General features: G+C 40.0%; 45 protein-coding genes, 3 pseudogenes and 3 CRISPR repeat arrays (1 of these 51 running past the window's edge). Of the genes and pseudogenes, 7 read left to right on the forward strand and 41 right to left on the reverse strand.

The window, feature by feature from the left end:
* The 24 genes and pseudogenes from FKZ59_RS03030 to cas6 (FKZ59_RS03140) form a co-directional block, all read right to left on the reverse strand.
* A pseudogene (locus tag FKZ59_RS03030) lies at positions 1-145 on the reverse strand (IS5/IS1182 family transposase); the annotation flags it as partial.
* 129 nt (positions 146-274) lie between these two features.
* A CRISPR array of direct repeats spans positions 275-771; the repeat unit is 30 nt; unit sequence ATTTCAATCCCTCATAGGTAAGATCAAAAC.
* A 178-nt stretch (positions 772-949) separates the two neighbouring features.
* Complete coding sequence (gene cas2, locus FKZ59_RS03035) at positions 950-1213, reverse strand: CRISPR-associated endonuclease Cas2 (protein ID WP_141601270.1); 264 nt, start codon at positions 1211-1213, stop codon at positions 950-952.
* A gap of 74 nt (positions 1214-1287) precedes the next feature.
* On the reverse strand, positions 1288-2298 hold the full coding sequence (cas1b, locus tag FKZ59_RS03040) for a type I-B CRISPR-associated endonuclease Cas1b (RefSeq protein ID WP_141601271.1): 1011 nt from the start codon (positions 2296-2298) through the stop codon (positions 1288-1290).
* A complete protein-coding gene (gene cas4, locus FKZ59_RS03045; RefSeq protein WP_141601272.1) occupies positions 2295-2810 on the reverse strand; it encodes a CRISPR-associated protein Cas4 in 516 nt (171 codons plus the stop codon). The genes cas1b (FKZ59_RS03040) and cas4 (FKZ59_RS03045) overlap by 4 nt, the downstream gene beginning before the upstream one ends.
* Positions 2811-2822: 12 nt before the next feature.
* Positions 2823-5159, reverse strand: coding sequence for a CRISPR-associated helicase Cas3' (gene cas3 / locus FKZ59_RS03050; RefSeq protein WP_246045796.1), 2337 nt, complete (start codon positions 5157-5159; stop codon positions 2823-2825).
* A gap of 62 nt (positions 5160-5221) precedes the next feature.
* The gene (gene cas5b, locus FKZ59_RS03055) at positions 5222-5947 is read right to left on the reverse strand and encodes a type I-B CRISPR-associated protein Cas5b (protein WP_141601274.1); all 726 of its coding nucleotides are present in this window, start codon (positions 5945-5947) and stop codon (positions 5222-5224) included.
* Positions 5948-5959: 12 nt separating this feature from the next.
* Complete coding sequence (gene cas7b, locus FKZ59_RS03060; protein WP_141601275.1) at positions 5960-6922, reverse strand: type I-B CRISPR-associated protein Cas7/Csh2; 963 nt, start codon at positions 6920-6922, stop codon at positions 5960-5962.
* Positions 6922-8676, reverse strand: a complete 1755-nt coding sequence (locus FKZ59_RS03065) for a TIGR02556 family CRISPR-associated protein (RefSeq protein ID WP_141601276.1) — start codon at positions 8674-8676, stop codon at positions 6922-6924. The genes cas7b and FKZ59_RS03065 overlap by 1 nt, the downstream gene beginning before the upstream one ends.
* A 45-nt stretch (positions 8677-8721) precedes the next feature.
* On the reverse strand, positions 8722-9501 hold the full coding sequence (gene cas6 / locus FKZ59_RS03070; RefSeq protein ID WP_141601277.1) for a CRISPR-associated endoribonuclease Cas6: 780 nt from the start codon (positions 9499-9501) through the stop codon (positions 8722-8724).
* A gap of 374 nt (positions 9502-9875) precedes the next feature.
* Positions 9876-10133, reverse strand: coding sequence for a hypothetical protein (locus FKZ59_RS03075; protein ID WP_141601278.1), 258 nt, complete (start codon positions 10131-10133; stop codon positions 9876-9878).
* 873 nt (positions 10134-11006) lie between these two features.
* Positions 11007-11553, reverse strand: a pseudogene (locus FKZ59_RS03080) (alpha/beta hydrolase).
* Between the two features lie 336 nt (positions 11554-11889).
* On the reverse strand, positions 11890-12828 hold the full coding sequence (locus FKZ59_RS03085; protein ID WP_141601279.1) for a ring-cleaving dioxygenase: 939 nt from the start codon (positions 12826-12828) through the stop codon (positions 11890-11892).
* 367 nt (positions 12829-13195) lie between these two features.
* Positions 13196-14185, reverse strand: coding sequence for a helix-turn-helix transcriptional regulator (locus FKZ59_RS03090; protein WP_141601280.1), 990 nt, complete (start codon positions 14183-14185; stop codon positions 13196-13198).
* A 393-nt stretch (positions 14186-14578) separates the two neighbouring features.
* Positions 14579-15100, reverse strand: a complete 522-nt coding sequence (locus tag FKZ59_RS03095; protein WP_141601281.1) for a hypothetical protein — start codon at positions 15098-15100, stop codon at positions 14579-14581.
* Positions 15101-15148: 48 nt separating this feature from the next.
* Positions 15149-15763: a hypothetical protein gene (locus tag FKZ59_RS03100; protein ID WP_141601282.1), complete on the reverse strand. Its 615-nt coding sequence runs from the start codon at positions 15761-15763 to the stop codon at positions 15149-15151.
* Between the two features lie 373 nt (positions 15764-16136).
* Positions 16137-16298: a hypothetical protein gene (locus tag FKZ59_RS14650; protein ID WP_181733161.1), complete on the reverse strand. Its 162-nt coding sequence runs from the start codon at positions 16296-16298 to the stop codon at positions 16137-16139.
* A gap of 364 nt (positions 16299-16662) precedes the next feature.
* Positions 16663-19896: direct repeats of the CRISPR family, unit length 29 nt; unit sequence ATTTACATTCCACATAGTTAATAGAAAAC.
* A gap of 183 nt (positions 19897-20079) precedes the next feature.
* A complete protein-coding gene (cas2, locus tag FKZ59_RS03105) occupies positions 20080-20343 on the reverse strand; it encodes a CRISPR-associated endonuclease Cas2 (protein ID WP_141601283.1) in 264 nt (87 codons plus the stop codon).
* A 2-nt stretch (positions 20344-20345) separates the two neighbouring features.
* On the reverse strand, positions 20346-21332 hold the full coding sequence (gene cas1b, locus FKZ59_RS03110) for a type I-B CRISPR-associated endonuclease Cas1b (RefSeq protein ID WP_141601284.1): 987 nt from the start codon (positions 21330-21332) through the stop codon (positions 20346-20348).
* Positions 21329-21841, reverse strand: a complete 513-nt coding sequence (gene cas4 / locus FKZ59_RS03115; protein ID WP_141601285.1) for a CRISPR-associated protein Cas4 — start codon at positions 21839-21841, stop codon at positions 21329-21331. The genes cas1b (FKZ59_RS03110) and cas4 (FKZ59_RS03115) overlap by 4 nt, the downstream gene beginning before the upstream one ends.
* 25 nt (positions 21842-21866) lie before the next feature.
* Positions 21867-24101, reverse strand: coding sequence for a CRISPR-associated helicase Cas3' (gene cas3 / locus FKZ59_RS03120; RefSeq protein ID WP_141601286.1), 2235 nt, complete (start codon positions 24099-24101; stop codon positions 21867-21869).
* Between the two features lie 42 nt (positions 24102-24143).
* Positions 24144-24881 (reverse strand): type I-B CRISPR-associated protein Cas5b, encoded by a 738-nt coding sequence (cas5b, locus tag FKZ59_RS03125; protein ID WP_141601287.1) that lies wholly within the window; start codon positions 24879-24881, stop codon positions 24144-24146.
* 11 nt (positions 24882-24892) lie between these two features.
* Entirely contained in the window at positions 24893-25774 is an 882-nt protein-coding gene (cas7i, locus tag FKZ59_RS03130; protein ID WP_141601288.1) for a type I-B CRISPR-associated protein Cas7/Cst2/DevR, read from the reverse strand.
* On the reverse strand, positions 25767-27422 hold the full coding sequence (locus FKZ59_RS03135; RefSeq protein WP_246045798.1) for a Cas8a1 family CRISPR/Cas system-associated protein: 1656 nt from the start codon (positions 27420-27422) through the stop codon (positions 25767-25769). Before FKZ59_RS03135 ends, cas7i begins: the two co-directional genes overlap by 8 nt.
* A gap of 16 nt (positions 27423-27438) precedes the next feature.
* On the reverse strand, positions 27439-28176 hold the full coding sequence (gene cas6, locus FKZ59_RS03140; RefSeq protein ID WP_141601289.1) for a CRISPR-associated endoribonuclease Cas6: 738 nt from the start codon (positions 28174-28176) through the stop codon (positions 27439-27441).
* 505 nt (positions 28177-28681) lie between these two features.
* Positions 28682-31198: direct repeats of the CRISPR family, unit length 29 nt; unit sequence ATTTACATTCCACATAGTTAATAAAGAAC.
* A 414-nt stretch (positions 31199-31612) separates the two neighbouring features.
* Here cas6 (FKZ59_RS03140) and FKZ59_RS03145 point away from each other — a divergent pair.
* Positions 31613-32173: a Uma2 family endonuclease gene (locus FKZ59_RS03145; protein ID WP_141601290.1), complete on the forward strand. Its 561-nt coding sequence runs from the start codon at positions 31613-31615 to the stop codon at positions 32171-32173.
* Positions 32174-32216: 43 nt separating this feature from the next.
* Here FKZ59_RS03145 and FKZ59_RS03150 read toward each other — a convergent pair whose 3' ends face one another.
* The 5 genes from FKZ59_RS03150 to FKZ59_RS03165 form a co-directional block, all read right to left on the reverse strand.
* The gene (locus tag FKZ59_RS03150) at positions 32217-33821 is read right to left on the reverse strand and encodes a Na/Pi cotransporter family protein (RefSeq protein ID WP_246045800.1); all 1605 of its coding nucleotides are present in this window, start codon (positions 33819-33821) and stop codon (positions 32217-32219) included.
* 216 nt (positions 33822-34037) lie between these two features.
* Positions 34038-34289, reverse strand: a complete 252-nt coding sequence (locus tag FKZ59_RS03155) for a thymidylate synthase (protein ID WP_141601292.1) — start codon at positions 34287-34289, stop codon at positions 34038-34040.
* Between the two features lie 116 nt (positions 34290-34405).
* Entirely contained in the window at positions 34406-34531 is a 126-nt protein-coding gene (locus FKZ59_RS15075; protein WP_281279182.1) for a hypothetical protein, read from the reverse strand.
* A 98-nt stretch (positions 34532-34629) separates the two neighbouring features.
* Positions 34630-35985 (reverse strand): aspartate kinase, encoded by a 1356-nt coding sequence (locus FKZ59_RS03160; RefSeq protein ID WP_141601293.1) that lies wholly within the window; start codon positions 35983-35985, stop codon positions 34630-34632.
* Positions 35986-36463: 478 nt separating this feature from the next.
* Positions 36464-38611 carry a type IA DNA topoisomerase gene (locus FKZ59_RS03165; protein ID WP_141601294.1) on the reverse strand — a complete coding sequence of 716 codons (2148 nt, stop codon included), beginning with the start codon at positions 38609-38611 and terminating at the stop codon, positions 36464-36466.
* 194 nt (positions 38612-38805) lie between these two features.
* Here FKZ59_RS03165 and FKZ59_RS03170 point away from each other — a divergent pair, with 194 nt between their 5' ends.
* On the forward strand, positions 38806-39216 hold the full coding sequence (locus FKZ59_RS03170) for a glucosamine 6-phosphate synthetase (RefSeq protein ID WP_141601295.1): 411 nt from the start codon (positions 38806-38808) through the stop codon (positions 39214-39216).
* 476 nt (positions 39217-39692) lie between these two features.
* Here the strand turns inward: FKZ59_RS03170 and FKZ59_RS03175 are convergent, their stop codons facing one another.
* Both FKZ59_RS03175 and aspA read right to left on the reverse strand, forming a co-directional pair.
* A complete protein-coding gene (locus FKZ59_RS03175) occupies positions 39693-40010 on the reverse strand; it encodes a hypothetical protein (protein WP_141601296.1) in 318 nt (105 codons plus the stop codon).
* A gap of 182 nt (positions 40011-40192) precedes the next feature.
* Positions 40193-41599 (reverse strand): aspartate ammonia-lyase, encoded by a 1407-nt coding sequence (aspA, locus tag FKZ59_RS03180; RefSeq protein WP_141601297.1) that lies wholly within the window; start codon positions 41597-41599, stop codon positions 40193-40195.
* A gap of 245 nt (positions 41600-41844) precedes the next feature.
* Here aspA and FKZ59_RS03185 point away from each other — a divergent pair, with 245 nt between their 5' ends.
* Entirely contained in the window at positions 41845-42741 is an 897-nt protein-coding gene (locus FKZ59_RS03185; protein ID WP_141601298.1) for a DMT family transporter, read from the forward strand.
* Between the two features lie 879 nt (positions 42742-43620).
* On the opposite strand, the gene FKZ59_RS03190 is transcribed toward FKZ59_RS03185, so the two are convergent.
* Positions 43621-44736 (reverse strand): conserved virulence factor C family protein, encoded by a 1116-nt coding sequence (locus FKZ59_RS03190; RefSeq protein ID WP_141601299.1) that lies wholly within the window; start codon positions 44734-44736, stop codon positions 43621-43623.
* Positions 44737-44773: 37 nt separating this feature from the next.
* Positions 44774-46669: an ABC-F family ATP-binding cassette domain-containing protein gene (locus tag FKZ59_RS03195; RefSeq protein WP_141601300.1), complete on the reverse strand. Its 1896-nt coding sequence runs from the start codon at positions 46667-46669 to the stop codon at positions 44774-44776.
* Positions 46670-47046: 377 nt separating this feature from the next.
* Here FKZ59_RS03195 and qoxA point away from each other — a divergent pair, with 377 nt between their 5' ends.
* The 4 genes from qoxA to qoxD are packed head-to-tail and all read left to right on the forward strand — an operon-like array spanning position 47047 to position 50878.
* Complete coding sequence (gene qoxA, locus FKZ59_RS03200) at positions 47047-47964, forward strand: cytochrome aa3 quinol oxidase subunit II (protein WP_141601301.1); 918 nt, start codon at positions 47047-47049, stop codon at positions 47962-47964.
* 48 nt (positions 47965-48012) lie between these two features.
* The gene (qoxB, locus tag FKZ59_RS03205) at positions 48013-50001 is read left to right on the forward strand and encodes a cytochrome aa3 quinol oxidase subunit I (protein WP_141601302.1); all 1989 of its coding nucleotides are present in this window, start codon (positions 48013-48015) and stop codon (positions 49999-50001) included.
* On the forward strand, positions 49998-50594 hold the full coding sequence (locus FKZ59_RS03210; RefSeq protein ID WP_141601303.1) for a cytochrome (ubi)quinol oxidase subunit III: 597 nt from the start codon (positions 49998-50000) through the stop codon (positions 50592-50594). The genes qoxB and FKZ59_RS03210 overlap by 4 nt, the downstream gene beginning before the upstream one ends.
* A gap of 2 nt (positions 50595-50596) precedes the next feature.
* On the forward strand, positions 50597-50878 hold the full coding sequence (gene qoxD, locus FKZ59_RS03215; protein ID WP_141601304.1) for a cytochrome aa3 quinol oxidase subunit IV: 282 nt from the start codon (positions 50597-50599) through the stop codon (positions 50876-50878).
* A gap of 457 nt (positions 50879-51335) precedes the next feature.
* Here qoxD and FKZ59_RS03220 read toward each other — a convergent pair whose 3' ends face one another.
* From FKZ59_RS03220 to FKZ59_RS03255, 8 genes and pseudogenes are all read right to left on the reverse strand, one after another.
* Positions 51336-52052: an enoyl-CoA hydratase/isomerase family protein gene (locus FKZ59_RS03220; protein ID WP_141601305.1), complete on the reverse strand. Its 717-nt coding sequence runs from the start codon at positions 52050-52052 to the stop codon at positions 51336-51338.
* A gap of 84 nt (positions 52053-52136) precedes the next feature.
* Positions 52137-52730, reverse strand: coding sequence for a TetR/AcrR family transcriptional regulator (locus FKZ59_RS03225; protein WP_141601306.1), 594 nt, complete (start codon positions 52728-52730; stop codon positions 52137-52139).
* A 257-nt stretch (positions 52731-52987) separates the two neighbouring features.
* A pseudogene (locus tag FKZ59_RS03230) lies at positions 52988-54376 on the reverse strand (carbon starvation CstA family protein); the annotation flags it as partial.
* A gap of 325 nt (positions 54377-54701) precedes the next feature.
* Positions 54702-55127: a bifunctional adenosylcobinamide kinase/adenosylcobinamide-phosphate guanylyltransferase gene (locus FKZ59_RS03235; protein ID WP_141601307.1), complete on the reverse strand. Its 426-nt coding sequence runs from the start codon at positions 55125-55127 to the stop codon at positions 54702-54704.
* A complete protein-coding gene (locus FKZ59_RS03240) occupies positions 55079-55678 on the reverse strand; it encodes a histidine phosphatase family protein (protein WP_141601308.1) in 600 nt (199 codons plus the stop codon). Before FKZ59_RS03240 ends, FKZ59_RS03235 begins: the two co-directional genes overlap by 49 nt.
* On the reverse strand, positions 55648-56412 hold the full coding sequence (gene cobS, locus FKZ59_RS03245) for an adenosylcobinamide-GDP ribazoletransferase (RefSeq protein ID WP_281279185.1): 765 nt from the start codon (positions 56410-56412) through the stop codon (positions 55648-55650). The genes FKZ59_RS03240 and cobS overlap by 31 nt, the downstream gene beginning before the upstream one ends.
* Before the next feature lie 25 nt (positions 56413-56437).
* Positions 56438-56992 (reverse strand): bifunctional adenosylcobinamide kinase/adenosylcobinamide-phosphate guanylyltransferase, encoded by a 555-nt coding sequence (locus FKZ59_RS03250; RefSeq protein WP_246045803.1) that lies wholly within the window; start codon positions 56990-56992, stop codon positions 56438-56440.
* 104 nt (positions 56993-57096) lie between these two features.
* Positions 57097-57671, reverse strand: partial view of a Ger(x)C family spore germination protein gene (locus tag FKZ59_RS03255; protein WP_141601310.1) — the 3' end only. The gene runs 625 nt beyond the window's last position; the window shows 575 of its 1200 coding nt (coding positions 626-1200); its start codon lies beyond the right edge, outside the window; the stop codon is at positions 57097-57099.

A 57671-nucleotide genomic window follows, 5' to 3' on the forward strand; every position in this document is an offset into this window, starting at 1 on the left:
AATAGGTATCTTTGACAAGATCGTAAATAAAATCAAAGTCTATGGCTTGTTCAATCTTCCTTACCAAATGATCTTCTGGAACCAATTGATCAAGAGCCACCATTTCCAATTGATTTCGATTATTGTCTGTACGCTTCGATAACATCCTAAATTTCCCCCGTTAACCAAGAATTCTATCCCTATTATACAAAAAAGCCTGTAGATTTGGCCCCTAGTTAGGGACTTTGTCTACAAGCTGCGAGCTACTGTTTTAAGTAGCTCTATTTCGTCTACAATTTCAATCCCTCATAGGTAAGATCAAAACTCCACTGGCACTTGATATATGGAAGCTATTTCGTAGATGTATTTCAATCCCTCATAGGTAAGATCAAAACTTGTAGCCGAGTCCTCAATGGAAATAATACGACCATCATTTCAATCCCTCATAGGTAAGATCAAAACTTTTAAAAAATCTATTGACAAAAGAAATAAATAAGATAATTTCAATCCCTCATAGGTAAGATCAAAACGCGTTAGGAAACGGCACGATTACACAAGAAGAGATTTCAATCCCTCATAGGTAAGATCAAAACCAATACCAAAATCCAGTGCATCCATTTCAAACTCAAATTTCAATCCCTCATAGGTAAGATCAAAACGGCCTGATATTTATGCATTTATTAAAAATGCTATTGAATTTCAATCCCTCATAGGTAAGATCAAAACTCAATGGCTATTACGACAGCAAAAGAAAACCATGTTATTTCAATCCCTCATAGGTAAGATCAAAACCCTAATAAAATCAACATTTGTTAGCTATATAGTAACTTTTTATTAAAAAATAGTCAATTTGAAATTTTCGTGAAAATAATGAAATTCATTGATTTTATTGGGATTTCTATAAATTATACAAAAATAATTTGTCGTCGATCCCTCGGGGTTGCTGTCGTGAGACCGATCGACGACAAAATTAAATCAAAAAATCTGTCGTTGCTTTTTCTTTTCCCATGATTTCTCTTCCGGTATATTTCTGCGAACGAAACGTATATAAAATAACGGAATCTTCATCATTATCAATTAACATTTCTAATTCTTTTTTTAATTTTACCAGGTTGGCTTTTGAAATTTCTCCTTCAAACACAGAATTTTGTACCCAATGTAAATATTTTCTACAAATTTTTAACGCTTTTCCTACTCTTTTTTCTCCAACGTCATATACAAGGATCACAAACAACGACCAACCCTCACTCTCTGAATCTCAAGCTAAAGATGATTCATATAAATATATTCATTTGCAAAAGATTTGTCTTACCACAACGAAGTATATGGCTCGTAGGGTTTTTCTCCTAAAATATGTTTTTGGATTTTGTATAATTCTAATCGGATTAACCGACGGTATGATACGTTTCTCCCTAAATGCCTATGATTGACTGTCGTTCTCATTCTTGTTTCGAGCTGTTCTATAAATGTTCGTCTTCCTTTCTCATTTAATAATATTCCGCCGGTATGTTCTTTTTCAAAATCTTTTTGTGTGATCATTTTTTTATTGATTAGTTGAAAAATAAGGCGATCGACCATGATTGGTTTAAAAATTTCAGCCACATCTAAATTCAAAGTAAATCTTCGAAAATTAGTGGAATGCAAGTATCCGATTCTTGGATCTAGATATGTTTTATAGATTTCACTAAGTACCATTGTGTAACACAAGGAATTGCCAAAACTGATAAGGGCATTCAATGGATTTAGGGGAGGACGTTTCGAACGTTTTTCAAATACAAAATCTTTATTGTTTATAATTTCATCAAAGCACGAATAGTATAACTCTCTGGTATTTCCTTCAAACGCCATCAATTCAGCTATTGTTTCAATTTCATTGATTTTTTCCATAAGAACATTAATTTTTTCAATCACTTCGATAAACTTTTGGTTGCTTTCTTTTCGACGATTCGCATAATAACGTAACACTTGCTTCATTTGATTCATTGAGCCTTTCACAAATCTTCTCGCCAAGTCGATTCGTAAATCTTCATTTAAGTAATGTTCGCTTTGTTTTAATATGACATGCCCTGAGTTTAAATGTTCACGAGGATAGAACGTTCCGCTGTAGTAACCATAGTAATTGAAAAAGTGAACGCAAATTCCTTTTTGGCTTAAAAAATCGAGTAATCTTGTATTTAGATCAACTTCTGAAAAAATAAAAATGTCGTTCGTATCTTCAATGGGTATAAATTTTCGATTGCCTTCAGCATCTTCAAAATATAATGTGTTGTCTTTTCGTCTGAACTTGCCGCTTCGTAAAATGTACAGCGTTTTCTTCATTCATCTTCACCTGCCCAACAATATTCCCGGTAAGCACATGAACGGCAATACTTGATTTTTTTCGGCGGTGGAGGAACAGGGTACTTTGCTATTTTTTGAATTTCGGAAATCGCTTCATGCAATTGCTTGCGGTTTTCATCTGTTAAAACAACGGATTCTTTCTTTTTTTCTTCAGAAAACAACAGCTCTCCTTTTGCTTGAATTCCCATTTTTTCAAGTTGATCTAAATAAAACAAAAGCTGAAAATAGCTGCTTTCTCTAAATTTTGAAGTTTTCTTAATTTTCTGAACAATTACTTCATTTCCGACTTTCTTTATCCGATCAATTTTGCCGCTGCCAATATCGACTTCTTCTTTCCCGCGCTTGCTGTAGTACTCGTGTATAAATCGGCCGATATCGATATTTTCGTCTTCCTGATCGGGAATAATATTATGCATCATGAGCCACAACTCACGTTTGCAAATAAAGTAATACCAAATATACGTTCCGGTGATTGGAAATTGACTATCCATCCGCGTCACCACTTACCAAATTAATGATGTTTGTTCTGTTTTATAACCAAGAGTTAAATCATAATAATCTTCTAATTGAGTCTTAGTCAGGTAGCCGATTCCATTAACAATTGGCGGTTTATTGTCTACCTTTCTTGGAATGGAAATAATGTATTGATAAAAGTCAGCTTTAATATCCCTAAAAGCTTTCTTCCGCTCCCATTGATCTTCAATTTTTAATATTTTTTCATAATGTTCAAATAAAGATTTCGCTTTTTCATCAAGCTCTAAAAATACTTCCATTCTGTCATACTGCTCCTCAATTAACTGAAAATGAGAAACAGGAATTCGATCTGCATCTTTTTCACCGTCGAAATATAATGTTTGAATCCCATTCAATAGTGCCAATGACTCTTTATTAGCCGTTTTTGCTTGCAATTGTTCAAAATATTGCTCTATGAACTGAAAAAACCGTTCTTCTGGTATTGCATCATTCTTTAATAATTCTTGTGTAATATTCAATCGAATTCCATCATAGATGTAATTTGCAAAACTCTTATAACCATCGGTTAAATGTACAACATGTATTTCTCCTTTTCTCATTCCATGACGATTACATCTCCCAGCAGCCTGTTGAATAGAATCAAGCGGCGCTAAATCTCTATATACAATGTCAAAATCGATGTCAACGCCTGCTTCAACTAACTGTGTACTTACTACTATCTGATATTTTTGTTTTTTAATTTCACCAATTCTTTTCAATCGTTCAATAGGAGGAATGTGAGTAGACAAAAACGTTATCTTTTTATCAGGTACAATCTCTTTTAATTTTTTGTATACTTCTTTAGCTGCATCAATCGTATTTAATATAAACAAATATGTCTTAGATTCGTTGATGTTTAAGGTATTTACAAATTGTTCAATCGTCATTTTTTCTTTTATGTGAGAATGCAACATCACTCTTGACAGACCTTGATAATACTTTGGGGCATCCACTAACGGCCGCATTTCATCTTCTTTAAAAATGGCAGGAATGGTTGCTGAACTAAACAGGAAATAGCAATCTAATTCTCTAGCTAAAACTTTTAATGTTTCACGAACAACGAGCCAGTATTTGTGCGGAATCGCTTGCACTTCATCGATAATGAAAATCGAGTGGGCAAATCGATGAAATTTTCTAAGCGATGCATTTTTATTAGAAAAAATCGAATGAAATAACTGAATAAAAGTTGTCAATATGATTTCTGCATTCCATCCTTCAACTAACAGATGTGCAGCATTGTAGTCATATTGATGATAGCCTTCTTCATTTTTTTGAATCGTGTAGCTTAAATCTGACAAATGATGATGCGTAAGTAACAACGATTGGTCCATTTCGATTTCGTTAATATTAAATATTTCTCGAATCACTTTTTCCGTCTGATCGATGACACTTAAAAATGGAAGGCTGTAAACAATACGTGATGTAACTCCTTTTTCTTGTTCGATTTTTTTTCGCAAATTTAAAGCAAATTGAAATGATGTCAACGTTTTTCCAAAACCTGTCGGCAATTGCAGCGAATAAAAATGATGATTTAAGTCAATGTTCAGGGAATCGACTTCTTGAAATGCTTTTTCCCTAAGTTCATTTAAATTGCGATTATCCCAATTCTGTTTTCTTTTGTAATTTATAACAATGTCGTAATTAAGCTTTCTTCTTTCTGGAAATAACCCTTTTTGGAGAATGCCGACTTCAGATTTGTCCGCATCGATAAGGATGGAAAATAAAAAGATATATTGAATATACAATTCAATTGGAACTTTCTCGCGATTATATTTCATAATTTTTCTTCGGATTTTAAAAGATTCATTAAATAAATCTTCAATCCATTGTAAACAGGTTTCTTTCGATAAAGGCTTGTACAATGAAAAAGATTGAAACGACTGATTTAGCTTTTCAAAATCGATTGCATGAACTTGCTTTTGTAACAGTTCTTTTTCGTTTTCATGAAACTGCTTAAACTCATCCAGCCAATTATTCAATTGGCCATGATGTTTCTTTACAATTAAAAATGCAAGTAAACGCAATCGTTCGTCATCAAATTTCAATTCAGATTCATATTGTAAAAATTGGTATAATAATAACGCTGAAATCAAACTATGATTTTTGAGCATACCTAAATCATTATTTTCTTTCCTAATGTATTGTTGAAAATATCCAGTTGCTTTTCCAATGTCGTGAAATAATCCAATCATTTTGGAAAGTAGAAATAAGTCATTCATATATAGACGTGAAAGACGTTTTTCATCAAAAAACTTTTCAATTTGATGTAAAACCCCCTGTACATGTTTTTCTAATGGATAGTTCGGGTGAGATAAAAGTTGGTCCACAAGCATGTTCCTCCTCTCTCACGTATAAGCTATAAAGAAAGCACGTTCATTCACTAAACGTGCTAATTGATAAAACAAATATGTTCCGATTGGCTCGTTACGTAGCTATGATCCACTAGCACTTTTATCGGTTTTCCAGTTGATTCAAAAATAATTTCTTCGTAATTTGAAACAACACGGTTAACATCCATTTCAGTTGCAACAGTTTCTTTCATGTATGTTTTTCCGTCTTCAATTAAAAGACCGTTTTCTTGAATCATGGAATGCTTCAAAACAGTTGCCATTTCTGTATAATCGTTTGACTCGGTTTTATGAACTTCTTCTATCGTTACATATTGAAACTGCGCCAAACATTCACTCAATCCAAGCGACACAGTGTAAACCGATTTATGTTGAGATACGTATTCGATTAATCTTTCAAACAGATTTTCATCGGTTATATGGATATAACACCGATAGCCAGGATCTTTTAAAAACTCTGTTCGTATCTGTGTTCTTGGACCTTCTCGTCTTTGCTTGGGAATCCATATGTTCCCTTTTGTATTAATATGATTTAACCCTATCCTCGTTTTTTTCACAGGTTTCAATATTTTAATCCCATATCTAACCGTTTGATGATTCAATTTCTCTAAATAAAAATTATTTTCTTTCTCAAACCCTAAAATCGCTCCTAAAATGCCGTACATTGCAGTAGGGGGAATGATTGAATATGTTAGCGGAGAAGAAGTTGAAAAATATTTACGAAAATGGCCAAAATCACCCCATAGATCAAAAACTAGTACTTTCATGTTTCTTCACCCTTAAAAATCCAATTCCCTAATTGAGAACCCTGCCTGCTGCAAACTGTTTTTGATATCCGTAGACAACTGAATCCGATCATCGAGTGTTAAATCAATTCTTTCAATTTTATTCTTGTTTTTGTTTAAAACCTCTAACAATCTATCAACATCAATGATAAATTCGCTGACATCACGAAGTTCTTCATCATTTTTATCCGTTTTCAATGAGAGATACTTATCCAGTTCACCAATGTGGAAATGTTTTTCTTTATACACGACATTCAATAACAGTCTAGGAACTTGTCCAACTTTCGAGCGTGAAATCAAGCTTTTTGTTCCATTCCACATTGCTTCCAATAACGTGTCAATATCTTCTTCGGTTAATCTAGTCGTTTTTGCTGCTTCCTCATTGACAATTCCGTAAAAAGCAATCAATGAATACGGAAGCACGTATTCTTCGCGAAATGTTTTTTGTGTCAATTCACTTCCAGAAGCGAACGCACCTGTTCCTTTTATATACTCCATTTTTACGCGATGAAGCGATTGTCCCATTTTGAATTGAACTGGACCTGTATGAGTAATCGAACTTTTCTCTTTTGATGATTTTTCCACTGGTAAAGTTACACCAAATAAGCGAATATCTATACAAGAAGAAAGAACCTGATCATTAATAATTTCTTTCATTTCTGCTAATGTCAATTTCTCTTTTTTAAGTTTTTCTCCATCTTTTATCAAAAAATCTTCAGCACGTTGTTTTGCATCCTGAATATAATCTTTCTCATCTACTATTTCACGAATAAAAATTTCCAACCCTTTATATTGATGTAAAAAATCGCGGATCGTGCGTTTTAATCTCACATCTGTAACGATGTTTCGCCCCGTTTCTTCATCGATTCTCGGTTTATTTTCATCAACCGGATCCCCATTTGGATTAATCCATTGAGCATCATACAAAAACAATATTTCTGAACGATTCGTTAGCATTATTGAATAACCTCCTCTTTTTCATATAAAACTTCTTTTACTTTTGAAGCTAAACTCATTCCACAAACAAAGTAATAGTTTATTTCATCGATTGATAATTTCCATTTTTCATTAGATTGCAAAAATAGAGAAGATATTTCTTCAGCCAATTCTTGTCTTGATTTCGTATAGGCATCATATTCAATGAATTTGTTAATGACTTTTGGAAGCAAACCTTTTATTGACTGTTCATCCATTTTTAATCCCATTAACTGTTTAAGAAACGGTTTTGAATTACGCACTTTTTGCTGAACTTCCAATAAGATTTGCGTCAACGAACCTAATAAAAAGATGGCTCTTTTTTCATTTGTATTTAGTTGTTTACCAAAAACATCAAAAATGTTGCTAAACTTACTCATAATAATCTGGCCTCCTTCGAATTGAAGCACATTGATTTTTTCCAAAAATGACAGGCAAGCCATCGCTTGTTTGATTTTCCAATAGAAATTTTGCTCATTTTCTTTTAAAAACTCTTTACGAATTTCTTTCATCATGTATTTCAATAAAAAATTGTGATCTAATTGTTTTGCCTTAAAAGATGATTCGACAATTGTTAAAAAATACTTATTTAAATCAAAATTTTTCTTACCTTCATCGGATTTTGCAAAAAACGTACGGAAGAAACCGAAGTGAAAATGTCCAGGTTCATTTGTTTCTTTTTTGAATAAAATGACTTTTTCAACTTCTTCTTTTGATTTAAACAATTTTTGAAGACGTGACGGCAATACATCATCAATAACAAGCAATATGCGTTCAGCGCTTTGAATTTTTTGCATAAACAAAAATTTCAATGAAATCGTATTTTTTTGTTCAGATAGAATGTACAGTAAATCTCCTTCATCAGTCATTATTGAATTGCCGCTTTCTTTTGAAAGCTGGATCATTTTTTGTTGATTTTCAAAAATTTCGAGTATTACTTCAAAATCTTCTCCTGTATTTTCTTTGTTAATTAGAAACGATGGTATTAATAAATACGGAAGTCCATAAAATTGATACTTTAAGTGATTTTCAATATATTCCTTACCCGCTTCTACGAAACTTTTACACTCCAAACAAACCGGATAATTTCTCCATGCTGTTTCTTCTTGAAAGCCCCCCGTTATAAAACCTGGCTTATCCAATGTGTAAAATTTAAAGGCTGACATTTTTCCAATGACTGTATCTTTTTGCTCTTTACAAATGGAACAAATTTGATTATTCGCAGATAATTCCAAATCCTTTTTGTTTATGAGATATAAAAAAGTTTCCGTAAAAAGTTCATTCTCTACCGGATATAAATGATTCAATTTTACAGATATCAAACACTTATCCAAAGATTCGATTTTTTCAGATACAGCTGCTAAAATTGATGCTTGATCTTGTACTAACCTGTCATATATTTGTTCCAATTTTTCTTTGTTATTAATTCTTTTTTCTTTTAAAACTCCTCGAAACCAACCTAATATTTTTTGATCATAGGTATTTGATAAAGTAGTTATTTTGGCAGTCGGCGAAAAGTTTGCTCCTCTGGAAGAACCTGAACGAAACAAGTATTTCGAATAATCAGTTGAGACTTCTTCATAATCGACCCCTGTAAATTCAATACCATTCTCAGTTTCAGAAAGTAAAATAAACATACAATAATCATAGTTAGGATTTTCAATCATTTGTTCTAACACACTTTTATTCGATTTTTCTAACACATATCGGCCTAATGTAGCTACTGATTCAATCATCCTTTTTCACCTCCAATAATTTTTGTAACTGCCCTCCTTTCCAGTCTAATCCCTTTTAGGTAAGGTCGAATTTGGTCGAATCATGCCGAAACCTAACGAATTTTTGGAACCTAGACCGGTGTTAAGTAAAAAAGACAAATATTCCGGTTTGGCTTTCAACCGGTAAATGCCTTTCCAGCCGGTAATCCAAGTTGATTTGTAATTCGTAACCACTTTGTCGCGGCTGTCTACTTGAATGGGTTCGACAGAAAGGACCTGGCCTTCCTCTGCAAAGGGTTTATTGTAAAATGCTTCATATTTGCGAATAAAATTTTCCTCCAGTAAATGCTCAAACACTTTATCAAACGGTGAAAAGTAATGCGTAATTTTGCTTCCATCCCTACGTTCAAACGTTGAATATACAGTAATCGGCGATAAAGCGCGAACGACGATTTCACTATCTTGCACATCCAGTTTGTCAAATTCCAATGATTCAACCTTTAAAGAAACGCCATTCATCTCTAAATCTTCAGATAATAATAAAAAATTTGCAGTTTTTTCCACAATATCTGGTATAATTGAACTAATAGACAAATATAATTTGTCATAAAATGTTAGTTTTCTAGTTTCTTTATCATAAGTTATATTTGACGACTGCAAGGAGCTGAATACAAACAGCTTGTACGTGCGGTTTTGATGCTGAAAACCATGTTCATGGAGAAACGTTGCTTCTTTTTGAGGCAAAATCTTGTAGACGAACGCTTGAAGCAAATGTTGGTAGTTCACTGGTACTGTCAGCGGTTTTTCCAATGAAAAAGTAATGTGGATTGCTGGAATGATAATCACCTCTTATATGCAATTGTTAACTAATCCAGATAATACCAAGAATAAAAAATGGAGTCAACGGTCGACTCCATTTTTTCTATTTTTGCAACTCATCATCTTGTAGCTTATTTCCTTCTAGGTAAGATTGAATATATGCAATTGTTGACATTTCAAACTCCTACACGGATTTGATTATAACGTATCGAATTTCCTGGCATCTCGCAAATGCAAAAAATCGCAATTCGATTTCCTATTTTTGGGTTTCCTCTCATTTCCAATATAGTTCAGCAACTATTCTTAACGAAAAATATAAATTCATCACAAATCGTGAAAATGAAGGGGCTGGGACAAAACTAGCTTCTAGATAGGAAAAAAGGGCTGAGCCCAAGGTCGATTCAATCGACTTTTCGGACAGCCCCTTCCTCTTCTTCGTCATCATTCAGAACTAAAAACCCGCCCCATTTTTTATAATGTTCATTAGTGAGCATTTTGTCGATTTCTGCTTCGATATTCTCTTCCTCCGTTACAGGAAGCGTCATTCCTGCGTATCCCCAGCCATTTGACTCAAGCCATTCAACGAAATCATCTATAAATTCATCGTACCCTTTGTCGCAGTTTACAATGTATCCGTCTAATCGGATGTCAAATCGCATGTAGTATTCCCCTTTCAATAACTCTTATCAGTTCTTCATTTGGTACTGTTATATCTTAGCTAGATTTTCTTATTCTGGTACTTCCTTTTCGGCATTTCAAACGCTTTTTTGAGAATTATTCATCATGCTAATTAGAAGAATGCTCACAGTTTTTCAATCAGCCAATTGCAAATAATCGAGTAGGAGGGAGCGATTAACTCCCATCCTCTCACACCACCGTACGTACGGTTCCGTATACGGCGGTTCAATTAAGATAATTGACGCAAGTCTTTATATAACTTCCGTGAATAGCTGTTCTCTTTATGCCAGTGGTCACTCCACCCTCCAAGAGGTCCCCCACGGGATTCACCGCTTCCTTCCTCAAGTGAGGTACTACGTTTTCTGTGTTCATCATGACTCACTGAATGCCAAGGGCTATTCTCTCTGAATTGTTCGGTCCTTCTTAGTAGTTCTAAACCAACTAATACGATGACCTCTGCTGACTTCTGACGGTTCAGCTCCTTATCACTAAGTAGGTTATGAAGCGTACTTCACGTATCCATCAGACCTCCCTGGGTAAGAATGTAATCTTTCCTTCCATCTATCTGCTTCATTTACTCTGTATCACCTTCGGCAGAAAGGACTTTGTTTTGTTGTGCAAACTCATCCAATGATACCTAGCCTTGTATGAAGTTCGTGTTCCTCAGACCGGAAGTTTGCCGCTCGCTTCCTTCAGATTCCGCGTCACCACAGACACCCTTGCGTTAAGCTAACCTCTACTTCTATCTTCGGGTTCGGGACTTACCCCCTATAGTTCATGTACATGCCGGGCGCACAAAAATAGCCGCGCATCGACAGACTCAATACGCGGCTTTTCCTTATTTTCCAATTCAATTATGAATAATGTTTTTCATACCACTCTTTCGCTTTTTCAACCTCTGTGATTGTCAATTGGTGTCCGTAACTTTCCCAATGGATCGCCACAGATGCCCCTGCCCCCTCCAACAATTCTTGAAGTTCCACCGATTCTTGTATCGTTCGTTCCAGCTCCAATGAATACGTCGGTTCCAGTCAAGTTTGGCAATGGAATGCCTCGTATCGGTACCATTGGGTGGTGTAAAATCGCACCTTTTAAAGAATCGTTCATCAGAAATAACAGACTTGCTGCGATATTTGCGCCGTTCGAATAGCCAATCGCCACTATATTGTTGCGATCAAATTGATATTCTTTCGCAGCGTCATCCAAAAAACGATGGAATTCCTGGGTCTGGTAAATCAAATCTTCTTCATCAAACATCCCTTCCGCCAACCGTCTGAAAAAGCGAGGCATTCCATTTTCCAAAACATTTCCCCTCACGCTCAGCACAGCACTTTCCGGATCAATCATTTCCGCTAACGGCAGCAATGAGTTCTCATCTCCGCCCGTTCCATGCAGCAACAGTTAAACCGGCTTATCGGGGTTGGTTCCTTCTTTAAAAATATGTCGCATATGTTTGATTACTCCTTTTCATTTTTTCATCGAAATGTTCCAGCGATTTGGCATCCTGTGAATCTTGACCGACCTGCACAATGCATTTTCGCCCGTTTCCATCTGTTCATCGAAATGTACACGGGGCCTTTCCGTCCTGTCGCGGCTAACCTGCACGGCATCTCCATCTGATCATCGGACTGTCCCAACAATTTTGGCATCTTTGACCGGCCTGCATAATGCATTTACGCTCGTCTTCATCTGTTCATCGATGCGGTTCGTCCAAAAGCAACTCACATCCCTGTGATTTTAATCCAGCGGACGAACTTCGACCGGTATTAATGACGCTTCCAAACGGCCGCGCAAATGTTCGTACTGCGGAGGAAGCATCAACCGGCTGCCCATGGTTTCAAAAGACTCATCGCGCGCGAATCCTGGAGGGTCTGTTGCGATTTCGAACAATATTTCGCCGGGCTCGCGGAAATAGATGGAATTGAAATAGTTGCGATCCTTTACATCTGTGACGTACATGCCTTTATTCATTGCATATTCCTTCCATTCAAGATGGTCTTCATCGTCATTCGCGCGCCAGGCGATATGGTGGACCGTTCCGACCCCCATCCTGCCGCGGACCCCTTTCGTCATTTTCAAATCAATGATATTCCCGATGTCGGCAGTCGATTGAAAGCGTGTGTAGTCCCCCTCCCGGCCGACCACTTCAAGCCCCATCACCTCTGTCAGCGTTTTTGTTGTTTCTTCGGGACGGCCGGAATACAAGACTGCACCGCCAAATCCTTTGATGGCCACCTCTTTTGTGACGCCTCCAAATGTCCAGCTATTCTCTTCCCCGCTTTCACGCTCAACCAGTTCCAGCTGCAATCCATGGGGGTCTTTAAATTGCAAATAGGTTTCTCCAAATCGAACCGTTTCTGTATACGCAATGTTGAATTTGGCCAACCGCTTTTTCCAAAATTCCATGGCTCCGACAGGTACGGCATAGGTTGTCACGCCAACCTGTCCATCGCCAATCCGTCCCTGATATGCGCCCGGCCAAGGGAAATAGGTGATGATGGTGCCCGGTTTGCCCCATTCATTCCCAAAATAGAAATGGTACGTTCCCGGATCATCGAAGTTTACGGTTTTTTTCACAAGGCGCAATCCAAGCACCCCCGCATAAAAATCGATGTTTTCCTGGGGATGCCCTACGATTGCCGTAATATGATGAATTCCTGCTGTGTGTTTTTTCATTTTAAATGACTCCTTTATTTGTTGATTATACGTTATGAACAATGTCATTATCTCAAATTCGAGATATATTCCCGAAAAATAAAGATAGCTTTCCGAACTATCTTAAATTCTGATTCAAATTATCTCGATTTCGAGATAATAATATCATGTCTGTAATCGAACGTCAACTCCAGGACTCCAAGAATCGCAAAATCCCCCCAATCCGAAACAGATTGATTGGAGGGCTATCCGTTGTACGCACCAAAAGAAGCACCCTTTAAATTCATTCCACTATTTCGGGATTATTCCCAAAAATAATATACTTCGGATTCTTCAAGACCATCATGATCATCCTGATATTTGCCCTTTTCGAAATCTTTTTCGATACTCATTCCAAACCATGATACTGCTGATACAACCTCTCCGCTTCCTCCTCCATCTCTTTCACCAGCCGCTTTGGATGCACCACTTTCGCATCGGCGCCCCACGAAAGTAGCCAGCGTACCAGTCCTTTGCTGATAATGGCTCTTGTGATTAATCTGAAATGCTCGTCATCCACCCTTTTGATGTCGGCATGGAGGCCAAAGCGGTCAATCACGGCGGGAGCCAAATTATTTTTAAAAATCACTTCAATGGATGACTCTTCCCCGCCAAACATGAAAAACAAAAGATTGCGATACTTGTTGATATCAAAGCCCGGCTGCACGGCAAATTTCTGTTCCAGCAACCGGATATCCCTGATCCGGTCGATCCGGTAATGGTGGATGTCTTCCTCTGCCGTGTTATAACCGATCAAATAATACATCTCCTCATTCCAAATAATCCCGTAAGGATGAATGCGGTACGTTTTCGGATGGGGGCTTCCGGATAACACAAATTCTTTCTCGGCAGAGTACCTTCCGTACCGGAACTGAATGGCCCTCCTTTCCGCAATGGCCTGGTGGATGGTTTGAACCGTCTTCGCAAATTGCGGGCTGTCGATTTTCGCAAACGTATGGACCAGTTGGTTCTCCAATAATATCGCTTCATTTTCGGACACGAACGTTTTCAATTTTCCGATGATCCGCTGCGTTTCCTGTTCTGAAATGAAACGGGCCGAAGAAATCGCATCCATCAAATAGCGCAGCTCATGGATTTCAAAAAACCGGTCCTCGATCCAATAATGAATGAATTGGTTCCTTCCGCTTTGGGCCGTTTCCACCTTGATGAACGATTCCTCCGAAGTCAAAAACTTCAAATCATTCCGGACCGCCTTCAATCCGCCCTCGATTTGTTGCATCTCCAAATATTGCATAATATCTTCGATGGATTTCGGATGTTGTTTGGATGAATATTTCCATAGATATTCAATAATCGCCAAAATCCGTTTATACTTCATTCAATCACCGCATTTCTATCAATGATAAAACCCTTTTATGTTCGAAAAAAATAATGATAACTTCTTCTTATTTTCTATTATCGTCCTTTTATAATGAAACTTCCATATTCTACAAATATAAAATATCGTTATTTCCCATGATCCCTTATTGAGTACGTACAAACATTGGAAATGAGAAAGTGCCAAAATCCGGATATTTCCGGTTTCGGCACAAAGATCATTTATGAAAAAATCGAAACTATAGGTATTGTCGAAGTTTGGCGTTGTGTTCGGAAAATTTTCTTTTGTTTTGGATGAGAAAACCTAAACAATTGTTTCATGCTTCTTTAAGGATGTACAAAGATTGTTTGATCTTTTTTCATCCAAAAGCCGATCAATTAGATCGGCCGATTATTAAAACGTCACTTTTACAGGATGATCTTCCTGGTAGTCCATCTGATTCCAAGAGAAAATATGCAATGTCATTTCGAAGTTTTCTTTCAGCTCCGGGAATTCATATCCTTCGAATTCTTGGATGGTTAATTTCGCGGTGGCCGATTTGCCCGGCGCCACCTCTTGGCTCATTGTCAACAATGCTTCATCCACCATGCGGCCGTCCGCGGAAACGCTGCGCGCCTGCACTTCAATGGAATCCTGGCGCTTGTTTTGAACATCGAAAATCACTTCGATCGATCTGCCCCAAATCGGATCTTCTTTCTTTACAATTTTGACAAGGGTCGCTTTCACGTTTTCATTATCGACGATCACTTGATTGATCTCGTTTGCCCGTTCCTCTTCTTCATCCGTTCCGGTGTCTTCAGAGGTTTGTTCCGTGTTTTCCACTTTGCCGTTCACATTTTCTTCCGTCGTTTCACCACATGCGGCTAGTAAAAGGAATAACAGCAACAAAGCAATTGGAAAATAGATTTTTTTCATCATAAGTACCCCCCGGATTTTTATTTCAAGACCATCCGAAATACGGTTCTATTCCGTATCCAGATTCTCCAAATCTTTCGGAAAATTCGCTTCGCTGATGATTTCTTGAGTCGCTTCATCTTTCACCACAATGTTGACATTATAGTCTTCCGGATCGGCGCCGTTAAAAAGCTGATATAAGGCGCCCGATACCCCTAATCCGAAAACGGCGAACGCATCAAAACTGTTTTCAAACGCGTTTTTGTCCACCAAGACGGTAAATTTCGTGAATTTCTTGTTATATTGGACATCTTTAATGGATGCAAAATCTTCGCCATTTTTCAAATCCTCGATGGTCTCAAGCATGTTGTTTTCCATCTCGGCCATCATTTCTTTGTGCTCCGCTTTCGACATTTTGTAAGTCACGGAACCGTTCTCGTTTTTCGTCACTTCGATGCCTTTCTCTTTTGCTTCCGCGATGGCCGCATCAATGTCTTCTCCTTCAAAGAAGCTGGCCGGCAATGTCACTTCCACATTCAATAACCCTTTATCGACATTGATCCCTTCGCTCTCCGATGCTTTTTCTTGTTGCTGGTCACCGTTTGCCTTGCTCTCCTCATTGGAATTGCAAGCCGTAAGAAGGGCGATGAATATTAACAATACTGCAAATGTAAATTTCTTCATGTTGTACCTCCGCTTTTCGTTTTTTATCTTGCTTTATTGGACCGGATTCACTTGGAAGCAGGATGGATTGTCTTCACCTCCCGGCATTTTTTCAGGAATGGATGGTTGGATTGCTTTTGCTTCTTGCAAACGCAAGGGCGATGCATTGGGCCTGCTTCGTTGAAAGAAGTGGAATAATCGATCCTTGCTATCATCAAGAACGATTTTATGATAACCGAATCCGCCATTTCTGAAATGCCGTTTTGGGCACTTCGGAGGGATTTTTTCGTGATGGGGGAAATTTTTCTTCACTTCTTTGGTGAGGGCTTGTCGTTTTTCCTTTATGGCCCGATTTATTAAGGCGATCGACCGGATTCAACTCCTTGATGACTGTTTAAATAATGTGAGGTTTTACAACGGGGTTGAAGGAAATTTTCAAATCCGTTGCTTGAATCACACATACAGGTATAAGAGGGCCACGACTTGTTGAGGGTGAAGTTGAATCGGAATCAAAATTTAATTTGACAGGTACAATATTTAGTTTTTCAATTGTCAAAGTAACACCTCCTCTGTCATCGATAACTCTATGTTACAGGGAGGTGTGATTGATTTGTATGCGTCGTTTGATTTCGGGCTTACGATTTCACTTCTCTCGGGCTCCGGACGCAATAAAAAAAGAGTATCTGAGCTTTCCTCAAATTCTCTTTTTTCATTTAGGGCAGAATCTCTTTATAGAATATTTTCATTCAAAATCGAATAATTATTCTTAACTCCGATTACTTGACAAGGAGCCTCTGTGGGCAGGATTTCTTGCAAAGGGGGCAAGCCGTATATACCCTCCATGTAAAGCGGCAAATATGTTTATTCTTAATTGCCAAACACTAAAAAAAACAATTCTCAGAACATATGGAATGACTAGAATTTACAATCCACATAGTTAATAGAAAACCCAATCTCTCGGTATAAACATTCCTTTCGCAATCCCATATACATTCCACATAGTTAATAGAAAACTATAGTGCCGCTGCGGTCAAGTCGTGCAATTTGGAAATTTACATTCCACATAGTTAATAGAAAACTTGGAACATCCTGCCAATTTCCAGCCCATGACAGAATTTACATTCCACATAGTTAATAGAAAACGGTAAGTAAGGTTCGTGAATTGCGGCGTTGCTTTTTCATTTACATTCCACATAGTTAATAGAAAACCTGTTCCACTTGGATCAAATTTATCTACAAAGCAATATTTACATTCCACATAGTTAATAGAAAACTTCTTCCGTAAATTCACCGGTTTTTTCTAAATATAGTATTTACATTCCACATAGTTAATAGAAAACCAAAGACCGAAATCGTATCATTATCCCCGATGAAGAATTTACATTCCACATAGTTAATAGAAAACGTTCTCCATCTTACTCTATCATGAGTGATTTACAGGTATTTACATTCCATATAGTTAATAGAAAACGGTTGACACTTACGAGGGTCTTTTGCTTGTTGTGGTATTTACATTCCACATAGTTAATAGAAAACACAAAAGCGTTTAATGTATCTCTAACTTGATAGAAAAATTTACATTCCACATAGTTAATAGAAAACCGAGAGGAAATGTTGTTCAACAGCTACAAGGAGCAATATTTACATTCCACATAGTTAATAGAAAACATTTTTAGATGATTGACATCTGGGGGTGTGTTTATTATTTACATTCCACATAGTTAATAGAAAACATGGCTTCCTGTGTTGGGAGACGTAGCAGGAACACTATTTACATTCCACATAGTTAATAGAAAACACTGGTTGGAAAGCATTTGACAAGGCTTCTCTTGGATATTTACATTCCACATAGTTAATAGAAAACTTCTCGCATTCGCAAATCGGTTGCACCAATCTTTTAATTTACATTCCACATAGTTAATAGAAAACTGTTTCAGCAGGATCTTCTTTGACGAATTGAATATAGATTTACATTCCACATAGTTAATAGAAAACACAATGAGTTGCGTTCACGTTTAAAAATGCGTGCGAAATTTACATTCCACATAGTTAATAGAAAACCTCTCATGAAACCGAAAGCAGATTATTTCGACGCACTTGATTTACATTCCACATAGTTAATAGAAAACTCTTTGTTTGCCGGTGGGGGAATTTTTGCGCGAAGGTATTTACATTCCACATAGTTAATAGAAAACAAATAAAGAAAAATGTTGATATATCAATATTTATATATTTACATTCCACATAGTTAATAGAAAACTTCTATGAAACGCGCGAAGAAGCTGAAGAAAAGCATCCATTTACATTCCACATAGTTAATAGAAAACTCGAACAAGGTAAGGTAACGGCTAATCATCATGTAGAATTTACATTCCACATAGTTAATAGAAAACGGAAAAATTACGAAACTGGAAACGGATTATGATGAATATTTACATTCCACATAGTTAATAGAAAACATGGTGATGAATACGAACGAAAATACCAAAGTCAAGATTTACATTCCACATAGTTAATAGAAAACGCGGAAACACGCATCACACAAACAGAACAAGACATTCATTTACATTCCACATAGTTAATAGAAAACCAAGCGGACATCACAGTTTTTAAATTAAATAGTCGATTTACATTCCACATAGTTAATAGAAAACGCAAACGGGCCACGTTAGTTTTAGTTTGTATTATTAATTTACATTCCACATAGTTAATAGAAAACCAACAAATCTGATGTGGCATTTGCATTTTCTTCTTATTTACATTCCACATAGTTAATAGAAAACGTCCATCGAAATTGAAAGCGCCGAAAGACGATCATGATTTACATTCCACATAGTTAATAGAAAACTTAAGAAGCGTTCGCAACAAACCGGCTTTGTTGAAGATTTACATTCCACATAGTTAATAGAAAACTGCCTATCCACATTTACGTCCAGCGTATGAGAAACACGATTTACATTCCACATAGTTAATAGAAAACGCGATGATTCAAAATCAAAACGAAGAGTACATGATGATATTTACATTCCACATAGTTAATAGAAAACTTCTTGAGCCGCTTCAATCGCCGGCAAAAGATATTCATTTACATTCCACATAGTTAATAGAAAACATGTAATCGTAGTAGTCTTTTCCGCTGTCATGGCACATTTACATTCCACATAGTTAATAGAAAACTAAATCTGCCGGTCTTATATTGGAAGTCGCCATAATATTTACATTCCACATAGTTAATAGAAAACGAAGCGCAAGATTATCAACACTCTAAAGAAATTAAATTTACATTCCACATAGTTAATAGAAAACGGATTGGCCCGGAACGTGACGACGGCACGCGTTTAATTTACATTCCACATAGTTAATAGAAAACCACTAACTTTCATAATGGGTATTATTCAGGTGTTCTCATTTACATTCCACATAGTTAATAGAAAACTCAAAAATTCTGCGATAACTATCGACAGTGTTGACAATTTACATTCCACATAGTTAATAGAAAACAAGCGTTTAGAAGTGTGTTTGCAATATCCTCAAGTGCATTTACATTCCACATAGTTAATAGAAAACAGTTCACGCAACCGTTCTTCCGTCATTCCTGTATCAGATTTACATTCCACATAGTTAATAGAAAACGTAACATAAGCAGCATCAACGGCATCCAAGTATTCCATTTACATTCCACATAGTTAATAGAAAACTGGTCTTCCCACATAGTTCCGAATATCGCCACACCTATTTACATTCCACATAGTTAATAGAAAACGATACTTGCCATACTATCCCTCCTCAATAGAAAATTATTTACATTCCACATAGTTAATAGAAAACGTCAACTCTTGTTCAATCCCTTTTGCAATCGGCAAGAATTTACATTCCACATAGTTAATAGAAAACGCTGATTCGGGCAAAAAAGAAACTTAAATGCTAATTATTTACATTCCACATAGTTAATAGAAAACAAGCATTCTCGCTCCAATTACTATATCAGCACCTTGATTTACATTCCACATAGTTAATAGAAAACGATTTTTCAAATGCGGTTGAACATCATAACGAAATTATTTACATTCCACATAGTTAATAGAAAACGAAGCAATTCCTGTGGTCTATGAAGCATTGAGGCCTATTTACATTCCACATAGTTAATAGAAAACCCTAAAATCTCTAACCAAAAAACCTTTATATAATTGATATTTAATAACCTATAGTTAATATAACATTATACAAATTTGCAGTAAATGGAAGGTTATATTTTTTCTTTTTTGTTAAAATCGCCCTAAAGCCTTTATTACCAAGGATTACACTGCAATCATATTGAAAAATGATCCACTGCAAATTCAAAGAAACATACTTTCAAAGTCTTTTTCTACCCCATAAACCACCTTTTTAATGTGTTTCGGATTAGCTATTCGATAAACATAAAGCGAATCATGCGCTGGATCAATTTTTGGCAATATTTCAGCCATGCATTGCTTTAACAATCCTTCTGTGATTTCTCCTTCAAACAAAGAATTTTGCGTCCAAGTTAAATATTTTTTTAAAATTTTATTAACCTTTGGCACCCGCTTTTCTTCCACATCATAAGCAACTAATACATACACATCTACCACCATGCCTTTAAAGCTCTGTAATCTTCATCGCCAATGAAATGTTTTATGAGCTTGTAGCATTCTAGACGAATTAAAAATCGATAAGACGTCTGCCGCTTCAGTTTCCGATGTTTGATGGTCGTTCGCATCCGGTTTTCAAATTCTTTTATGAAAATTTTCCGTCCTTCCTCATTCAATAGGCAAATTTTCTCTTCAATAAATTCAAAATGCTTTTTTTGAATACTCCTTTTATTGATTAATGAAAAAATTAAATTGTCCATGATTAAAGGCTTAAATATTTCTGCAATATCTAGTGATAAAGAAAAACGTCTTGATCCCGGCTCGTGCAAGAAGCTAATTGTTGGATTTAATTGGGTTTTGTAAATTTCACTTAAAACCGCTGTGTAGATGAGGCTATTGCCAAAAGAAATCATGGCATTTATTGGATCTGACGGCGGCCTTTTTTGTCTACTTGTAAAATAAAAATCATTATTCTTAATCATTGCATTTATTCCTTTGTAATAAGTCAGTCGAACTTTCCCCTCAATTCCCATCAACGTTGGAACATCTTTCGCTTCGGATACCTGTTGTTTATATTCCAAGATTTCATTAATTAGACCTTTCAATTCTTCCTGGTGTCGGCGCATATTACGCAGAATATGGTGAATGGCGCTATATACAAATTGTTGCGCTATATATAATCTTCTTTCAGGATTTAAAACATGTTCTGCCTGTTTTATTTCAACAAAGCCAGAAACCTTCTTTTTTCTAGGGATATAGCTTCCTGAGTAATAGCCATAGTAATTATAAAAATGGATGCATACATCTTTTTGGTTCAACAAATTTATAAAAGAAGTATTAAAATCCATTTCCGAGAATATATGAAGATTTTCGACCTGTTCGATTGGCACCACTTTTTTTGTTCCATCTTCCGAAAGAAAATAAATGGTGGAATCCTTCCGCTTTAATCTACCATTATTAAATAGGTACAAATCTTTCATTCGTCTTCACCGACCCAGCAAAAAGAATAGTAGGCACACTTTGAACAATATTTGTATTTTACTTTTTTCGGTGGTTTCGTTGATCGTTTGATTGCTTCTATTTGAGCCAGCCACTTAGGGATTTCTTTTCGTTTTTCATCTGTCAGCTCAATTTCAACAACCTTTCTCTCTTTTGGATAATGAATTTTTCCTTTTCGTCTAATACCTCTTTGTTCTAAAACATATAAATAATATAATAATTGGGCTTTATCCGCTTCCTCCATCTTTCTGCTTGACTTCACTTCGCCGACATATTGTCCATCCAATATATCGATTTTCAACAAATCGTCTAACAAAATCTCTTTATCTTTAATTTTTTTATAAGAAGTATCATGAAGTACTTTCCCTTGTAAAACGAGATCGTTCTCTTCCTCAAAACCAATTTGGTGGGAATGGAGCCATAATTTGCGTGGGCACACCATTAAATAGTTTACTTGTACTCCCGTTGCCTTTAACTCATCTATTTCCATTTCTCTACCGCCTTTAAAAAAGCAATTACATAAAGTTTGCATCTTCATCAATGTCGTAAATTAAGCCCAATTCTGCTGAATACTTATAAGAAAGCACTGGAAAATGGATGAATCTACCCATCGAAACATTTCTGGCAAATAAATTCGAATTCAAAGCCTTCTTATATGCCCAATAAGGAATTTCGACGGTAAATTCTTGTAATTGTTGCTGGATTTCCAGTTTTCTTTTCAGATTATTGGGACTCTCTTGCTTTATTCTTTCAAGCTCTTCTTCCAAGTCCACTATAGTTTTTTCGTTTTTTTGATAAACTGAATATGGAATGATTTGGACATTTTCAATATCCCGCAATTTTGGCTTTTCTTTTTGTTCGTATGGTAATAAATTCTTTAGTTGATTAATAGTGTTTTTCAGCTCTTGAACATACTCACTCTCCTCTCCCAAATTTTCCAAACTATAAATTTGTTCAATAATTTCCATTTTTAACGCTTCCGAAATTCTTTGTCCATCGTATTGCAATAACACTTCTTTCGATTTTTCAAATGCGACATAATCAACGACCGATTTCTTGTTTGTTTCGGAAATTCCTGAAGGCAAGAAATCCCCTGTATAAACATAAACATTCGGCTCTTGTCCTTCATACTCTCTGCCGCGATATACCCGGCCCATTCGTTGAAATAAGCCCGTTGCCTCTGACAATTCAGTGAAAAGAACATCAAAGTCAATATCGATACTGGCTTCTACTACCTGTGTTGTAATCCATATTCCGCTATCCGTACAAGTTTTTTTGCCGAGTTTTTTAATCGACGTTTCTTTTTCAAAACGATCCTTCTTTGTAAACCGGCTATGAAGCAACTGTACCTTTATACCTTTTTCTTTAAACTCTTTATATAATTGTTGCGCTTTCGTGACGGTATTGACGATAATCAACGTCTTTCTCTTTAATCCATGGTCGATCGCTTCTTCCGCTGTCAAATCCTTTTGTTGGATTTTCATGACATGCCGACTGATGACTTGCCCTTTTTCATTTAATTTTAAAAAAGGTTTGTCAGGCCGTTTGAAAGGAATTTTCTCTTTTTCTAAAAAATGGATAAACAACGGCGGGAGGGTGGCAGTCATAATTAAAAATTTTCCGCCCATCTCGGTGATATACTTTAATCCCATGATGATAAAAGCAACTAGGCGAGGACTATACATTTGGATTTCATCAATCACAAATTTGCAGTATGATAATGTGGACAATTTTAGCTCAAATCCAGGATACAAAAATGCAAAATCGATCACTTGGTCAATGGTTGACACTGTCAAAGGCATGGAGAGTTGTTTGGTCTGTTTTAATACACTCAAACTAAATTCAAATTCTTCTTCAAACCGTTTCATATATTCCAGTTGGGAATCGCTGTGAAGCAAACCGACATTCGTATAACCAATTTCATTCTTAATGCGGTCATAGATGGCGTTGATGGAAACTTTTAACGGCAAAGTAAAGATTCCTTTTTCTTCTCCGATCCAGTAAAGGGCCCCTTCCGTTTTCCCGATGCCGGTTGATGCAACAATGACAAGATTTTCACCTGGATGATTCTTTAAATATGTTTGGAGTTCATTTGGTTGAGAATTCAGATTTTTCATAAATTTATCAAGATAGTTAGTAAGATTCTCGGGAGGAAGCTCCACTGGCAAGTGTGCACTAGCGGCGTGGTCGATCTTATTTAACAATCCTTTAATGCGAATAAACGGGTACAATTCTTGCAGTTTCAACGGTTTTTTGACATATCTGCTGTAATTTTTGCTCGGCGGTTCAGGAAGATCAAACCCTTCTTTTTTTAAAGCCTCAATATATTTGGGCAAATCTTTTTCAATGACCGCTTCACTGGCTATTTGATTTTCTTCTTTTCTTTCATGATGGTAATAGACGGCCATCATTAAACATTTCAATTCATTTTTGGAATATTTTTCCCTCAACTTTTTAATCGGCATATACGCACAACTGAGGTAAGCATGGGGAACTTCTTCCAACTCTTTTAGTTCATCTTCGATACGTTCCTTTAAATCTCGAATTTTATTTTGGAATTTTGTATTGGCTTTGCCAATATCATGATAATAACAAGCATCTCTCAAAATTTCCCATTCGCTTTCCGTCAAAATGTTCGGATAAGTCGCTTTTAATGTTTTATATTCAGATAATAGGTTCAAGGTATGCTCCATGATTGTTTCCGCCTTGCCGCTTCCCTTAACGGATTTCGCCAATAGCCGTTCAAACATTTCCTTACCTCCTTATAAAATAAGAATGGGATGTTCCCATTCTTACACTAAATAAACAAGAAAACCATCTTCATCAACCATTATTTCACTATCTTGATATAAAACATTGGTAACAGATGCAGGTACGTGATAAACCAGGACTTTCTCCCATTTTCGTATATTTCGATTTCTTCCGATTGATACAATTTCATAAGTTTTGTTTAGTCGATAAGAGGTGCCAAACTTTTTAAAGTCTTCCGTTTCATCCAACAATTCTTTCGGAACATAAATGTCATATTCCAAATGTTTTTCCTTTGTGGTAATTTCTTCAGATATTTCAACTTCCTTTACAGAACGGATTTGCAACAAATCTTCCCTTCTGCCCAGTGACAGATATTCTGAGGGAGAGCGCAAGGATTCTGCTATTTTAGGTATATGGCTTTCATCATCAGGAACCACGTGTAAAACCAATTCGACATCCACTAATAGTTCCGTTGTCGAAATGCCTTTGATTATACCGTAAGATTTTCCATCCAAGGCATCAATTTTAATCTGATGCCGCCCTTCTTCAAAAGCCGCCCCGGCAAATTCATAGCGCGTCCACAAATCATTTACCTTCGAATGATATCTGCCTTGTATGCTTAATTTCATTGGGACATAGCTTGTAAAACCACAAGCAGCATGGACCATCCCGATGACCGTCGAATACGGCGGAAGGGGATAAGTCTCTTTTAGCTGAAAACTTGTAGGCTTCCGGTAGTTTACTAAGTTTTGATACGCTTCAATACGAATCCCTTTCATGATATCGCCGCCTATTTGTAATATGCTCTCACTTCTGATTCTAGCGCTTTGAAGAATTCAGCCATCGGCATGGCATTTAATCTTTCTGCGATTTCGTCATCATTGCTCAAAATGCCCCGAACCAAACCAACTTTAGTATTGGCTTTGATTTCCTCATCCAAATCCAGCACATTTTCAATAGAATCAATTACTAATTTGTTTTCCAAAAGTTTCAAACGATTTTCGAAAAACGGATTTTTAATATTGTACACCCCACCAATCGCAAATATTGGCGCTAAATTTTCACGGCGGCCTTTAATATCTCGATATAAGAACTTAATCGCTTCAAGCAACTTGACAACACGATCTGCCCTTTCTTCTAATGGAATTTCAATTCCATCGTTAGGATCAATCCCCACTTTGTCCAAGTCCACGGTAACGGTATAAGCATAAAAAGATTTATGGATTTCACTTTGTGCAATATTTCCACCGCTCAATTCTTTTCCATCTTCCGCTGAAGCATTATAACGATCTAACAACCCTTTATTTGTCAAAAACTCCAAATCTGTATTATAACTTTCCAAAGCGATGGCATTTGAAAGTCTCACAACGGCAGCACGTGTTTTCGTCTGTTTTCCTGTTTTCATATATCCGAATAAATCAATTTCGGGATAATCCGCAATGGTTGCATCTGGATGGAATTGCAAAACCCCTTGCTCGGCCTCGATTGGAGTATTATTCACCCCCATTTGTTCGACAATGTTATAGCGAAGCGCTTGTCGGGAAATATACGTATACATTTCATGGTCGCCACGGGATATTTTTTTCAATGATGTAACATTTCCGACTCCTTCCCCATAGTTGGCGCTTTCCGCTTCGAAAATGATACTGAGAGTAAGCCCTTTTTTATCCATGTTTAATCTCCTCCTTATCTGTATTTCCTTCATAACCATGTAATCCCAATAAAAATGCATATCCGATTGTTTCAAATTTCCTTTCATCATTTAAAATTTGAACAAATATCGAAGGGATTTCCATTTTTTTGTAGCTATAAGCTTGCAACAAAGTCTCCATGAATTTACTCGGATTTTTCACTTTTAAAGCATTTAATAAGCGATAAGAAATACCGTTTAATTTTGTTTCTTGAGAAGCGTATGCTTTTTTCAAATAAAAACCGTAGCTTCGGACTTTATTTAATTCTTCCGTTTGCATAAAATGCACGCCCCCTTTATATTGGTGATTCGAAATTTTCAGAATATAATAGATGTTCGTTATATTATTGTACTTTCCATCAATCACTTGACGAATCAACCGATAAATTAAATCCGTAAAACTTTGCCCTTTGTATAAACGATTGATTACCTCCTGATAAAGCGAAATATATTCATCATCCAGCTTTGCGAACTTTCCGACAAGGTGTTGAAATTCCTTTTTGCATTCATCGATTAACATGAGTTTGTGTCGGGAAAGAATGTTATAAGTGTATGGTCTTGATTCCATATCACGGTCGTATTTTACAATTTGGATATTTTCAATTTCCAAATCTTTTCGGGATTCAGTCTGGTTAACCATAAAATCAATGATTTTGTAATAAGCCATTGATTCTAATTCATCCCTTGTCACTTCTTGTTGGCCATCACCCAAGGACACAGAATTCACAGAAATCAATTCATCAACAGACCGGTTGTTGTTAATAAAAAATCCTTTTCCTTTTACTATTCGAAAACCAAATGGCAAACAACTATAGACTAAATTACAAACCGGACAAATAAAGATATCTCGTTGATGATCCCAATAATGGGAAGACTTCCTTGCCGCATCCACCCCAATTCTTTGCAACCACGTGAGATCAAATGCCTCAGAAACAGTCGACATTTTATTTTCGCATGTTGCGCAATGAAATTTATTTTTTTCATATTTCTTTTCATCTTTCTTTTTCTCCAAGAAATTTAATGCGGCATTTGTAAAGTATTCATCATAAGTTTTATAGATATCTTTTTTGTTTGCTGTTTTGTGAAGAAATGAAACATTTGTCCAGAAGCCTTGGATGAGATTGTATGAAAGGATTCTTGGCACAAGATATCGTTTGGCCTGTGGATGGCGAAGGTGCGCAATAATATTGGAAATTAACTCCAACATTTCCTGTATATTAGGCTGTATTTCTTCAATCGTCTGTTTTTTCTTTAAAGTTATTCTTTTTAACTTATTAACTTCTGATAAAAAATCAAAATTTACTTCGGTTAAAAATGGATACGTATTTTTATAACTGTTGGAGCTCAATGTTTTTTTGAAATTATCAATTATCTCATTCAATCGTTCCAGGTGTTTTGCGTCTTTTACAGCTCCTACATTTGAATTTATTAGTTTAGCATAATTTGTATCATGGCCATATTCCGCAATTAAATAATTAAAATATTTTTCACTAAAGTTTTCCAAATTTGTTTCATCAAATTCAATAGATTGCCCATCCCGTTCATAAGGTAATCCTGCATGGTCAAATATTCTACATAGGCCAAGAATTGCAGCATTATATAATGCATCATCCAAAGTCAATTTAATCATTCTCTCACCTCCCAACCTATTCATGGATGAGCTCAATACATCCGAGAAATTCGGATCTTCTAAAGCCAAGGCCTGCTTGTACCAATAATCGGAGGTCGCGTGGATCTCCTTCCAAAATAAAGCTTCCAACATAAGCATTGAGATACAGGATGCTATGCGGATTCAAATTTTTAAAGGCATCATGTTTTAATTGGACCACTTTTTTAGTCATTAATACAGGCGTCAACTTGATGGGGGAATATAATGAGCGCCCTTCTAATTGTTTTACACACTCATTACTGATGTAATTCAATTCCTTGAGGTAGTCCGGATCATCGATATCCAGAAATTCTCCTTCTCTATTTCGAATAACGATGGGGGATTTGGTTTGGCATAATGCTTTTCCAGTCTTAGGTAATTTTTCAGGAAGTACTTTAACATGTAAAACTTGAAAACGATATTGTTTATAATGAAACTCTCTTTGTTGAACCATTCCGTTATAAATATTCAATAATAATTCTGGATCTGGAGAAGAAATAGTTATATATACATTTCCTCTAACGATAAATTCTTCTTCTAGTAACTCATAGTCTTTTAATTGAATAAATCCTGTAAACGGCTTTATTTTTTTATTTGCCCTGTTGCCAGAAAATTTATATAAAGCATCTGCTAATTTAGGATTAGAAACACTCAAGGCGCTTTTCACTAAACTGGCCATCGCAAAATGGTAGTGTCTAGGCATCCTGTCGCCTTCTAAAATTGCCTGAATTTTCATCTTATCACTCCTTTCTAATTAAAAAATACTAACTAAGATAAATTTTGTATTTAGTAATTGTTGTTTGAACAATACTATGTGTATTATTTAATACTTAGGTAAAATTTAGTGAGTCATTTTTCTTACTTAATATTATTGCAAATTTCTAAGCGACCAGAATTGACATTTCTATTAAAACTTTCCTTAATTAAATCATAGAACATTCTGCAAATTCTGGAATGCCGTTTTCGTCATTTCAGAAAAAATTTTATATGCTAAACTACTATAGCTACACTAATTGCTTCTCAATTCCTATAAAAAAGTATAAGTCTGTCAATCATTGAATTTGCCGCTTTTATGCACATACATGAGTCCTTATTAAAAAATAAGTGCAGAGTTTTTGCATTATTCTTTGCAAAACTCTGCACTTTTCATTAGTTAAAATTTCTGCTCACACATTGCAAGGAAAGCAAAATTTTCCATCCCAGCGTCCAAAGCTAGTGATCGATAATCAAAACGATCCCGACTTTTCATTCCATATAGTTAATAAAGAACCATAGCTGCTCTTATGGATTCCTCACTAGGCTCATTAATTTACATTCCACATAGTTAATAAAGAACATAGAAAATCGAGACAAATAGAACAACTTCAACTGAATTTACATTCCACATAGTTAATAAAGAACGATCCCGACCGCCATGTCCTGAATCGAGCATAATCTATTTACATTCCACATAGTTAATAAAGAACAAAGTTTACAAAGTCAAAAGCGGTAGAACAAGAAAATTTACATTCCACATAGTTAATAAAGAACTTAGACCCTGAAGCGTTTGCGGTCATCGTTGAACAATTTACATTCCACATAGTTAATAAAGAACAAATTGGAAATTAGCAAAGCTGTTAACATAGCAGTATTTACATTCCACATAGTTAATAAAGAACATTAAACTCACTCGCAATCTGTTTCAGATACATATAATTTACATTCCACATAGTTAATAAAGAACGGAAAGTTTGCGACAGATGACGAAAGTGATGCGGTTGCTGATTTACATTCCACATAGTTAATAAAGAACTTTGGAAGCGATGGATTTTATCGATGAACAAGATCCGCGATTTACATTCCACATAGTTAATAAAGAACGAGTTTCTTGCCGGGCAATATATCGACTTGGAAATATATTTACATTCCACATAGTTAATAAAGAACCCACATATTCAAATTGATCGAGCCATGATTCAAAATGATTTACATTCCACATAGTTAATAAAGAACATATGTCGATCTTGATGAACGTGTCGGCATGTGGCGATTTACATTCCACATAGTTAATAAAGAACCAAATACAGTCGCGTCAAAAATATCAATGCGTTGTGTATTTACATTCCACATAGTTAATAAAGAACGCTGATATTGCGACAACCTACCCGAATCCGCAACAATTTACATTCCACATAGTTAATAAAGAACGGTTCAGGGCTAAAACGAACAGCCCCCGGAATAGCCACATTTACATTCCACATAGTTAATAAAGAACTCGACGGATTCAGTTCATTTCAGTTTGTTTTATCAATTTACATTCCACATAGTTAATAAAGAACCGATTACAGTACAACGGTAACAGTAGACAAGCAAGTATTTACATTCCACATAGTTAATAAAGAACGCTGGTGATTCGTCAATTTGGGCAACGGTGTTTTTTATTTACATTCCACATAGTTAATAAAGAACTCTGCCGCCTTGTTCATCGCCCATGCAATTTGCAAGAATTTACATTCCACATAGTTAATAAAGAACGTTGTTTGCTATGCGTCACCATCGTCGGCATCTTGCCATTTACATTCCACATAGTTAATAAAGAACCTTTCCGATTACACCGGACATGAAAACGGAATTCAGATTTACATTCCACATAGTTAATAAAGAACCAGCAATTAAATATCCAGAGTTTACAATGTAATTGAATTTACATTCCACATAGTTAATAAAGAACAAGACTTTACCTTCTGGAACCTCTTCGGATTCGATATTTACATTCCACATAGTTAATAAAGAACGGTTTTCTAATTTACTTCAACTCGTATTCAATTGTTTATTTACATTCCACATAGTTAATAAAGAACCGGGAAATTGTTTATCTATTAAAGCCATGTTACGAGATTTACATTCCACATAGTTAATAAAGAACAGAAGAAGAAACCCGAAATACAAGTGGGATAAAACTATTTACATTCCACATAGTTAATAAAGAACCTCAATAGTAGTTGTAACACACTGAATTTCATCGCATATTTACATTCCACATAGTTAATAAAGAACTTAAAAGCAACACAACGTGGATTTTGCGACTTATTATATTTACATTCCACATAGTTAATAAAGAACGCAGCATTTCTTCTTTGTTAGCTTCGAAGAACGCATATTTACATTCCACATAGTTAATAAAGAACAAGAACGTTTATGCAGGATTTTATGCAAACGTTGATAATTTACATTCCACATAGTTAATAAAGAACTCGGTAAAATCGTTTTCCCCTTAGTGTTTGTGAACTATTTACATTCCACATAGTTAATAAAGAACCCTCGTCGTCGTTCAAGACACTCTGTATATCAAACATTTACATTCCACATAGTTAATAAAGAACATGAAAACGTACATCAACTCTTGCGTTAAAAATAGCGATTTACATTCCACATAGTTAATAAAGAACGGTGAATACGTCCCGTTCAATGAAGCCGAAGAAAAAAATTTACATTCCACATAGTTAATAAAGAACGATAAAAATGATAATCTGATTTTGGGTGCGAATTTGGATTTACATTCCACATAGTTAATAAAGAACGACAATCTCATTACAAAAGAACATCCGGTGCAAGAATTTACATTCCACATAGTTAATAAAGAACTTTTTAATTGAATTGATAGCTTTCATCTCAGCTTTCAAATTTACATTCCACATAGTTAATAAAGAACGTGGCAGTGATGCATCAGTGATTTTAGGATTCAACAAAATTTACATTCCACATAGTTAATAAAGAACCCTAGTTTATCAGATTTCTAAAACCCTCATATATACAGGATTTATAAGCTCAAAGTTAATGTAACATTTTTAAAATTTGCAGTAAATAGGCAGTCGGGTTTTAATAAAAAGTCAAAAAAGATGCTGGAAGCCTTTATTTTCTTAGGTTTCAGACAAATATCTTAAAAAATGATCCACTGCAAAATCATCATTAAAATTTGATCGATTCATTGTATTCAAAAAAATGGAAATAAAGAGCGGAAATTTATCTTTTCATGAATCCCCACTTTGATTTCATTATAATTTCCCTTTCCAATTTTTCCGTAAAGTTAAAGAATATGTAAAAATCGGAGTAATAGTAAAGACAATGGTTTTAAAACTTAAAATAAATGCGGTACAATGAGAAAAAAGTACGGTTAAGCGAGGGAAAGCCATATGACTACGCCTGAACCGCATAAACGTTACCGCTATCAAGACTATGAACAATGGGAAGGACGTTGGGAGTTAATTCATGGGGTTCCTTACGATATGTCTCCGGCACCAAGCACTAAACATCAAGCCATTGTAACGGAACTTCTTTTTTCGCTCCGTTCCTATTTTGGAAAAGGGGAATGCAGGGTGTTTGCCGCACCTTTTGATATCCGGTTAAGCGAATCGGATGATTATGATAACCCTGATACGGTTGTTCAGCCGGATTTATCTGTGATTTGCAATCCGGAGCAATTAGATTCAAAAGGAGGAAAAGGCGCGCCCCGTTTAATTGTAGAAGTGTTGTCCCCTGCCACTGCGTTAAAAGATCGTAATCAAAAATATAAATTGTATGAAAAACATGGGGTGAAAGAATATTGGATTGTCGACAGTATCCATGAAACAATTGAAGTGTACGGGCTGGTGGACCATCATTACGTCAACCGCGCCGTCTTTGGAAAGGAAGATACGCTGACTTCCTTCGTTTTTCCGGAGTTTCACTTGGAGCTGAAAACGGTTTTTCAATAGAAAAAAGGGGCTTCCCGCAAAGCCCCTTTTACAACACACGCACTTATAATACTTCCCGTTCCTGGAAGCTCGTCGATTCCTCCGCTTCCTCTCCCTTCTTGAATTGCACGAGTCTGGTAAAGGCGCGCCAGTAGTGGTAGACGAGGCGATCGATCCAAAGTAGCGCCTGCACTTTCGACATGGCGACTTCGAGTTCCGTTTCCCTGACCGCCGTGCGTTCGTAATATTTTCTTCTGCGGGTGCGCCTTTCCTCCGCCACCTTGTAGGCCGTTTTCTCCAGCACCTGCTCCATGGCCAGCAGTTTTTCCTCGCTGTCAAAGCTCTCCCTGATTTGCTCCAGCGTTTTGTGCCAACGTTTCATCAATTTTTCCTGATGAAAGACGCCTTCCACGTTTTGCTGTTCCCTCAATACCCGGACGAGCCGCGTGATATGGTCCAGCACGTGGATGATGGCCACATGTTGATTGCGGAGCTTCGACGAATCCGACTGCACCTCGTTCAGGAATTTGCGGATATGCACAATCGCTTCCTCGACTTCCCTCACCTTTTTCTCGAAGCTGCCCGTCGCTTTTTTCGCTTCAATCAATTCCAGCATCGCATCCGTCAGCCGCTTCATCATTTGGAGCAGCGTCTGATAAGCGACCTCAAGCGCCGCGGAAGGAACCGACACCAATTGTTCGTCAAGGTTCCGCGTCAATGCATTGGCCTTTTCCGGCAACAGTTTCGTCAGCAGCCTGGAAAACTGTTTGGTGAAAGGAACGAACAGTATGGCGCCCAGCACACTGAACAATGTATGGAACAACGCAAGCCCCACCGTTTCATCAAAGCTTCCCGTCATCGCTTTCGTTGCAAACTCGACGAATCGCAAAATGAATGGAATCAAAATCGTCACGATGACGGCGGTTGCCACATTAAACAACAGATGGGTGGCCGCCGTGCGCTTCGCCGCAACGGAAGATCCGATCGATGCGACAATTGCCGTGGCCGTCGTTCCGATGTTTTGTCCGATGACAAGAAAGACCGCCTGCCCAAAGTCGATCGCTCCGGCAAATAGTGCGGTGAGCGTCGCGGCCATTGCCGCGCTCGATGCCTGCATGATGATCGTCATCACGATTCCGATGCCGATGAGCAAAAAGATGGACCAGACCGAGTCCGTATCAAAGGATTCGAAACGGATCCAGTCCTGGGCATTTTCCATTCCTTTTTGCAAGAATCCGATGCCCAAAAATAACAGGCCGAAGCCGGTGAATACGCCGCCGTATTTTTTGATGTCGCTCGGAGCCATATATTGGATCAGTACCCCAAGGGCAATCACGGGCAAGGACATCGCCTGTAAGCTGATTTTAAATCCAAGGAGGGAAATGAGCCAGCCGGTACTCGTGCTGCCAATATTGGCGCCGATAATAATCCCGATGGACTGGACAAAGGAGATCAGTCCGGCGCTCACGAATCCGACCGTCAAGATGGTCGTCGCGGTGGATGACTGGACAAGCACGGTCATCAAAAAGCCCGTCAGCAAAGACGTGAGCGTTCCTTTTGTAAACGTGTTCATCCATTTTTTTAACGTTTCGCCCGCAATCTCTTTCAAGCCGTTTGTCAACAGCGACATGCCCAATAGAAAAATCCCGATTCCACCAATGGCATTCATCAACGGTAACACCTCATTTACAAGGCAATCCTGCATCATCATTTTTCGAAAAAACAAATTGCGTTCCTTTAAAGAACGCAAAAATGAGAAATCGCTCATGAATCATGGCAAACTGAGGAAATATCAAGGAACGTGGCCGTCAGCACTGGATTAAATCCATAAATATGCTATTTCAGTATAAAATATACGATGGTTACTGCCCGGCCTCGCCACTTTTTACTCCGCATCAATAAAGAACGTTTCCACCGATTCCTTGGAAGACTCTTCTTCTTTTAAGTAAATGACCAATTCTTGATGGTATTCATTATTTTCCAAATAGAAATCAAGGGTATGGAAATCGTATTTATAAGTGCCGAAGGGAAAAGTGACATATTCGCCCTTCACCGCCGCAAGAAGCCCGGCCACATCGTGGGACACCATCTGCAACAGTTCTTGTCCTGTGGCAGTCAATACAAATGCAACTTTCATCTGTTTCACCTTTTCCTCATAAAAAAACGTTGCTTTGCCGGCAACGTTTTTTTGTGTGTATTATTCACATAGAATTATTCTACCATATGTTTGATTGAAAGAACACCGGGAAACGGTTATTCTTGCGGTGCACTTTTCGCCCATAAGTTTTTCGTTTGGCGGATTTTATCTGTATTTTGGCGGATTTCCCCGAAAGCCGCTGCCCCACAACCTTGGCGGATTCCATCCTCCCGAAACCCCAAAATCTCCCTGCTGGAAAATCCCCGCGCAAAAAACAAAAAACGGACGGGAAAACTTCCCGCTTTCCCTGTCCGTTCTTTTCATTATTCCATTCTCCCCATTAAATTGTCACGGGAGTAAAAAATTCTTCATATAATGCGCGCAAGCACTGTTCTTCATATTCTTGTAGGACGCCGAATACAAGGCTCACTTCGGAAGAACCTTGGTTGATCATTTCGATGTTCGCCCCGGTCCGGGAAATGGCTGAAGCGGCCCGTGCCGCCAATCCTTTGTTTCTTCGCATGCCTTCTCCTACAATGACAATCATGGAGAAGCCGTGGCGGAAATACACATCATCTGCATGAAGTTCTTTTTTGACGCGTTTGACAATGCGTTCTTCTTTTTCAGGCGTCAATTGGTTGGAACGGATGATGACGGAAATATCATCCACTCCGGATGGTGTATGTTCATAGGAAATGTTTTCTTCCTCGATGATTTGCAACAGTTTTCTGCCAAAACCGATTTCGCGGTTCATCAAGTATTTGGATACATATAAAGTGGAGAATCCGTGATCCGCCGCGATGCCGATGACCGGCCGCCCGTTCGGTTTGCGCGTCGGCACGATGCGGGTGCCCGGCGCCGATGGATTGTTTGTATTTTTGATGTTCACCGGGATGCCCAATTTAAATACCGGGATTAACGCTTCATCGTGGAATACGGAGAACCCCGCATAAGAAAGTTCCCGCATTTCACGGTACGTAATTTCTTCAATGCCGATCGGGTCGTTTACCACTTTCGGATTGGCAGAGAAGACGCAATCCACATCTGTAAAGTTTTCATATAATTCCGCTTTGACGGCCGCTGCCAGGATGGATCCCGTAATGTCGGAGCCGCCGCGGTCGAATGTGCGCAATCGGCCTGATCTTGTATAACCGAAGAATCCCGGGAATACGACGATCTCTTCGCCTTTTCCAAGGTCTTTCAAGTTTTCGTAAGTTTCAGGCAACGCAAACGTTCTTTCCGGCGGATCGTTTACCACCAATCCTTCTTTCGGGCTGACATATTTCGCTTTTAGCCCAATGGAATTGAAATATTCCGCCACCAATTTGGCGTTATTGTCTTCACCGCTTGCTTTTAATGTATCCATGAATAATTCTTTTTCCGCTTTTAGGGCAAGGCGTTCGCGCAAGTCGTTTTCGATGACTTCCACGATTTTTCTGTCCAATCCAAGCCCTTCGGCGATGTCTTTATAGCGGTTCACCACATTTTGCAGTTTCTCTTCCACAGCACCGTTTTGAAGTGCCGTTTCCGCCAAATCGATCAATAAATCAGTCACTTTGATATCATCGCTGAAGCGTTTGCCTGGAGCAGAAACCACCACAATTTTTCTTTTGGGATTCTCTTTCACAATATTGGCCACTTTTTGAATTTGACCTGCACTCGCAACTGAAGTTCCACCAAATTTACATACGATCATAATATCATCAAATCCTTACTTTCCAAGATTGTATTTTCCAAAAGAACATTTGACTTTTCTCAGTGTACAAATTTTATAGAAAAACGTCAAGAGCCTTTAACCAAAAAGATGAAAATATTTGAAAAATTTTATTCGTTGCTATCCTAAAAACTAGTATATGTAGGCGGTTCGGTAGAACGCTTTATCATTGCCCATTATTTTTAAAAGAAAACCGTGCACACCTATCGAAAAATAGATGTACACGATTTTGCTATGAATCCTTATGCCTACCCTGATTCATTCCATTTAAAATTGTTAGTTTTATTATATAATATTTTCTTGATTTTTCTAGATAAAATCGCAAATATCTGGACAGATTTTTGATGGAAAAATTTTATAAATTTAATCCAAAAAAGTAATGGATTAGCCGCTAGCCATTCCCCTCCTTTTATCATATTCCACACTCTTTGAATTGGAAGGTTAAAATGGAGGAATCCCCTTATTTTTGCTTTATTTCATCCGGAAATTCCATCTTCCAGCTGAAATAGTCCCCGTCCGGCTGTTTTTCGTAGCGCAATAGGGCGTCAAACTTGTTCCCTTTCTTGCTTGTCAGGCCTTTGACAAGCACTTTGCCATCTTTGAGCAGCTTCTTCACCATCGTTTTCGTCGGTTTCTTTTTCATGGCGGCGAGGAATTTATCGTTTTTCCAAATGACGAATTTGCATCCGTTCTTCCAGTTGCTGCAGCCGAAGCCTCTCTGCCCTTCAATGACGTCATGGCCGCAGAGCGGGCATTTTCCCAATGGTTCATGGGATTTCTTTTGCGCTTCATTTAAAATGATGTCTTTTTCTTGTTGAATGGTATGTACCGCTTTTTTCGTGAATTCAAAAATGAACTGCAGAAATTGATCCCGTCTGAATTTTTGTTTTTCGATATCGGCGAGGGTTTTTTCCAGCCGGCCGGTAAAGTCCAAATCGAACAGCTCTTTCACCGGGAAGGTTTCCACCAATCTTCTTCCAAGTTCTGTACAGATCAAATATTTATTTTTCGATGTGATATAGCCCGCCGTTTTCAATTTTTTGATTGTTTCCGCCCTTGTTGCCGGCGTTCCGATGCTGAAGCCGCTCAGGATGCCGGCCATGATTTCGTCGCTGTCTTCATCCTGCCCCTTCCCCTTTCCGCACGTTTCCATCACCTTCAGCAACGTTTTCTCCGTATGGTGCTTCGGCGGCTTGGTTGTATGGGAAGTGAGCTCGGCGCCGGCGACGGCCACCTGGCCATGGAGTTCCACATGGGGAAGAATCGCATCCTTTGTTGCGATGTTTTCGACCTTCCGCCATCCTTCCACGAGTTGCACCCTGCCCCTTGATATAAATATTCCAGCAATCTCATCATGTTCCACTTTCGTCGCAATTTTTGTTTCTTCGTGTTCCGCAAGCGGCATAAACTGCATGATGAAACGGTTTTTGATCGCTTCATAGACGATGGCTTCATCTTTCGTCAAAGACGCCGGTTTGACATAAGTCGGAATGATGGCGCTGTGGCTTTCCACTTTCGAGTTGTCAAAGACGCGCTTCTTCTTGGAAAAGACGATTTCATTTTCGTAAGGCAGTCCTTTTTTGAGGATTTCAAGCACCCTTTTCGCTTTTTCCGCCAGACTTTCTTCCAGCACGACGCTGGCCGTGCGGGGATAGGTGATGTATTTCTTTTCGTAAAGGGATTGGGCCACCTTCAACACTTTGTCGGACGTCCAGCCCTTGTATTTCCCCGTAATGTATCCCTGAAGGTTCGTCAGGTTGAACAAATATGGGGGATATTCTTTCTTCCGTTCGACCTTTTTCTCGATCACGCGGGCAGGCCGTCCCGTTAATGCTTGTCGGATGCTTTCCAATTGCGCCTTTGTTTTAAACTTGTCCTCCCCGTTTTCCTGGTAGGTGCCTTTGTAAGTCTCTCCATCTTTCGTTTGGAAAATGGCTTCCAGTTTGTAGTAGTCTTCCGGAACGAATTGTTCAATCTCCTTGTCCCGGTCGTAGATGATTTTTAACGTCGGCAGCAGAACCCTTCCGATGTTCAAGGGGCTGCCGGAGCCTTTCTGGTATTTCAGCGTGGCGACGGACGTCAAATTGATGCCGATGACCCAATCCGCCCATTGCCGGCAAATCCCTGCATCCAAAAGCGGCCTCATGTCGGTGTTTGGAATCATGTTTTGGAGGCCTTTCAATACTTCTTCCTGCGTCCATTCATTTTGCAGCATGCAGTATACCGGCTTGTTCGGATTCATCCGATAAATGATCGTATCGCCGATCAGCTGCCCTTCCCGGTCGTAATCGCAGGCGGAAATGATCATTTCCACATCCGGGCGGTTCATGAGATTCTTGATGATTTGCAGCTGCTTTTTGGCGCTGTTTTTGGGATCCGTTTTGATTTTGTATTGGAAGTTTGAAGGGATGAACGGAAAATACTCCATTCTCCACGTCTTCATTTTCGGGTCGTAATCTTTTGCATCGTAAAGTTCAAAAAGGTGTCCATATGCCCACGTAATTATATATCCGTTCCCTTCGAAATACCCTTCTTTTTTCGTTTTGATGTGCAGGGCGTCGGCAATGTTTTTCGCCACGGACGGCTTTTCGGTTAAGATGAGTTTCATGTTTTGGATCACCCGGTTTCAAGCAGTTTTATATTGTTTATTATAATGTTTTTTCTATTAAATGGATGGCGGAACCGTTTTGTTTTGATGACTTTTCGAGATATTTTGTGTTTTATAGAGAATTTTTTAATATTTTTATAGAAATTCCGTTCTAATATTGATATAATATTTTTGCAAAGTGGGGTGGGAGTTTTATGCAGAACATATCATACAGAACGGTTTTATGGATTATTCCCTTGTCCATTCTTTTAATCTTTTGGTATATGTACCGCCCAAGCGACGGCGATGAATATATAGCGTATATTCAGGCAGCGTCTTTGGAAGGTTCATCCGTGAATTTGGAGAAGGCGTTAAACGGCTATTGCAAAGACGAGGAATGGATCTTTTTCAAAACGAACAACCGCCAGCATGTGGTGGAGTTCAAGGGAGCCTGTCCGGTGAATGGACAAGAAAAGGCGAAGGTCAATTTGCAATTCATTGTGGAAAAGGATTTGAGCGGCTATAAGGTGGGGGCCATGCTGCTTGATGGGGAACAGCAGACATCCGAACAGCGTGATTCCTTCTTGCAGGAAGTCGCAAGGAAAAATGAAGTCGCCGCTCCGTAGGATTCATGTCGGGGCAGGGAGATCGTGATCCGGATTACCATTTTGGAAGCGATTGGGTTGAATCGTCTTTTCAGGAAAAAACAATAGATTTTGGGACCTCCTTAGGATATTATAACTTTGGGGACTTCCTTTAAGGATTTGAAAAAAGAGCGGATCGGTTGAGGATTCGCTCTTTTTTCATTTGGCTTGAGAGATATGGAATCGGATTGAGGAGATAATAGTCTGACCTGGGCAAAGTTCCTGCTTGGGCATATGGATGAACCGCAATTTGGAAAGACAAGAATGCAGCTTGAATACAACTTGGGCGAATAAGGATTCGACTTGGGCAAATAAAGAGCTTTCTTGGGCACTCGGAGCCTCAACTTAGGCAGATAGTGTTCCTACTTGGGCGCTTGAAACCTCGGTTTGGGCAGATGAGTCTTCATCTTGGGCATTTAATGATCCTCCTTGGGCAGTTAGAGTCCTTGCTTGGACGCTTAGATAATCCGCTCGGCATATGAGGCTTCAACTCGGGCACTTAAATTCCTAACTTGGGCAGATAAAACCTCTACTTGGGCACTTATATCCTTAGCTTGGGCATTTAATGATTCTACTTGGGCGCTTAGATAATCCGCTCGGGTATATGAGGCTTCAATTCGGGCACTTAAATTCCTAACTTGGGCAGATAAAACCTCTACTTGGGCACTTGAAGCTCCAACTTGGGCAGACAAAGATCCTCCTTGGGCACTTAAAGCCTCAACTTGGGCAGATAAAGCCTTTACTCGGGCACTTAGAACCCCAATCTGGTCATCCAAATTTTTTCTTATTCAGATAGCATCCCCGGCACCAAAACCTTCGTCAAAAAAAACAAAGGGCACGATCAACTCGTGCCCTTTTCCCATTTAATGAATTTGGTGATGTCCTTGAAAATTGTAGGCGGGAACTCGATCAGTTCGTGCCCTTTTCCGATTTAAACTTCCTTTTCCTTATAAACCCATCAATGCTTCCCGGCAATGCCCGGATGCGTCATTTCATACGGATTTAAAATTTCATTTAATTGCTCTTCCGTTAATACGCCATATTTGATGCAGAGGTCGCGGATGGATTCTCCTGTGAGATAGGCTTCGCGCGCCAATTTGGCCGCCGTTTCGTAGCCGACGTGCGGGTTGATGGCTGTGATGATGCCAATGCTTTTTTCCACGTATTCCTTCATGCGTTTTTCATTCGCCTGGATGCCTTTTAAGCAATATTCCGTAAAGGCTTTGAAGACATTGTTCATGATGGAAATGGATTGAATCAAATTAAAGAATAGAACCGGTTCCATCACGTTCAATTCGAATTGGCCCGCTTCGGACGCAGATGAAATCGTCACGTCATTGCCGAACACCTGGAATGCCACCTGGTTCACCACTTCCGGCATGACCGGATTCACTTTGCCCGGCATGATGGAAGAACCTGGCTGGCGGGCAGGAAGGACGATTTCCGCAAGTCCCGCGCGCGGTCCGGATGCCATCAGGCGCAAGTCGTTGGCGATTTTGGACATGTTGAGCATGCAGACCTTCAATGCCGAAGAAACTTCAGTATAACAGTCCGTGTTTTGCGTCGCATCCACCAAATGTTTGGCCGTTCTCAATGGATGGCCGCTCAATTCCACTAAATGTTTTGTGACGATTTCAATGTATTTCGGATCGGCATTTAATCCCGTGCCGACCGCTGTTGCTCCCATATTGATGTCATATAAATGTTTTTTCGTATTGGAAATCCGTTCAATGTCGCGGGCAATCACATTGGCATATGCCTCGAATTCTTGTCCGAGCAGAATCGGCACCGCATCCTGCAAGTGGGTTCTGCCCATTTTGATGACGCCGGCGAATTCATCTGCCTTTTTCAAAAATGCCTGCTGCATAGTTGTTGTTGTTTCGATCAACTGATCCAATAAACTCAACACGGCGATGCGAGTGGCAGTCGGAAACGCATCGTTTGTGGATTGGGACATATTGACGTGCGAATTTGGACTGATGACGGAGTAATTTCCTTTTTCTTCTCCCATCAATTCCAATGCGCGATTGGCAATCACTTCATTCGCGTTCATATTGATGGAAGTTCCTGCCCCGCCCTGGATAGGATCCACCACAAATTGGTCATTCCATTTGCCTTCGATCACTTCTTCTGCGGCTTTGACGATGTATTGCCCAATTTCTTTATCCAATAAGCCGACTTCCATATTGGCCAACGCGGCTGCTTTTTTCACAATGCCAAGAGCTTTGATCAATTCCGGATGGATGCGGTAACCCGTAATCGGGAAGTTTTCAGTCGCACGGGCCGTTTGCACCCCATAATATGCCTCTGCCGGAATCTCCTTTTCTCCCAAAAAATCTTTTTCGATGCGGATATTCTTATTCATCAGAAACTATCTCCTTTTCTTCGTTAAACGCTAAAAGTAACCGTTTTCATCATCGAAAATGTTAATAACATGCTATCAATTACATACTACAACATTCTATCACAGAAAGATATCAAATAGGCTCCGTTTCTCAATAGTAATTTATAATAGTATTGCGAAATTATCATAAATGTTATTTAATAGATTTTATATTGTTTTATTTCCGATTTTTCTCAATAATTCTGACAGTTTCGAGGGGAAGTCCAGTGAATTTATCAGCGATCATCAAACTGGCCGCGAGCATGGCCATTTTCGGCTCCATCGGTTTATTTACGAAAAATGCGGGGATTCCCGCAATCGAGCTCGTGTTTGTCCGTTGCATTTGCGCCACCTTGTTTTTGGGAGGCCTGTGGTTTGCGACGGGTGGACATAAGAACGAAGTCTGGAATCGGAAAGAAGTCATCCGGACTTTGCTTTGCGGGATTTTTCTCGTGCTGAACTGGGTGTTTTTGTTTAAGGCATTTGAAGAAATGTCCATTTCGGTCGCAATCTCCATTTATAATATGGCGCCGATTTTCGTGCTGATTTTAGGGGTTCTTTTTTTGAAAGAACGCATCACGGCCGGAAATATTGCGGCCATCCTCGTATGTTTTGTCGGCTCCCTTTTTATTATCGGAGTGGAGCATTTAAATTCCGTCGAAGCGTTTATGAATTCCGGATTTGTCTGGGCGGTTTTATCGGCACTCTGTTATGCGATGACGATGTTACTGAGCAAAACATTGAAAGGCTTGTCGCCTTACGCCACGACATTTTTGCAGACGATCGTAGGCATCGTGATGCTATGGCCGATGTGCGATTTTTCGGTGTTCCACGGTTTGTCTGCCAAGAATATTTTCTTTATTTTGGGAACGGGCATTATCCATACGGGATTTGTGTATTATTTATTTTTTGACAGCATCCGCAAATTGCCGACGATCCTTGTGTCCGTCTTGACGTTCGTCGATCCGGTGGTGGCCATTTTGTTGGATACGGTGCTGCTTGGATTCAGACCGGACTTGTTGCAGACTGTCGGGATTATGATGGTGTTTGGCGGCATTTTCTATACGGTCTTGAAGCCGAAACGGTATGCGCGGGTGAGGAAGAAGGAGAAGCTGGCGCAGTAAGAGAAGCTTTTTGCTTCGTGACTGGATTTTAAATGGCATTTGGCTGGAGCGAAGATTCCCTTTGGGCGGGGAATCGTCGCGTTTTTTTTTCGGGGATGTGGGAAATAAAGGATTTTTTCCTTTCCATGCAAAGTGCATTTTTCCCCTTTTGGCGATTATTTTTGGAAGATTGGCGATTTATCCTTTCTACTTCGGCGATTATCTCCCCGATTTTGGCGATCCTTGCCAACAAAAAAACAATTTCCCGTTAGCCTACTTTTCCTCCAATTAGCCGATTACGCCACTCCTCTCCGATCATCACTTCATAATCCCCAACATTAGAAGCATCTTGCATTTTGAACAAAATCTTAGTACAATTTAGTCAGAATCAATTTTAAAAAAATTCTGCCAAGTCTGGCAGGAAATCCGCAAACATGATAAAAATTCGCCAATTTTCAAAATACGCATTCCACCATAATCAAAACATCATCCGCCAATCAAGGGATACATATTCCAAAGCGGCAATCGATCCACTGATTGTCCGCTTTGGAAATTCCGCCATAAACTTTCCTTTCCAATAATTCAATTGAATCATTACCATTCATGTAGTGGGAATCCTTCATTCCCGCTATCTTTTTTTGTGATCTTACAACAACACAGGCACAAATAAAAAGACATGCGACATCCCTATTGGCCACATGCCCTAATCTTTATTTCAATCCAAAATCCCAAATTTCCCAAAAAATCCATAAAAAATAATAAAAACCTCCTTTATCAATTTATTCCACATTGTCTCATTTTCTTAATCACAAAACTTGTCCATGTTTCAATACCGGTTTTTTATACCAATACCCATTAAAAAAGCTGATTGGAAAGTTGTTTTCCAATCAGCCTATTTCATTACTTATTTCTCTCCATCATCTGCTTCCAGACGGAGCCTTTTGCTTCTTCGCCCTGTTCGATGCGGGCGATGGCCATTTTCACCTGGAGTCTCACTTCAAATTCCGGATCGTTTTCCGCTTCCCGAAGCGCGGGGAGGGCGCGTTCCGTTCCGGATTCGTACAAAAACATCGCGGCGCGCCAACGGACAAGTTTATTTTTGTCCTTCAACGCTTCCATCATCGCCGGTTCAAACTCCACAAACCCGAGGTCGCTCATGCAGTCCCCCGCTGTGCGGCGGACGGCCGGGCTTTTGTCATTCAGCGCGCGGATCAATAGCGGCACCACCGCCCGATCTTCAATCATGCCCAAATAGACCGTCGCCAGTCTCCGAATGGACATTTGCTCATCTTCCAGCGCTTTTTCAAGAAGCGGCAAATCCTCCAAATCCGGATCCGGAATCTGGGACAGCATCTGGAAGCGCTCTTTCCAATCGTCCACGTCAAATTCTTCCACCGTGATTTTTCTTCGTTTTACCGTTTCCGGTTTTTTCGCGTTGGCCGCTTCCACTATCCTCGCAACCCGCTCCTCGGGATACGTCGCTTCGATTTCCTTCAGGACGTTTTCGGCGATTTCTTCCTTGTCGCCGTAGCGCACGCCGAAATCCGCCCATTTGCGTTCCATAATATAGTTTTCGTCGGATTTGTCGATTTTGATTTGTTGAAACGCCCTGATGAAGCGCTCCCCGGTGGAAATCCGATGTTCGCCGGAAGCATCGAACACTTTGATTTGCAATGGCAATCCCCTGTACATTTGCACATGGACAAAGACTTCTCCGTAATGGTCCGGCGTCTGCCGGTCCTGTTCCACGTTCTCCGCCTCTTCGCCAAGGGCATTGCGGACCTGGGATAAAATGGATTCCCATTGGTATTTCGGATTCCGTTCCACCGCCAAAAAGTCCGCCACGCGGTAAACGCCTTTGACCCCTTCAATCCGCAAAATCTGGCGGATTTCTTCCGGAGCCTCCTGCACATTTTCTTTTGTAAAATTAAAGCTTTTGCCAAAAGGCAGTTCTTCATCCACCACCACTTTCATCGTGTTGGGGCTGGGTGTCGGTTCGATTGTTACGATTTTCAATGTTTTCCCTCCGTTTTCCTTTTTCACCAAACTTTGTCTATTTACCTTCGTTGACGATATCGTTCAAGTATGACCACCGTTCAATCAGCCGCTCATATTCCGCGTTGAGTTCGTTCAATTTGTCCGCATATTCCTGAAGTTTCACGTAGTCCGAACCGCAACTTGCCATCCGTTCTTCGATTTCCATTATTTCCTGCTCCACTTGCGCAATCATGCCCTCAATCGTTTCCCATTCTTTCTGTTCTTTGTACGTCAATTTTTTCTTTTCGCTTTTCGGCTTTTCCTTCTTCGGTTTGACCTGTTTTTCCTCTTTTTCCCCGTTTTTTTCCGCTTCGGCCTTTTTCATCAAATATTCCGTGTACAAATCATAACTTACCTCTACATTCCCTTTTCCGTCCAAAATCCACAACTTTTTCGCAATCCGGTCCAGGAAGAAGCGGTCGTGGGAAATGGCGATGACCACGCCGGGAAAATGTTCGATAAAGTCTTCCAACACGCCAAGGGTTTCAATATCCAGATCGTTGGTCGGCTCGTCCAACAGCAAAACGTTCGGCTGTTCCATCAAAAGCTTCAACAAATGAAGCCGTTTCCGCTCGCCACCGGATAATTTCCCGATCGGCGTTCCATGGGTGTGGAGCGGAAACAAAAACCGTTCCAGCATCTGGGAAGCGGAATAACGGAAGCCTTCCGTATCGGTGATTTCGTTGGACGCTTCGCGGACATACTCGATCATCCGCTGGTTTTCATTCATTTCCGGCAGGATTTGATGGAAATGGGCGATTTTGACGGTCGGCCCGGTGATGACTTCCCCCTCATCCGGCTTTAGTTCCCCGGCCAATATTTTCAGCAGCGTCGATTTTCCATAGCCGTTCGCTCCGACGATGCCGATGCGGTCGCCCTGCTGGATGAGGAAATTAAAATCTTTCAATATCGTGCGGTCCCCGAAAGATTTTGAGAGATGGACGCCTTCGAGCACCTTTTTCCCCAGGCGGGTTGTGGATAAAGGCGCCAGTTCAAGCTTATCATCTTCGCTATATTGTTCGAGTTTCTTTTCCAATTCTTCAAAGCGCTGGATTCTTGCTTTTTGTTTCGTCGTTCTGGCCTTCGCGCCGCGGCGGATCCATTTCAATTCATTGCGGTAGCGGTTGCGCAGCTTCTCCTGTGTGGCCTGCTTGTTTTCTTCCCTTATCGCCCGGGCTTCCAGAAAATCCGAATAGTTTCCGTTATGTCGGTAAAGGGTCTGATCCGCGAGTTCATAAATGTGTGTCGCGACGGCATCCAGGAAGTAGCGGTCATGGGTAATAAAGAGCACCGCCCCTTTCAAACGGAGAATCGCCTCCTGCAGCCATTCCGTCGCTTCCGCATCGAGATGGTTGGTCGGCTCGTCCAGCAAACAAAGGTCCGCCGGTTCGATCAGCACCTTTGCCAAAGCGACCCGTTTTTGCTGGCCGCCGGATAAATTGGAGACCTGCTCATCAAACATATCAATGCCAAGTTTCGTCAAAGCCTGTTTGGCAAGGGCATTGACATCCCATGCCTTTTCCGCATCCATCCGCTGCTGGAGCTGGAACAATTTGTTTTGCAACGTTTCCGATTCCGGATGAAGGCTTAATTCTTTTACGACTTCCTCATACTCCCGGTTCAACTGCAAAATCGGCGAGTTTCCGGAAAAGACCGCTTGCAGTACCGTCACATTTTCTTCAAAAACCGGTTTTTGCGGCAGGTAGGCGATGCGATATTTGTTCGGATGATCCATCTCGATGGAATCCGCTTCCTGCTCTCCCGCCAAAATGGAAAGCAGCGTCGATTTTCCGGTTCCGTTGATGCCGATCAGTCCGGCCCGCTCCCCCTCGTAAATCGTAAATTCCACATTTTTAAATAACGTTTTATCCCCTACTGTTTTCGTCAAATTCGAAACTATCAAATGACTCATCGATTTCATCTTCTCTTTCAATATAGAATTCCATTCTTTATTATATAGAAATTTTGATGGGCATGTACAATATGAAGTCACTTGATGCAAATGGCGGCCCCATTTTCGCTTCCATCCCTGGACATCGCTCGTGATAAAATTATTTTTAAATAATATATTCCAAATTTTATGTCAATCACATGCATGGATGGGTTTATTGGTTGATGTATGGAGATTTATCGACAAATTATGAAACAATTATTGTCCATTTTATGAATTATTACTATTTGCATAGTGTAAACGCTTTTTATTTTTTTATTTTGATATATTATTGAGTCAAACATATTTTAGGACGTCGAAAAGGGTTTTTCTTTTTGACCATCGAAAGGAGCACTTCAATGAAACTCAAAGGAACACTACTGTTGTTACTTTCCATGCTTGTCGTCTTCCTTAGCGGTTGTGAACCTTTATTAGTGTTGGATCCAAAAGGGCCACAAGCGGAACGGCAAGCAAGCGATATTATGATCTCCATTGGTATTATGGCGTTTATTGTCATTGTCGTGATGGTTTTACTTGTATACATGCTTGTCAAATATCGTGCATCCAGACTGCCTGACGATTATGAACCCCCTCATATTGAGGGAAATCCGATTTTAGAGGGAATTCTTATTGGAGTTCCAATTATTATTGTCGCCATCCTTTCCTTTATCACAGTGAAAAGCAACTATATTGTCGAGTCGACACCGGAAGGATATGAAGATCAGGAACCATTGGTGATTTACGCTTCATCCTCCAACTGGAAATGGCATTTCAGCTACCCTGAACAGGATATCGAAACGGTGAACTACCTGTATATTCCAACCGATCGTCCAATCGAGTTCAAACTTTATTCGTTTGGCCCGATTACAAGTTTCTGGATTCCGCAATTGGGCGGACAAAAATATGCCATGGCGGACATGGTGACGACACTCCACTTGGCTGCGGACACGCCAGGGGAATATATGGGACGGAACGCAAACTTTAGTGGTAAAGGTTTTGCGGAAAATACATTTACCGTTACCGCCATGACTCAAACAAAATTTGACGAGTGGGTGGATGAAGTGCATGAAACGGCTGAACCCCTCACGGAAGATACGTTTGAACAATTATTGGAACCAGGCCATCTTGGAAGAATGACTTTCACCGGAACGCATCTGGGATTCTCTCCTGCACCGGAGCATGAACATTCCGACGATGAAATGGATTCCGGGGAAGAACACAAAATGCATGCTGAAAAAGAACGCGAAATGCATACCGAACATGCGGCTCACGAATAAATTAGAATCTGGCAGTTTTCGCAATATATTTTGAGAGGAGAAAATTCGATGGAATTTTTTGAACGATTTGCGGTGCCGAATCCAAACCCGGCCATTTATGCATCCATGGTAGCCATCGTCGTTGTATCCCTCGCCATCATCATTGGGTTGACCTATTTTAAAAAATGGGGTTACCTATGGCGGGAATGGTTGACAACAGTGGACCATAAAAAAATTGGGATGATGTATTTAATCTCTGCGCTACTGATGCTTTTCCGCGGTGGAGTGGATGCCCTCATGTTACGGGCACAGCTTTCCATGCCGGATAATAAATTGCTTGACCCTCAACATTACAATGAAGTGTTTTCAACCCATGGTATTGTCATGATCATCTTTATGGCGATGCCGTTCATCTTCGCTTTTATGAACCTTATTGTTCCATTGCAAATCGGGGCTCGTGATGTGGCGTTCCCCAGACTGAACGCTATCAGCTTCTGGTTATTTGCTGCCGGGGCGATGCTATTTAACATTTCCTTCGTCATTGGCGGTTCACCGGATGCAGGATGGACATCCTACTTCCCTCTTGCCGGCACGGAATTCAGTGAATCTGTCGGAACGAACTATTACATGATCGCCATTCAGATTTCCGGGATCGGTTCCCTGATGACCGGAATCAATATGATTACGACGATTTTAAAAATGCGCGCACCTGGCATGACCTTGATGAAAATGCCGATGTTCACATGGGCCAGCTTTATGGCATGTGTCATCATCATCTTTGCCTTCCCGGTATTGACCATCGCGTTATTGATGGGAACAACCGACCGTTTGTTTGCAACAAACTTCTTTACGACAACAAATGGCGGTATGGACATGCTTTGGGCAAACTTCTTCTGGGTTTGGGGACACCCTGAAGTGTACATCTTGATCTTGCCCGCCTTTGGGATCTACAGTGAAGTGATTTCCACTTTCTCCGGCCGAAACCTTTACGGTTACAAATCCATGGTCGGCTCTATGGTCATTATTTCTTTGCTATCATTCCTTGTTTGGACCCACCACTTCTTTACAATGGGTCAAGGCGCGCTCACAAACAGCATTTTCTCCATTTCCACAATGGCGATTGCGGTGCCGACAGGAGTGAAAATTTTCAACTGGCTGCTCACGATGTGGAAAGGGAAAATCCGTTTTACCGTTCCAATGCTTTACTCAGTCGGATTTATTCCACTGTTCACCATCGGGGGCGTGACCGGAGTCATGCTGGCCATGTCAGCGGCGGACTATCAATATCACAATACAATGTTTTTGGTCGCCCACTTCCATAACACGATCATTCCGGGCGTTGTCTTCGCGATGCTGGCTGGACTCACGTACTACTGGCCTAAAATGTTTGGCTTTATGTTAAATGAACGGATTGGGAAATGGGGCTTCTGGTTCTTATCCATTGGATTTGTTCTCGCCTTCTTCCCGATGTACATCACAGGCTTGAACGGACAAGCCCGCCGTATGTACACATACTCTGAAGCGACAGGTTTCGGACCTTTGAACTTCGTCGCATTCATCGGTGCAGGTTTGATGGCGATCGCCTTCTGTCTCATTGTCTATAACATTTTTTATAGTATCAAACACTCTCCAAGAAACGTTGGAGACGATCCATGGAATGCCCGCTCTTTGGAATGGGCCACTCACAATCCGGTGCCGGAATACAACTTTGCCCGCACACCGCATGTGGCTTCCAGCGAAGCGTTCTGGGACGCGAAAAAACATGGGCATGAATTGTTCAAAGGGGAAATCGAAGAAATCCATATGCCAAACTACAGCGGCGTGCCGTTCATTATGGGTGTCATCTTCTTCATCTGCGGATTCTCGTTCGTCTTCTCCTTATGGATACCGGCGATTGTTTCCTTAATTGGCATTTTCGCCTGCATGGTGCTACGTTCCTTTGAAAAAGATGACGGACGCCTCATTTCGGTGGAAGAAATCAAAGCGACGGAAAGCAAATTTGAATCTGCGGAGGAAATTAAAACAGCCGTAAGCACGTATGGAGGTGCCAATTCATGAAAATCGATCACACGCAGCCTCTGGAATACAGTACGCAACAAAACCAATTGAACATTTTTGGATTCTGGATCTTTCTCGGCGCTGAAATCATGTTGTTCGCAACGCTTTTCACCGCCTACTTCATCATGGAAAACCGGACAGGCAACGGGCCTACAGGGCCTGAAATCTTTGAAATCGGGCCAGTGCTATTTGAAACGTTTATTCTTTTGACAAGCAGCTTCACCATCGGTCTTGCAGTCCATGCCATGAGAATCGGGCGCAAAAAAGCGATGCTCGCCTTTTTGGGAGTCACCCTTTTGCTCGGCGTTGCCTTCCTTTCCGCCGAAATCAATGAATTTGTACATTATTATCATGTGGGGGCCACTTATCAAACGAGCGGATTTACCGCCGCCTTGCTGACGACGCTCGGAACCCACGGGGGCCACGTAACCCTCGGCTTCTTTTGGGGGGTGTGCATCTTGATCCAGGTGATGAAAGACGGGATTAATGCCCGCACAGCCAACAAATCCTTCATCTTTTCTCTCTACTGGCACTTCCTGGATGTTGTCTGGATTTTCATCTTCAGCTTCATCTACTTGAAAGGATTGATGTAATAATGAAAGAATTGTTTCCTGTTAAACAGGTCGGCGGCTATTTATTTTCTTTGGTATTGACCATTGTGGCATTGATCGTGTATTTTATGGATTTCTCATTTCCGGTCGCAATGACGATCCTTCTTGTGACTGCCTTTGTACAGGCCGCAGTGCAGCTGGTGCTGTTTATGCACGCCGGTGAAACGGAAGACGGAACAGCGATTTATACGAATGTTCTTTATGGCATTATTATCGCGATGGTGACCATCATCGGTTCCCTGTTGATCTTTGTTTGGGATATGTAATCTGGACTGAAAAAAGGAGAAAGGATTTTTTGAGCGGACTCAAATCATCCTTTCTCCTTTCATTTATGTTTCCCGTTTATTGTGTTCCATTAAATTCAGAAACAGGCCTATGAGCAACAGGCACATGCCGCTCTTTACCATTTCGCCCCCGTACCAAAAGGAAAAATCCAAAATAAAGCCACCAATTGACAAAAGGAGCCCAAGAACTAACAGCAATGCGGAAGTTTTTAAAAAAAATGGAAACAACGGCAATTCCTCCTCGATCCGGAAAGTGAACATATTTTATGCTTTCTGTTCACAATTTAGACAATTTTTTTACAAACCGTTACCCCAAATTCTTAACTTTCAAACAAATAATTTTGGAATTGCCTTTTGTCCTTCAGAAAACTGATGGTCAATGATAAGAAATCAAAAGGGAAACAACATAAAAACATCATCGACCACCGAGATATTTGATTCATTTTTTGAGATGTTTAAATAATACCTCTTTAAACGCTTGATCATGCTCAATACTAAAGGCTTTTTCAAAGCTTTCTTCCGTCTGTTTGATCATAAAACTTTTTGTAAACCGCAAAGTATCCCTCGGAGATTCCAAGATCCGCTTTGCAACCTCGACGGATTTGCCCAACACCTGTTCTTTTTCCACCAGATAATTCACGAAGCCGATGTCATATGCTTTCTCGGCATCCATCTTCCTTCCGGTAAAACAAAGATCCTTCGCAATCCCTTCCCCCACTATCCAACGCAGCGGCGTATAAATGGGGGGAGCGCCAAACTTAACTTCGGGATGACTAAAGGCGGCATCTTTTGAACTGACCCGCAAATCACAAAGCGCCGCCAAATCGAAGCCTCCCCCAAACGCCAAACCGTTAATTCCGGCAATAATCGGCTTTGGAAAATGCCAGACGTCCCGATGATATTTAGCAGAAGACTCATAGATTTCATCGAATATGGACGGGTCCTGGAACTCCGATAAATCAAAACCGCTGGAAAATGCATTTCCCGCTCCTGTAATGATCACAACACCGATATGATCCGAATTCTTCCATCTGTTTAAATATTCCGAAATTTTTCTTCTCATCGAAATGTTTAAGGCATTCTTTTTTTGCGGCCGATTTAAAGTAATGATCCCGATTCCATCTTCCCTTTCCTTCACTAATATTTCTTCATCCATTGGTTTTCCTCCTTAATATAAAACTGGCAAGAAGAAAACAATCGGTCTCTTTATGGCGAAAAATAAATGTTGCGTTAAAGCAACTTATTTTAAAAAGCTTTGAATATATTTCTCCAAGTTTTCGCAAACAGCGGTCAAATATTTGGAATCCTGATAAAGTTTGGATAATGCCAGCCCGCCCTCCAAAGAAGAAATGAAAAAGATTGCCTGCTCTTTTGCTGAAATATTGGAATGAAACCTTCCATTTTTAATGCCGGATTCTATGATTTCAGAAATTGTTTCGATGAGATTGCGCATCGTCTTTTGGGCATGTGGCAGAAGTTCGCTGTCTGGCCGGCAATCCATCTCGATGGAGGCATTGAAAATTGGACAACCGCCGGTAACCGGAATATCCTTTGCCAGGTTTTTAAAGATTTCAAAAAATGTCTGCAAAAGCGTTAATTCATCGCTTGCTGACTCGGTTTTTTCCAAATAGACATCCCTTACAGTTTTGACGGCGTAATAAAAGGACTCAATCATCAATTCATTTTTGTCTTTAAAGTGTCTGTAAATTCCCCCTTTTTTCAGTCCGGTTTCATTCATGATATCGGATAACGAAGTCTGATAATATCCTTTTTCATTAAAGAGATGCGCAGATTTTTCAATAATGAATTGCCGTGTTCTTTCTCCTTTTCCCATCAAAAACCCCTACTTTTGCGACCGATTGGTTTCTACTTTATTTTATTAAATATTCTATTAATTTATGAATCTTTTCTAATCAATTTATTGTTTCCGATTACAGTTATCACAATAGCTGATAAAAACCGTTCTGATTGATTAATTTAAATGCAGAACCCCGCATTGAAACCATGCAAAGTTCTGCATTTTTAATGATATTCCCCTTCATTTTTTCTATGTTTCCCATCCCATTCGGGCTTGAGTACAATATAATCACGTTAGTTGTTGATGGTTGCAACTTTGCCGAAGCGGGAGCTTGCCCAAAGTTCTTTCCATTTCACAATGGACGTCAGCACAATCACCAAACCGAGCGCCAACATGATGACCGATAGCATGCCATTCACCATATTGTATCCGCTTGCCGCTTCGTTCCAATACACGTTTTTGATCATCCAGATGCCTGCCACATTTACGGTTACATATAGGTAAGCGAGCGGTATCAAACATGTCAGGGCATAGATGCGTTTATCAGCAATTTTCAATACAAATGTCTCGCCGCAGACCAAACCGATGGATGCCATCAACTGGTTGGATACACCAAACAGCGCCCATACGGAAGCGATGTCCCCGGAATTCAATAAATATCCCCACATGAGGCAGGCCAAGGCGCTCGCCCCAATGGCGCCAACCATCGAATCCGTTTTCTTCAATGGTTTAATGACATTGCCCAAGAAATCTTGGATTAAATAGCGGGCTGTCCGTGTCCCCGCATCGATTGCCGTTAAGATGAACACGGCTTCAAACATGATGACGAATTGATAGAAATAGCTTGTCAAATGGCTGAACCACTTGATTCCTGAGAAAATGGAAGCCATCCCGACCGCCAATGTCACGGCGCCGCCTGTACGGCCTTCCAAATTCATGCCGATCGCTTCGGAAAGGGCCGGCAATTCCACGGCCTTCATGCCTAATTGGGCGAATTTTTCAGGTGCCGAATTGATGGCAAAATAGTCGGCAGGATGCAATACTGTTGCGGCAACCAATGCCATCACCCCTACCACACATTCCACCAGCATGGCACCAAATCCGACAGGGCGGATATCTTCCCATCGGTTCAACATTTTTGGTGTAGTTCCGGAACCTACGAATGCGTGGAAACCTGAAATCGCTCCGCAGGCAATCGTGATGGAGACGAACGGCCATACAGGCCCCGCTACAATCGGACCTCCCCCATGAATGAAATCAGGGATGACTGCGGGAAACCGGATAACCGGATTGATTATGAATACCCCGATGATTAGCGCGATAAAAACCCCGATTTTCATAAAGCTGGACAGATAATCCCTCGGTGCAAGCAGGAACCATACCGGCAACGCCGCCGCAAAAAAGGCGTAGATCGGCAAAATCATCGCCAATGTTTCTTTGTCTAATGTGAGCACATTCCCCAGCCAAGTGCCTTGAATGGACGGTCCGTAGAAGACTGCCCCAACAAGCAGTACCACACCGATAATCGTTGATAGTTTAATATTTCCCGTAAATCGATTGATCAATCCCATGATCATGGCAATCGGAATTGTGGAAGCAACCGCAAAAGTGCCCCAAGGATTTTCTGCCAATGCCCCCAAAATCACCATCGAAAGGCCGGCCATTGTGATCGTAATAATGAACTTTCTATAAATCTTTCAGTTTGAACATAAACTTATACTAGCACTATATTTGTTATATAACAATATTCATTTTTATCATCTGTTATATATACAAATGGATATATAATATAGTAGAAACTATTTAATAGTTGGAAAACATCAAGATGAGTTTATCCGTTTTTTTCTCCTGTAAAGCAATAATTTTCTATTAAAATCAGAATTTTTAAAAATATTGTATTTTTTCGCAATTCTTGCGGGGGTTCGCCGATAAATCAGCCGATGATAAAAAAAAAAGCCCCTTTCAATGAAAAAAGCTATACCTGCTTCCAGGTATAGCTCCGAAAGATTAAGGGGCCAACCGGCAGGAATCCCCTTTTAAGATTTCCGGGATTCCGTACCATACGCGGATCACTTTTTCGCTGAGTTCAAAAAGCTTTTGGTACAATCTTCCACACGTGTCTCTCAGATGGCGTTCCTCTTTGGAAAGGGGCACAATGCCGCGGCCGATATCGGTGCAGATGCAAATCAGATTCGTTTCCCGGTCCAATCGCTTCAGCTCCTCCAGCACTTCCGCAACAATTTCATCTTCCGATAAGTCGTATTGGGGAATCAATTTTTCGAATCCTCCGATGATTACATAATCTTTTTTTGAAAAAGGTCCTTCGGGGATTTCGCCCTCATACCAAAACATCCGCCCGATGCCCGATTGTTTCAGCGATTCTTTCACAAATTTCCGTTTACCGTTATAGGCGCCACCGATAACCGATTGCATGCTTCCCCCCCTTTCATCGACCTGAAATCGTCCCAATGAAGTGTATACACTTTCCGATGTTCGACCATCAATTCCCGGAAGCTTTGTTTCTGATATAATGCCGCAAGCAGCAACCGGATGACGCCGCCGTGGACGACAAACACATACTCGCCGCTTCCGGCGACAATTTGCCGGAAGCAATCCAGCACCCGTTTTTCAAATTCGGCAAAGGATTCGCCGTTCGGAGGGGTCGCTTTGCCCGGGTCGTCAATCCAACGCCGGTACCTTGCATTCTCTTTCAAATCTTCATATGTCTTCATCTCAAAATCGCCAAAATTCAGTTCCCTCAGCCCGAAAAACGGATGATAACGGGCATCGGGAAAATAAAGCCGCGCAGTTTCGCGGCACCGTTTCAAATCGCTGCCGTAGACATCTTTCGCCCTGATCGGAACGAGGCAATCCGCCTTTTGATAAACGATGGATTCATCCGTCCATCCGAGGTATTTCCCCTCCACATTCGCCTTCGTTTTTTCGTGCCGGATCAAATGGACGACAACAGCACAATTCCCCATAATGCAAGCTCCATCCCTTCATATAATGCGCCGAGCAAGTCGCCGGTCATGCCGCCGAAATGGATATATGTCCACCTGCGGTAAAACCAGGTCAAAACGAGCATGCCGGTCAGCAAGATCAACAAACCATATATCTTTAAGGCGAAAGCGGCCGCAACAATGATCAATGCGTAGCCCAAGATGAAAATCCATAAATGTTCCGGCACCACTTGTTTTTTAAAATAGGCAGCCAAACCGGATTGTTTCACATTCATTGACATATTAAAATAAATCAGCATCGCGAGCCTGCAAAATACTGGAATGAAAACAAAATAACAGTAGAGATGGGCCGGGCTTTGCAGAAAGATTTCGTAAAAGACGCCGACCTTCAGCAAAATCAGGACCACCAGATGAATGGCGCCAAAAGCCCCTACCCGGGAATCGCTCAAAATCTCCAACCGCTTTTCTTTGTCCCGATAGGAAAAGTAAGCATCGCCCAAATCGATCCAGCCGTCGAGATGCAATCCGCCGGTCATGAAAATGTGAAACACCACCACAAGAATGGCCATAAAAAGCGGGGAAAATCCGGCATAATGTTCATTGAGGAAAAGAAGGGCAACGCTTGCCAAACCCATCAAAAAACCCATAAACGGCATGGCGCCGAACATGGCCGTCACAGTTTTTCCGCTCATTGGCAGCGCCCTTCGGATAGGGAAGGACGTAAAAAATTGGAGGGATAATAAAAAACCCGTCATGAAATTTTTCACACAAACACACCGCCTATTTTTTTCTTACACTGATTCCATAATCCAATTCGTAAGCTTCATCGCAAACCGACACAATCCATTGATGCAGTTTTCCGATGAGCTTGCGATATAAATGGACTTCCTCGAAGGGCGAAGCGGGTTCATCCAGCACTTCATTCGATACCAAAAGAACCATCGCTCCTTCCCGCTTCCATCCCATAATCTCTTTTTGAAAGTTTCCAATATGTTTCAGGATTTCTTCCATGCGTCCTTCTTGTACGGATTCGGTATGATATAAAATATTGTTTAGCCATGTCGTGATGCAATCCCAAAGAACGACGTCATGCTTTTGAAAGGGAACGCCCGGCAAATCGTAGAAGATTTCCATTGTCGCCCATGGCATGTGGGATTGTTCCCGGTCCTGTTGATGGCGGAGAATCCGCTTTTTCATTTCTTCATCAAAGGGAACGCCGGAAGCAATATAGTATAAACCCTTATGATATCGCCGAAAAAGATTTTTGGCATACGTTTCCGCAAAAGCGCTTTTTCCGCTCCGCACACCGCCTGTTATAAAAATGATTTTTCCCAAGATGTTCGCCCCTTTTTCCTGGTCAATTCCAACGATTGGAATAAAAAATGCCAGCTGTCCAAAATGAGTATATCATTTCATGGACAGCTGGCAATAAAGAAATATTATTTCCATTCCATTCCGACCCGGAGGATCCTGTAATCCATGCTGACCTGGATATCCAGGTCTTTATACACTTCATACCATCCTTCATCATCTTTTATCTGTTCATTCCAATATTTCGGATAGTACGCCCTCACTCTTGCGCCGATCCCCAGTATATCGGATTGGTCTTTCTGCAATTTTTTGATCAGTTTCTCCAAAGATTCTTTTCCCATTTTGTTGATTGTCTTTTCGAGTTCCTCCAATTTTTCTCCGCTCAAATTCTTGCTTTTCGGTTCTTCTTCGATAAATCCTTCTATGTTGACCCGGATGAAGACTTTCGGCTTGCCGTCCACCATTTTCACAGAAATGTCGGAACTTCTTCTGTATGGTTTAACCATGTAAATGCCGCTTTTATCCTCGGATTGAACCACATTCGAATAACCGGCAGGATTTTGCCCCTGCATTGCCAATACCGCACCGGTTTCTGTCGGGGAAAGCTTTCCCACCATTTTGTGCTCTTTAAAATAAGCAAGCCCTTCCACACGGATATGGTCCCCCATCGGTTGGACGAGGGGAATGATGGCATCCACCCCGA

It is taken from the genome of Ureibacillus terrenus, assembly GCF_006569205.1.
In the GTDB taxonomy this organism is placed as follows: Bacteria; Bacillota; Bacilli; order Bacillales_A; family Planococcaceae; genus Ureibacillus; species Ureibacillus terrenus.

Excerpts from the sequence above, each read along its gene's own strand:
- cas1b (WP_141601271.1), bottom strand. The coding sequence starts at position 2,298 with ATGAAGAAAACGCTGTACATTTTACGAAGCGGCAAGTTCAGACGAAAA.
- cas4 (WP_141601272.1), bottom strand. The coding sequence starts at position 2,810 with ATGGATAGTCAATTTCCAATCACCGGAACGTATATTTGGTATTACTTT.
- cas5b (WP_141601274.1), bottom strand. The coding sequence starts at position 5,947 with ATGAAAGTACTAGTTTTTGATCTATGGGGTGATTTTGGCCATTTTCGT.
- cas7b (WP_141601275.1), bottom strand. The coding sequence starts at position 6,922 with ATGCTAACGAATCGTTCAGAAATATTGTTTTTGTATGATGCTCAATGG.
- FKZ59_RS03065 (WP_141601276.1), bottom strand. The coding sequence starts at position 8,676 with ATGATTGAATCAGTAGCTACATTAGGCCGATATGTGTTAGAAAAATCG.
- FKZ59_RS03075 (WP_141601278.1), bottom strand. The coding sequence starts at position 10,133 with ATGCGATTTGACATCCGATTAGACGGATACATTGTAAACTGCGACAAA.
- FKZ59_RS03085 (WP_141601279.1), bottom strand. The coding sequence starts at position 12,828 with ATGAAAAAACACACAGCAGGAATTCATCATATTACGGCAATCGTAGGG.
- FKZ59_RS03090 (WP_141601280.1), bottom strand. The coding sequence starts at position 14,185 with ATGAAGTATAAACGGATTTTGGCGATTATTGAATATCTATGGAAATAT.
- FKZ59_RS03095 (WP_141601281.1), bottom strand. The coding sequence starts at position 15,100 with ATGAAAAAAATCTATTTTCCAATTGCTTTGTTGCTGTTATTCCTTTTA.
- FKZ59_RS03100 (WP_141601282.1), bottom strand. The coding sequence starts at position 15,763 with ATGAAGAAATTTACATTTGCAGTATTGTTAATATTCATCGCCCTTCTT.
- cas1b (WP_141601284.1), bottom strand. The coding sequence starts at position 21,332 with ATGAAAGATTTGTACCTATTTAATAATGGTAGATTAAAGCGGAAGGAT.
- cas4 (WP_141601285.1), bottom strand. The coding sequence starts at position 21,841 with ATGGAAATAGATGAGTTAAAGGCAACGGGAGTACAAGTAAACTATTTA.
- cas3 (WP_141601286.1), bottom strand. The coding sequence starts at position 24,101 with ATGTTTGAACGGCTATTGGCGAAATCCGTTAAGGGAAGCGGCAAGGCG.
- cas5b (WP_141601287.1), bottom strand. The coding sequence starts at position 24,881 with ATGAAAGGGATTCGTATTGAAGCGTATCAAAACTTAGTAAACTACCGG.
- cas7i (WP_141601288.1), bottom strand. The coding sequence starts at position 25,774 with ATGGATAAAAAAGGGCTTACTCTCAGTATCATTTTCGAAGCGGAAAGC.
- FKZ59_RS03135 (WP_246045798.1), bottom strand. The coding sequence starts at position 27,422 with ATGATTAAATTGACTTTGGATGATGCATTATATAATGCTGCAATTCTT.
- cas6 (WP_141601289.1), bottom strand. The coding sequence starts at position 28,176 with ATGAAAATTCAGGCAATTTTAGAAGGCGACAGGATGCCTAGACACTAC.
- FKZ59_RS03145 (WP_141601290.1), top strand. The coding sequence starts at position 31,613 with ATGACTACGCCTGAACCGCATAAACGTTACCGCTATCAAGACTATGAA.
- FKZ59_RS03150 (WP_246045800.1), bottom strand. The coding sequence starts at position 33,821 with ATGAATGCCATTGGTGGAATCGGGATTTTTCTATTGGGCATGTCGCTG.
- FKZ59_RS03155 (WP_141601292.1), bottom strand. The coding sequence starts at position 34,289 with ATGAAAGTTGCATTTGTATTGACTGCCACAGGACAAGAACTGTTGCAG.
- FKZ59_RS03160 (WP_141601293.1), bottom strand. The coding sequence starts at position 35,985 with ATGATCGTATGTAAATTTGGTGGAACTTCAGTTGCGAGTGCAGGTCAA.
- FKZ59_RS03165 (WP_141601294.1), bottom strand. The coding sequence starts at position 38,611 with ATGAAACTCATCTTAACCGAAAAGCCGTCCGTGGCGAAAAACATTGCC.
- FKZ59_RS03170 (WP_141601295.1), top strand. The coding sequence starts at position 38,806 with ATGCAGAACATATCATACAGAACGGTTTTATGGATTATTCCCTTGTCC.
- aspA (WP_141601297.1), bottom strand. The coding sequence starts at position 41,599 with ATGAATAAGAATATCCGCATCGAAAAAGATTTTTTGGGAGAAAAGGAG.
- FKZ59_RS03195 (WP_141601300.1), bottom strand. The coding sequence starts at position 46,669 with ATGAGTCATTTGATAGTTTCGAATTTGACGAAAACAGTAGGGGATAAA.
- qoxA (WP_141601301.1), top strand. The coding sequence starts at position 47,047 with ATGAAACTCAAAGGAACACTACTGTTGTTACTTTCCATGCTTGTCGTC.
- qoxB (WP_141601302.1), top strand. The coding sequence starts at position 48,013 with ATGGAATTTTTTGAACGATTTGCGGTGCCGAATCCAAACCCGGCCATT.
- FKZ59_RS03210 (WP_141601303.1), top strand. The coding sequence starts at position 49,998 with ATGAAAATCGATCACACGCAGCCTCTGGAATACAGTACGCAACAAAAC.
- qoxD (WP_141601304.1), top strand. The coding sequence starts at position 50,597 with ATGAAAGAATTGTTTCCTGTTAAACAGGTCGGCGGCTATTTATTTTCT.
- FKZ59_RS03220 (WP_141601305.1), bottom strand. The coding sequence starts at position 52,052 with ATGGATGAAGAAATATTAGTGAAGGAAAGGGAAGATGGAATCGGGATC.
- FKZ59_RS03225 (WP_141601306.1), bottom strand. The coding sequence starts at position 52,730 with ATGGGAAAAGGAGAAAGAACACGGCAATTCATTATTGAAAAATCTGCG.
- FKZ59_RS03235 (WP_141601307.1), bottom strand. The coding sequence starts at position 55,127 with ATGCAATCGGTTATCGGTGGCGCCTATAACGGTAAACGGAAATTTGTG.
- FKZ59_RS03240 (WP_141601308.1), bottom strand. The coding sequence starts at position 55,678 with ATGGGGAATTGTGCTGTTGTCGTCCATTTGATCCGGCACGAAAAAACG.
- cobS (WP_281279185.1), bottom strand. The coding sequence starts at position 56,412 with ATGACGGGTTTTTTATTATCCCTCCAATTTTTTACGTCCTTCCCTATC.